The 55,449-nt window shown below is 70.9% G+C and carries 55 protein-coding genes and 2 riboswitches (2 of these 57 running past the window's edge); of the genes, 20 read left to right on the top strand and 35 right to left on the bottom strand.

Annotation, left to right across the window (positions count from 1 at the left end; translation table 11 throughout):
* The 4 genes from C1N81_RS32475 to C1N81_RS32460 form a co-directional block, all read left to right on the top strand.
* Positions 1–935, top strand: the 3' end of a protein-coding gene (locus tag C1N81_RS32475; protein WP_394434873.1) for a YhgE/Pip family protein. 1,150 nt of this gene lie to the left of the window's left edge; the window shows 935 of its 2,085 coding nt (coding positions 1,151–2,085); its start codon lies beyond the left edge, outside the window; it ends in the stop codon at positions 933–935.
* 35 nt (positions 936–970) lie between these two features.
* Positions 971–1,597: a TetR/AcrR family transcriptional regulator gene (locus C1N81_RS32470; protein ID WP_394434872.1), complete on the top strand. Its 627-nt coding sequence runs from the start codon at positions 971–973 to the stop codon at positions 1,595–1,597.
* A gap of 393 nt (positions 1,598–1,990) precedes the next feature.
* Positions 1,991–2,599, top strand: coding sequence for a DUF4126 domain-containing protein (locus C1N81_RS32465; RefSeq protein ID WP_394434871.1), 609 nt, complete (start codon positions 1,991–1,993; stop codon positions 2,597–2,599).
* A 43-nt stretch (positions 2,600–2,642) separates the two neighbouring features.
* Positions 2,643–4,139: a phytoene desaturase family protein gene (locus C1N81_RS32460; RefSeq protein WP_394434870.1), complete on the top strand. Its 1,497-nt coding sequence runs from the start codon at positions 2,643–2,645 to the stop codon at positions 4,137–4,139.
* A gap of 60 nt (positions 4,140–4,199) precedes the next feature.
* Here the strand turns inward: C1N81_RS32460 and C1N81_RS32455 are convergent, their stop codons facing one another.
* From C1N81_RS32455 to C1N81_RS32435, 5 genes are all read right to left on the bottom strand, one after another.
* A complete protein-coding gene (locus C1N81_RS32455) occupies positions 4,200–5,093 on the bottom strand; it encodes a hypothetical protein (RefSeq protein WP_394434869.1) in 894 nt (297 codons plus the stop codon).
* A gap of 45 nt (positions 5,094–5,138) precedes the next feature.
* Positions 5,139–6,059, bottom strand: a complete 921-nt coding sequence (gene metF, locus C1N81_RS32450; protein ID WP_394434868.1) for a methylenetetrahydrofolate reductase [NAD(P)H] — start codon at positions 6,057–6,059, stop codon at positions 5,139–5,141.
* 93 nt (positions 6,060–6,152) lie between these two features.
* The gene (thiE, locus tag C1N81_RS32445; protein ID WP_394434867.1) at positions 6,153–6,800 is read right to left on the bottom strand and encodes a thiamine phosphate synthase; all 648 of its coding nucleotides are present in this window, start codon (positions 6,798–6,800) and stop codon (positions 6,153–6,155) included.
* A gap of 72 nt (positions 6,801–6,872) precedes the next feature.
* The gene (locus C1N81_RS32440) at positions 6,873–7,238 is read right to left on the bottom strand and encodes an Rv2175c family DNA-binding protein (protein WP_394434866.1); all 366 of its coding nucleotides are present in this window, start codon (positions 7,236–7,238) and stop codon (positions 6,873–6,875) included.
* An 80-nt stretch (positions 7,239–7,318) separates the two neighbouring features.
* Positions 7,319–8,551 (bottom strand): NAD(P)/FAD-dependent oxidoreductase, encoded by a 1,233-nt coding sequence (locus C1N81_RS32435; protein ID WP_394434865.1) that lies wholly within the window; start codon positions 8,549–8,551, stop codon positions 7,319–7,321.
* A gap of 160 nt (positions 8,552–8,711) precedes the next feature.
* Positions 8,712–8,825, top strand: a riboswitch (TPP riboswitch).
* Between C1N81_RS32435 and thiO the strand changes: the two genes are divergently transcribed.
* The 6 genes from thiO to C1N81_RS32405 all read left to right on the top strand — a co-directional run bounded on the left by thiO (position 8,823) and on the right by C1N81_RS32405 (position 15,184).
* The gene (gene thiO, locus C1N81_RS32430) at positions 8,823–10,010 is read left to right on the top strand and encodes a glycine oxidase ThiO (protein WP_394434864.1); all 1,188 of its coding nucleotides are present in this window, start codon (positions 8,823–8,825) and stop codon (positions 10,008–10,010) included. It overlaps the preceding riboswitch by 3 nt.
* On the top strand, positions 10,007–10,207 hold the full coding sequence (thiS, locus tag C1N81_RS32425) for a sulfur carrier protein ThiS (protein WP_394434863.1): 201 nt from the start codon (positions 10,007–10,009) through the stop codon (positions 10,205–10,207). The genes thiO and thiS overlap by 4 nt, the downstream gene beginning before the upstream one ends.
* Before the next feature lies 1 nt (position 10,208).
* Complete coding sequence (locus C1N81_RS32420) at positions 10,209–11,003, top strand: thiazole synthase (RefSeq protein WP_394434862.1); 795 nt, start codon at positions 10,209–10,211, stop codon at positions 11,001–11,003.
* Positions 11,004–11,086: 83 nt separating this feature from the next.
* Positions 11,087–12,973 carry a Stk1 family PASTA domain-containing Ser/Thr kinase gene (gene pknB / locus C1N81_RS32415; protein ID WP_394434861.1) on the top strand — a complete coding sequence of 629 codons (1,887 nt, stop codon included), beginning with the start codon at positions 11,087–11,089 and terminating at the stop codon, positions 12,971–12,973.
* 777 nt (positions 12,974–13,750) lie between these two features.
* Positions 13,751–14,620, top strand: coding sequence for a deoxyribonuclease IV (locus C1N81_RS32410; protein WP_394434860.1), 870 nt, complete (start codon positions 13,751–13,753; stop codon positions 14,618–14,620).
* Positions 14,621–14,677: 57 nt separating this feature from the next.
* The gene (locus C1N81_RS32405; protein ID WP_394434859.1) at positions 14,678–15,184 is read left to right on the top strand and encodes a DUF4396 domain-containing protein; all 507 of its coding nucleotides are present in this window, start codon (positions 14,678–14,680) and stop codon (positions 15,182–15,184) included.
* Between the two features lie 17 nt (positions 15,185–15,201).
* On the opposite strand, the gene C1N81_RS32400 is transcribed toward C1N81_RS32405, so the two are convergent.
* Entirely contained in the window at positions 15,202–15,834 is a 633-nt protein-coding gene (locus C1N81_RS32400) for a sulfite oxidase-like oxidoreductase (RefSeq protein WP_394434858.1), read from the bottom strand.
* A 176-nt stretch (positions 15,835–16,010) separates the two neighbouring features.
* On the opposite strand from C1N81_RS32400, the gene bfr reads away from it, so the two are divergent.
* Positions 16,011–16,490: a bacterioferritin gene (gene bfr, locus C1N81_RS32395; protein ID WP_324768392.1), complete on the top strand. Its 480-nt coding sequence runs from the start codon at positions 16,011–16,013 to the stop codon at positions 16,488–16,490.
* Positions 16,491–16,492: 2 nt separating this feature from the next.
* Here bfr and C1N81_RS32390 read toward each other — a convergent pair whose 3' ends face one another.
* Both C1N81_RS32390 and C1N81_RS32385 read right to left on the bottom strand, forming a co-directional pair.
* Entirely contained in the window at positions 16,493–16,774 is a 282-nt protein-coding gene (locus tag C1N81_RS32390) for a (2Fe-2S)-binding protein (protein ID WP_394434857.1), read from the bottom strand.
* Positions 16,775–16,952: 178 nt separating this feature from the next.
* The gene (locus C1N81_RS32385; protein ID WP_394434856.1) at positions 16,953–18,305 is read right to left on the bottom strand and encodes a class II 3-deoxy-7-phosphoheptulonate synthase; all 1,353 of its coding nucleotides are present in this window, start codon (positions 18,303–18,305) and stop codon (positions 16,953–16,955) included.
* A gap of 79 nt (positions 18,306–18,384) precedes the next feature.
* On the opposite strand from C1N81_RS32385, the gene C1N81_RS32380 reads away from it, so the two are divergent.
* Both C1N81_RS32380 and C1N81_RS32375 read left to right on the top strand, forming a co-directional pair.
* Positions 18,385–18,474, top strand: coding sequence for a trp operon leader peptide (locus C1N81_RS32380; RefSeq protein WP_394434855.1), 90 nt, complete (start codon positions 18,385–18,387; stop codon positions 18,472–18,474).
* Positions 18,475–18,569: 95 nt separating this feature from the next.
* Positions 18,570–20,501 (top strand): anthranilate synthase family protein, encoded by a 1,932-nt coding sequence (locus C1N81_RS32375; protein ID WP_394434854.1) that lies wholly within the window; start codon positions 18,570–18,572, stop codon positions 20,499–20,501.
* Here C1N81_RS32375 and C1N81_RS32370 read toward each other — a convergent pair.
* The 5 genes from C1N81_RS32370 to C1N81_RS32350 all read right to left on the bottom strand — a co-directional run bounded on the left by C1N81_RS32370 (position 20,426) and on the right by C1N81_RS32350 (position 25,472).
* Complete coding sequence (locus tag C1N81_RS32370; protein WP_394434853.1) at positions 20,426–21,448, bottom strand: 2-hydroxyacid dehydrogenase; 1,023 nt, start codon at positions 21,446–21,448, stop codon at positions 20,426–20,428. The genes C1N81_RS32375 and C1N81_RS32370 overlap by 76 nt on opposite strands.
* A gap of 142 nt (positions 21,449–21,590) precedes the next feature.
* Positions 21,591–22,619 (bottom strand): 6-phosphofructokinase, encoded by a 1,029-nt coding sequence (locus C1N81_RS32365; RefSeq protein WP_394434852.1) that lies wholly within the window; start codon positions 22,617–22,619, stop codon positions 21,591–21,593.
* Positions 22,620–22,671: 52 nt separating this feature from the next.
* A complete protein-coding gene (locus C1N81_RS32360) occupies positions 22,672–23,379 on the bottom strand; it encodes a response regulator (RefSeq protein ID WP_394434851.1) in 708 nt (235 codons plus the stop codon).
* A 53-nt stretch (positions 23,380–23,432) separates the two neighbouring features.
* Entirely contained in the window at positions 23,433–24,689 is a 1,257-nt protein-coding gene (gene macS / locus C1N81_RS32355) for a MacS family sensor histidine kinase (protein WP_394434850.1), read from the bottom strand.
* 45 nt (positions 24,690–24,734) lie between these two features.
* Complete coding sequence (locus C1N81_RS32350) at positions 24,735–25,472, bottom strand: lysophospholipid acyltransferase family protein (RefSeq protein WP_394438367.1); 738 nt, start codon at positions 25,470–25,472, stop codon at positions 24,735–24,737.
* Positions 25,473–25,765: 293 nt separating this feature from the next.
* Here C1N81_RS32350 and C1N81_RS32345 point away from each other — a divergent pair, with 293 nt between their 5' ends.
* Both C1N81_RS32345 and C1N81_RS32340 read left to right on the top strand, forming a co-directional pair.
* Positions 25,766–26,584, top strand: a complete 819-nt coding sequence (locus tag C1N81_RS32345; protein ID WP_394434849.1) for an alpha/beta hydrolase — start codon at positions 25,766–25,768, stop codon at positions 26,582–26,584.
* Positions 26,577–27,323, top strand: coding sequence for a hypothetical protein (locus C1N81_RS32340; RefSeq protein WP_394434848.1), 747 nt, complete (start codon positions 26,577–26,579; stop codon positions 27,321–27,323). Before C1N81_RS32345 ends, C1N81_RS32340 begins: the two co-directional genes overlap by 8 nt.
* Before the next feature lie 19 nt (positions 27,324–27,342).
* On the opposite strand, the gene C1N81_RS32335 is transcribed toward C1N81_RS32340, so the two are convergent.
* The 6 genes from C1N81_RS32335 to C1N81_RS32310 form a co-directional block, all read right to left on the bottom strand.
* Complete coding sequence (locus tag C1N81_RS32335) at positions 27,343–28,098, bottom strand: endonuclease/exonuclease/phosphatase family protein (protein ID WP_394434847.1); 756 nt, start codon at positions 28,096–28,098, stop codon at positions 27,343–27,345.
* A 71-nt stretch (positions 28,099–28,169) separates the two neighbouring features.
* Positions 28,170–29,123, bottom strand: coding sequence for an ROK family glucokinase (locus tag C1N81_RS32330; RefSeq protein ID WP_394434846.1), 954 nt, complete (start codon positions 29,121–29,123; stop codon positions 28,170–28,172).
* A gap of 53 nt (positions 29,124–29,176) precedes the next feature.
* Positions 29,177–29,668, bottom strand: a complete 492-nt coding sequence (locus C1N81_RS32325; RefSeq protein ID WP_394434845.1) for a DUF5304 domain-containing protein — start codon at positions 29,666–29,668, stop codon at positions 29,177–29,179.
* Between the two features lie 79 nt (positions 29,669–29,747).
* Positions 29,748–30,872, bottom strand: coding sequence for an ArsA family ATPase (locus C1N81_RS32320; protein ID WP_394434844.1), 1,125 nt, complete (start codon positions 30,870–30,872; stop codon positions 29,748–29,750).
* Between the two features lie 82 nt (positions 30,873–30,954).
* Positions 30,955–31,398 (bottom strand): SRPBCC family protein, encoded by a 444-nt coding sequence (locus C1N81_RS32315; protein WP_394434843.1) that lies wholly within the window; start codon positions 31,396–31,398, stop codon positions 30,955–30,957.
* A 158-nt stretch (positions 31,399–31,556) separates the two neighbouring features.
* A complete protein-coding gene (locus C1N81_RS32310) occupies positions 31,557–32,318 on the bottom strand; it encodes a metallophosphoesterase family protein (protein WP_394434842.1) in 762 nt (253 codons plus the stop codon).
* A gap of 352 nt (positions 32,319–32,670) precedes the next feature.
* Between C1N81_RS32310 and C1N81_RS32305 the strand changes: the two genes are divergently transcribed.
* Positions 32,671–34,467: an AMP-dependent synthetase/ligase gene (locus tag C1N81_RS32305; RefSeq protein WP_394434841.1), complete on the top strand. Its 1,797-nt coding sequence runs from the start codon at positions 32,671–32,673 to the stop codon at positions 34,465–34,467.
* Positions 34,468–34,670: 203 nt separating this feature from the next.
* Here C1N81_RS32305 and C1N81_RS32300 read toward each other — a convergent pair whose 3' ends face one another.
* A complete protein-coding gene (locus C1N81_RS32300) occupies positions 34,671–35,819 on the bottom strand; it encodes a glycosyltransferase family 4 protein (RefSeq protein WP_394434840.1) in 1,149 nt (382 codons plus the stop codon).
* A 91-nt stretch (positions 35,820–35,910) separates the two neighbouring features.
* Between C1N81_RS32300 and C1N81_RS32295 the strand changes: the two genes are divergently transcribed.
* Positions 35,911–37,170 carry a glycosyltransferase 87 family protein gene (locus tag C1N81_RS32295; RefSeq protein ID WP_394434839.1) on the top strand — a complete coding sequence of 420 codons (1,260 nt, stop codon included), beginning with the start codon at positions 35,911–35,913 and terminating at the stop codon, positions 37,168–37,170.
* A gap of 55 nt (positions 37,171–37,225) precedes the next feature.
* Here C1N81_RS32295 and C1N81_RS32290 read toward each other — a convergent pair whose 3' ends face one another.
* The 5 genes from C1N81_RS32290 to C1N81_RS32270 all read right to left on the bottom strand — a co-directional run bounded on the left by C1N81_RS32290 (position 37,226) and on the right by C1N81_RS32270 (position 42,731).
* Positions 37,226–38,431: a hypothetical protein gene (locus tag C1N81_RS32290; RefSeq protein WP_394434838.1), complete on the bottom strand. Its 1,206-nt coding sequence runs from the start codon at positions 38,429–38,431 to the stop codon at positions 37,226–37,228.
* Positions 38,432–38,471: 40 nt separating this feature from the next.
* On the bottom strand, positions 38,472–39,509 hold the full coding sequence (locus C1N81_RS32285; protein ID WP_394434837.1) for a C40 family peptidase: 1,038 nt from the start codon (positions 39,507–39,509) through the stop codon (positions 38,472–38,474).
* Positions 39,510–39,771: 262 nt separating this feature from the next.
* Positions 39,772–40,797 carry a C40 family peptidase gene (locus C1N81_RS32280; protein ID WP_394434836.1) on the bottom strand — a complete coding sequence of 342 codons (1,026 nt, stop codon included), beginning with the start codon at positions 40,795–40,797 and terminating at the stop codon, positions 39,772–39,774.
* A gap of 304 nt (positions 40,798–41,101) precedes the next feature.
* The gene (locus tag C1N81_RS32275) at positions 41,102–42,460 is read right to left on the bottom strand and encodes an NYN domain-containing protein (RefSeq protein WP_394434835.1); all 1,359 of its coding nucleotides are present in this window, start codon (positions 42,458–42,460) and stop codon (positions 41,102–41,104) included.
* A gap of 31 nt (positions 42,461–42,491) precedes the next feature.
* Complete coding sequence (locus tag C1N81_RS32270) at positions 42,492–42,731, bottom strand: hypothetical protein (protein WP_361081491.1); 240 nt, start codon at positions 42,729–42,731, stop codon at positions 42,492–42,494.
* 101 nt (positions 42,732–42,832) lie between these two features.
* Between C1N81_RS32270 and C1N81_RS32265 the strand changes: the two genes are divergently transcribed.
* Positions 42,833–43,576 carry a rhomboid family intramembrane serine protease gene (locus tag C1N81_RS32265; RefSeq protein ID WP_394434834.1) on the top strand — a complete coding sequence of 248 codons (744 nt, stop codon included), beginning with the start codon at positions 42,833–42,835 and terminating at the stop codon, positions 43,574–43,576.
* A complete protein-coding gene (locus C1N81_RS32260; protein WP_394434833.1) occupies positions 43,573–43,854 on the top strand; it encodes an Lrp/AsnC family transcriptional regulator in 282 nt (93 codons plus the stop codon). Before C1N81_RS32265 ends, C1N81_RS32260 begins: the two co-directional genes overlap by 4 nt.
* Before the next feature lie 123 nt (positions 43,855–43,977).
* Here C1N81_RS32260 and C1N81_RS32255 read toward each other — a convergent pair whose 3' ends face one another.
* The 6 genes from C1N81_RS32255 to C1N81_RS32230 form a co-directional block, all read right to left on the bottom strand.
* Positions 43,978–45,372: an aminotransferase class V-fold PLP-dependent enzyme gene (locus C1N81_RS32255; RefSeq protein ID WP_394434832.1), complete on the bottom strand. Its 1,395-nt coding sequence runs from the start codon at positions 45,370–45,372 to the stop codon at positions 43,978–43,980.
* 232 nt (positions 45,373–45,604) lie between these two features.
* A riboswitch (SAM riboswitch) is annotated at positions 45,605–45,722 on the bottom strand.
* Positions 45,723–45,822: 100 nt separating this feature from the next.
* Positions 45,823–46,887 carry an anthranilate phosphoribosyltransferase gene (trpD, locus tag C1N81_RS32250; RefSeq protein WP_394434831.1) on the bottom strand — a complete coding sequence of 355 codons (1,065 nt, stop codon included), beginning with the start codon at positions 46,885–46,887 and terminating at the stop codon, positions 45,823–45,825.
* Positions 46,888–47,021: 134 nt separating this feature from the next.
* Positions 47,022–48,659 (bottom strand): cytochrome bc1 complex cytochrome b subunit, encoded by a 1,638-nt coding sequence (locus C1N81_RS32245; RefSeq protein ID WP_394434830.1) that lies wholly within the window; start codon positions 48,657–48,659, stop codon positions 47,022–47,024.
* Positions 48,656–49,708 carry a cytochrome bc1 complex Rieske iron-sulfur subunit gene (locus tag C1N81_RS32240; protein ID WP_394434829.1) on the bottom strand — a complete coding sequence of 351 codons (1,053 nt, stop codon included), beginning with the start codon at positions 49,706–49,708 and terminating at the stop codon, positions 48,656–48,658. Before C1N81_RS32240 ends, C1N81_RS32245 begins: the two co-directional genes overlap by 4 nt.
* Positions 49,705–50,514, bottom strand: a complete 810-nt coding sequence (locus C1N81_RS32235) for a cytochrome bc1 complex diheme cytochrome c subunit (RefSeq protein ID WP_394434828.1) — start codon at positions 50,512–50,514, stop codon at positions 49,705–49,707. Before C1N81_RS32235 ends, C1N81_RS32240 begins: the two co-directional genes overlap by 4 nt.
* 82 nt (positions 50,515–50,596) lie before the next feature.
* Entirely contained in the window at positions 50,597–51,217 is a 621-nt protein-coding gene (locus C1N81_RS32230; protein ID WP_394434827.1) for an aa3-type cytochrome oxidase subunit III, read from the bottom strand.
* 175 nt (positions 51,218–51,392) lie between these two features.
* Here C1N81_RS32230 and C1N81_RS32225 point away from each other — a divergent pair, with 175 nt between their 5' ends.
* Complete coding sequence (locus C1N81_RS32225; RefSeq protein WP_394434826.1) at positions 51,393–51,794, top strand: DNA-binding transcriptional response regulator; 402 nt, start codon at positions 51,393–51,395, stop codon at positions 51,792–51,794.
* A gap of 49 nt (positions 51,795–51,843) precedes the next feature.
* Here the strand turns inward: C1N81_RS32225 and C1N81_RS32220 are convergent, their stop codons facing one another.
* The 4 genes from C1N81_RS32220 to coxB all read right to left on the bottom strand — a co-directional run.
* Entirely contained in the window at positions 51,844–53,097 is a 1,254-nt protein-coding gene (locus C1N81_RS32220; RefSeq protein ID WP_394434825.1) for a L,D-transpeptidase, read from the bottom strand.
* Positions 53,098–53,237: 140 nt separating this feature from the next.
* A complete protein-coding gene (locus tag C1N81_RS32215) occupies positions 53,238–53,636 on the bottom strand; it encodes a cytochrome c oxidase subunit 4 (protein ID WP_394434824.1) in 399 nt (132 codons plus the stop codon).
* Positions 53,633–55,369 (bottom strand): aa3-type cytochrome oxidase subunit I, encoded by a 1,737-nt coding sequence (ctaD, locus tag C1N81_RS32210; RefSeq protein ID WP_394434823.1) that lies wholly within the window; start codon positions 55,367–55,369, stop codon positions 53,633–53,635. Before ctaD ends, C1N81_RS32215 begins: the two co-directional genes overlap by 4 nt.
* Positions 55,366–55,449: the 3' portion of an aa3-type cytochrome oxidase subunit II gene (coxB, locus tag C1N81_RS32205; RefSeq protein WP_394434822.1), read on the bottom strand. It continues 876 nt past the right edge of the window; 84 of the gene's 960 nt are visible here — the last part of the coding sequence; its start codon lies off the right edge, out of view; it ends in the stop codon at positions 55,366–55,368. Before coxB ends, ctaD begins: the two co-directional genes overlap by 4 nt.

The following is a 55,449-nucleotide window of genomic DNA, read 5'->3' as shown; positions in this document are numbered from 1 at the left end:
AGGACGTGGAGGACGCGGTCGCCCAGATCAACAAGCTCAACAAGGGCGCGGGCCAGGTCGCCACGGGCGCCCAGAAGCTGCACACAGGACTCGGCACGGCGAAGACCGGCGCCACGAAGCTCGACACCGGTGTGGGCACGCTGAAGACCGGGGCCAACGACCTGAACGGCGGCATGTTCAAGCTGGCCGACGGCTCGGGCAAGCTCGCGGGCGGCCTGCACGACGGCGTCCAGAAGATCCCCGACTACGACAAGAAGGACCGCGACCAGCGCACCGGCGTCATGGCCGACCCGGTCCAGCTCGCCTCGCACGCGCTGCACAAGGCGCCCAATTACGGGACCGGCTTCGCCCCGTACTTCATCCCGCTGTCCCTGTGGGTGGGCGCCATGGTCGCCTACATGCTGATCGCGCCCCTGAACCGGCGTGCGCTCGCCCTGGGCGCCTCGTCCTGGCGCGTGACGCTCTCGGGCTGGCTGCCGGTGGCCGCGCTCGGCCTGCTCCAGGTGGCGGCCCTGATGTCCGTACTGCACTGGGCGCTCGGCCTGGAGATGCTGCACGCGGCCGGGACGGTCGGCTTCCTGTGCCTGGTCACGGCGTGCTTCGCCGCGATCGTGCAGTGGCTGAACGCCCGGTTCGGCCCGGCGGGCCGCATCCTCGTCCTCGCCCTGCTGATGCTGCAGCTGACCTCGGCGGGCGGCACCTACCCGGTGCAGACGAGCCCCGGCTTCTTCAACGCGATCCACCCCTACCTGCCGATGAGCTACATCGTCGAGGCCCTGCGGCGGCTGATCTCCGGCGGCGGGCTCGGTCCCGTATGGCAGGCGTGCGCGGTCCTGGCGGCGTTCACCTTGGGCGCCTTGGCGCTCACCGCCCTGACGGCCAGGCGCCGGCAGGTGTGGACGCTCGACCGGCTGCACCCGGAGCTGAGCCTGTGAGCGCCCCCACACGGCGGCCTGTGAGAATCGGGTCCATGGAAAGCAGCACACGGCGCCAGGCCACCCGGCAGAAGCTCTACGAGGCCGCTGTCACGCTCATCGCGGAGCAGGGTTTCTCCGCCACGACGGTCGACGAGATCGCCGAGCGCGCCGGGGTCGCCAAGGGCACCGTCTACTACAACTTCGCCAGCAAGTCGGTCCTCTTCGAGGAGCTGCTGCGGCACGGCGTCGGTCTGCTCACCGCCTCCTTGCGCGACGCGGCGGGCAGGACGGACGAAGGGGGCGGCAGCAAGGTCGACGCCCTGGACGCGATGATCCGCGCGGGTCTCGTCTTCATCGACGAGTACCCCGCCTTCACCCAGCTCTACGTCGCCGAGCTGTGGCGCACCAACCGCGCCTGGCAGTCCACGCTCGCGGTGGTCCGCCAGGAGGCGGTGGCGGTGGTCGAGGGCGTGCTGCGCGACGCCGTGGCGAGCGGTGAGCTGAGCGACGAGATCGACGTCCCGCTGACGGCGGCGGCCCTGGTCGGCATGGTCCTGGTGGCGGCGCTCGACTGGCAGGCGTTCCAGCCCGAGCGCTCCCTGGACGACGTGCACGCCGCGCTGTCGCTGCTGCTGCAAGGACGGGTGGGCGGCGGCCAGCCGCTGCGGGGCCGCGCCTGACAGGCCAGGTGCAAGGGCGGAAAGACGGAGCGCCGGTCCGGCAGGGCCTGTGGTCGTTCAGGCCTCACCGGACCGGCGCATCCCCCGTTGTCCCCCGTGCTTCCCCCGTGTTTCCCGCGTTCCCCCGTCGGTCCCCCGTACGGTCTCCCCCGGGTCCCCCGTGCCTCGCTCTCACCCTTGCGGGCGAGAGGAGCGGCCAAGGGCGCCGCGTCCGTTCCGCCGCCCCGTGTCGGCGGTACGGGGCCGCGCCCCTCTCCGTGCCCACCACTCTTCCGTCCGCGCAGGTCATGGCCCATCCGTGCGGCTACTCATCTCCCTCCCTGAGTACGCATACTCAGCCGTGCGCGCTCAACCTCAGGGACAGACAGTCCACGGCTGGTTACGATCTTCCGCGTGTCCGTACTCCCCCTGGTGTTCACCAGCGGCTGGGCGAGCGGCATCAACGCGTACGCGGTGGTCCTGCTGCTCGGCATCTTCGGCGCGACCGGCCTGACCGACGAGGTCCCCGAGTCGCTGCAGCGTCCGGACGTCCTGATCGCGGCCGGCGTGCTCTTCCTGTGCGAGGCCGTCGCCGACAAGATCCCGTACGTGGACTCGGCCTGGGACACCGTGCACACGGTGATCAGGCCGGTGTCGGGCGCGGTCGTCGGGGCGCTGCTCGCCGGGCAGAGCGGGTCGCTGTCCGACCTGGCGGCGGGCGCGATCGGCGGCTCCACGGCGCTGGCCAGCCACGCGGTGAAGGCCGGGACGCGGATGGCGGTCAACACCTCGCCCGAACCGGCGTCGAACTTCGTGCTCAGCCTTGCCGAGGACCTCGGGGTCGGCGGCATCGTGACGTTCGCGATGTTCCACCCCGAGGCGGCCGCGATCATCGCCGCGGTGCTGCTCGTCCTCGGCCTCCTGACGCTGTTCCTGCTGGTTCGGCGCATCCGCCGGTTCCTGCGCAGGCGCGCCCAGCGGCAGGCGGACAAGCGCCTCGCGCGTGAGGCGCCGCCGCCGTGACCTGCGGGCCGCCATGTCAGTGGCGGCCGATAAAGTCCCTGGCATGGCACGAATCGCGGTGATCGGCGCAGGTCTGGGCGCCATGGCGGCCGCCGCTCGGCTGGCCGTCGCGGGCCACCGACCGGTGGTCCTGGAGCGCGCGGCGACGTACGGGGGCGCCGTCGGCCGCCTGGAGCGCGACGGCTTCGTCTTCGACACGGGCCCCGGGCTGCTCCCCCTGCCCGCCGTCTACCGCGACCTGTTCGTCAAGACGGGCAGAAAGCCGCTGGAGGAGCTGGTCGGCCTCACCCAGGTCGAGCCGGCGGTGCGGCACGTCTTCGCGGACGGCACGGCGGCGGACCTGCCGAACGCGCGGCGTGCGGGCGTCGCCGAGGCGCTGGACGCGGTGGTCGGCGCGGGCGCGGGCGCGCGCTGGTCGGCGTTCATGGACCGGGCGCGCGAGGCCTGGGACCGCTCCCGCCGCCCGCTCCTCGAAGAGCCGCTGTGGCCCAACTGGCAGGTGCTCGCCGACCGCGAACCGTACCCGGCGGTGACGGCGCGGCGACTGCTCCGCAAGGACCGCACGGCGACGACGCTCGGCGAGATCGGCACCTTCGAGCTCGGCGGGGACCCGCGCCTGGTGGCGCTCCTGGAGCAGTACGCGCTCGCGTACGGCCTCGACCCCCGTACGGCACCGGCGAGCGCGGCCGTGCTGCCGTACATGGAGCAGACCTTCGGGACGTGGGCGGTGACCGGAGGCATGCGGGCGCTCGCGGACGCGGTGTACGCGCGCTGCCTGGAGCGCCGGGTCGAGTTCGTCTTCGGCGCGGACGTCACCCGGATCGTCGTCAAGGACGGCCGCGCGGCCGGTGTCGAGCTTGCCGGGGGCGCCGTCGAGGACGCCGACTTCGTGGTGGCGGGCGTCGCACCGGGCGTGCTGGACGCGCTGGTGCCGGACCGGGCGCTGCGGGCCGGGGTCCCGGCGCGTCCCGAGGCGGGCGTGCCCAGCCGGCTCACGGTCCATCTGGCGCTGCGCGGGGCGCGGCCCGAGGGCACCCCGCACCGCACGGTCGTGCACGGCGCGGACCGGGGCGCCGAGCTGGCGTGGCTGTTCGAGGACGGCCCGCGGCCCGTGCGGCCGACGGTGACGGTGCTGCGCCCCGGCGAGCCGTCCCAGGTCCCGGACGCCGCACACGAGGCGGCCACCGTCACCGTGACCGTGCCGCCCCACGCGCGCGTGGACGAGACCGACGTGGACGCGGTCCTCGCGGCCGCCGGGCGGGCCGTGCCCGGACTGCGCGACCGGCTCCTGTGGCACGAGGTCCGTACGCCCCGCGACATCGCCGAGGAGACCGGGGCGGTGGGCGGGGCGGTCCCAGCGCCTGCCCTGGCCGCCGCACAGGGCAGGCTGTTGCATCCCTCGAACACGACGGAGCTGCCGGGCCTGTTCGCGGTGGGCGGCTGGTCGCACCCCGGCGGCGGGCTGCCGCACGCGGGCATGTCCGGGGCGCTCGTGGCCGGTCTGATCGTGGAGGGCCCGGAGTTCCGCGGCTCGCAGTGAGCCGCGGCGTGCCAGGACGCCGGGCCGAGCGGTCCTGCCGCTCCGCCCGGGGGGGGCGGGTCAGTACCGGTACTGCTGCTCGTCGTACCCGTTGTCGTACCCGGCGTTCGGGTCGTGCTGCGGGTACCCGGGGTAGGTCTGCTCGGGCGGCAGTTCGCCGCCGTAGTTCTGCTGCTGGCCCTCGGTGTTGCGCTGCTGCGGCACCCAGACGCCGCCCGGAGGGGTGTCCGTGCCGTAGCCCACCGCGTACGGGTCGCCGTACTGCTGCTGCCCCGTGCCGTACGCGTCGCCGTACTGGGTCTGCGCCGGGTAGGACTGGCCGCCGATGTACGGGTCCGAGTAGGGCGCGGCGTAACCCTGCTGCCCGGTGTCGTAGCCGTAGCCCTGCTGGTCGTAGCCGTAGGACGCGGTGTCGTACCCGTAGCTCTGCTGCTCGTGACCTTGCTGGCCCTGCTGGCCGTGCGCGGTCTGGGCGTAGGCGGTGTCGCTGTAGACGCCGTACTGGCCGGTGTCGTCGGGCATCGGCTCGGTGGTGGCGTAGACCGCGGTGGACTCGGCCGGGCTCTCGGGGGGCTGCGGGTAGTCCTGGGCGGACGCCTGCTCACCCTGCCCGTACTCCAGGTCCGAGACCTCCAGCTGGGGTTCCTGGCGGACCGGCTCCTTGCGGCGGCGTTTGCTCCCGCCTTCCTCGGCACCCGGCTTGTTCTTCAGCGCCCAGCCGGACGCGAAGCCGCTGCGGAACGACAGCGTCACGTACGTCTGGCCGACCGCGAAGGCGATGGCGCCGGCCGCGATGACGAGCACCGACGGCAGCAGGACACCGAGGACGACCCCGAGGAAGCCGCCGAAGGCCAGCAGGCGCCAGCGGAGCCGTGCCTTGTACTGCAGCAGCACCTCACCGAGGAGCCAGAGTGCCACCAGTCCGAACGCGATGTAGAGGACCGCCCAGCCCATGTACGCCCCTCTCGTACGGCCGTGACCCCGCGCGGGTACGGCCCATCAGGCCCGCTGTTCGTGCAGGCCCAGATTTTCGTAGATCTCCAGCGTCGCCGTGGAGTTGTTGAGCGTAATGAAGTGCAGACCCGGGACACCCTCGTCAAGCAGCTTCGCGCAGAACTCCGTCGCGAACTCGATGCCAATGGAGCGTACAGCGGCCGGATCGTCTTTGGCTGTGAGGATGCGCTCTTTCAGCGCCGGCGGGAAGTCGGCGTTGCTCAGCTTCGGCAGCCGCTCGAGCATGCGCACGCTCGTGACCGGCATGCATTCGGGGATGATCGGCGTCTCGCAGCCCGCCGCGGCGACCCGGTCGCGCAGCCGCAGGTACTCCTCCGGGTAGAAGAACATCTGCGTGATCGCGTAGTCGGCGCCCGCCCGGCACTTGTCGACGAAGTGCCGCACGTCGGTGTCCCACTCCGCGGAGCGCGGATGCATGGCCGGGAACGCGGCGACGCCGACGCAGAAGTCCCCCGACTCCTTGATCAGCTCGACGAGCTCGGCCGCGTACGTCAGCCCCTCGGGGTGGGAGATCCAGTCGCCCATCGGGTCACCGGGCGGGTCTCCGCGCACGGCGAGCATGTTCCGGATCCCGGCGTCGGCGTACTGCCCGATGATGTTGCGCAGTTCGGCGACCGAGTGCTCGACGGCGGTGATGTGGGCGACCGGCGTCAGCGTCGTGTCGGCGACGATCTGCTCGGTCTCCTTTACCGTGCCCGCGCGCGTGGAGCCGCCCGCGCCGTAGGTCACGGAGACGAAGTCGGGCGACACGGCCTCGACCCTGCGCAGGGCGTTCCACAGGTTGCGCTCGCCCTTCGCGGTTTTCGGGGCGGAGAATTCGAACGAGTACGTCGTCTTCCCGGCCGCGAGCATGTCGCGCACGGTGCGGGCTCGATCAGTCCTGGTGGAAGCGGTGCCAAAGGCCATACGGGCAGGTTACTGAGGGATGCTGGTTGCCCATAATCCCCGTCCAGCTTCCGGACAGACCCCGACGGCGCCGCCGCCGAGGGGGGTGGCGGTTCAGATCGAACGCAGGCGCTTGGCGAACTCGGCCGCGGCGGCCCCGGGGTCGTCGGCCTCGGTGAGGGCGCGGACGACGACGACGCGACGGGCCCCGGCCTCCAGGACCTGATCCAGGTTCCCCAGGTCGATGCCGCCGATGGCGAACCAGGGGCGGTCGGTCCCGAGGGCGGCGGTGTGCCGCACGAGGTCCAGGCCGGGCGCGTGGCGGCCCGGCTTCGTCGGTGTCGGCCAGCACGGACCGGTGCAGAAGTAGTCCACGCCTTCCTGGAAGGCGGCCGCGTCGGCCTCCGCGTCGGCGTGCGTGGAGCGGCCTATGAGGACGTCGTCGCCCAGGAGGGCGCGGGCCGCGGGGACGGGCAGGTCGCCCTGGCCGAGGTGGAGCACGTCCGAGCCGCTCGCGTGCGCGACGTCCGCCCGGTCGTTGACCGCGAAGAGCTTGCCGTGGCGGCGGGCCGCGTCGGCGAACACGGCGAGGTGCTCCAGCTCCTCACCGGCCTCCATGCCCTTGTCCCGCAGCTGCACGATGTCCACGCCGCCCGCGAGCACGGCGTCGAGGAACTCCGGCAGGTCGCCCTGGCGCTTGCGGGCGTCGGTGCACAGGTAGAGCCGGGCATCGGCGAGCAGGGCGCGCTGCGGGTCGGCCATGGGACATCCCCCGTTGATGGTCGTGGTGTGCGTGCCACGCGCGCGTGGCACGCACACCGGACGGTTGTCAGGTCAGACGGCGAGCGCCTGGGCGCGGCGCTTCACCTCCGTGCCGCGATTCTCGCTCAGGGCCTGCGCGGGCGTGCCCGGCAGGGTCGGGTCGGGGGTGAAGAGCCACTCCAGCATCTCTTCGTCGCTGAAGCCGTCGTCCCGCAGGAGCGTCAGGGTGCCGGTGAGGCCCTTGACGATCTTGTCGCCGTCGATGAAGGCGGCGGGCACGTGCAGCGCCCGGTTCTCACCGCGGCGTACAGCGATCACCTGGCCCTCCTTCACCAGCTGGCGCACGCGCGTCACCTCGACGCCGAGCCGCTCGGCGATGTCGGGAAGGGTGAGCCAGTCGGGGACGAGAGCATCGGTCTTTGCGTCAATCTCGGTCACAGGACAAGCGTGCCATCTAGGACTGACAGTCGGAAAGCCGGACCGGGCTGACCAGGTGTTTTTACGGCCGCGGCGGCGCCTCAGGCCGCGGCGGACTTCAGCGGCCGGGCGGGATCGGCCAGCAGCTCCGGGTCGAGCACGGTGCCCGCCTCGATGAGTTTGCGCCCCTGGGCGAGGTCGCGGGGCTTGCCGACGGCCAGGACGGCCACCAGGGCCCCCTCGCGCAGCCAGCACACGGACCAGGCCGCACCGGCCGGGTCCCCGCGCCACACGGTCGTGTCGGCGGCACGGTGGTGCCCCGCGTACTGCACGAACCGCCCGAACTGCTCGGACCAGAAGTAGGGCACGGGGTCGTACACGGCCGGTGTCTCGCCGATGATGTTCGCCGCGACGGTCCGGGGCCCCTGCAAGGCGTTGTCCCAGTGGTGGACGAGCAGGCGCTCGCCGTAGCGCGCCGAGGGGAAGGAGGAGCAGTCCCCGACGGCGTAGACATCGGGCACGGAGGTCCGCAGCCCGGCGTCGGCGACGACCTCCCGGTGCTCGCCCAGGTCGATCCCGGAACCGGCCAGCCAGCCGGTGGCGGGCCGGGCCCCGATGCCGATGACGACGGCTCCGGCGGGCAGCCGCGTCCCGTCGTCCAGGGCCACGAACCCGGGCTCGATGTGCTCCACGCGCGCGTGGGTGCGCAGGTGGGCCCCGGCGTCGGCGTACCAGGCCGACATGGGCGCGGCGATCTCGGCGGGCAGCGCCCCGGCCAGCGGCCGCCCGGCGGCCTCCACGACGGTGACGCGGCAGCCGGCCTCGCGGGCCGCGGTGGCGAACTCGGCGCCGATCCACCCGGCGCCCACGACCACCACGTCGCGCTGCTCGGCGAGGACGGGCCGCAGCCGCTCGGCGTCGTCGAGGGTGCGCAGCAGATGCACGCCGGGGACGGCGTCGGCGCCGGGCAGCCGGACGGGTTCGGCACCGGTGGCGACGACCAGGACGTCGTAGGAGACGGGCCCGCCGGCGGTGTCGAGCTCATGATCGGCGGGCCGCACACCGGTGACCTCGCGCCCCAGCTCGACGGTGACGCCCAGGGCGGCGAAGTCCACGTCGAAGGCGGACCCGTCGGCCTTGCCGAGCAGGACGGCCTTGGAGAGCGGCGGCCGGTCGTAGGGCGGATGGGGTTCGGCGCCGATCAGCGTGACGTCGCCCGCGAAGCCCTGTTCGCGCAGGGCCACGGCGGTCTGCACGCCGGCCATCCCCGCGCCGACGATGACGACGTGCCGTCGCCCCTGAGATGTCCCGTTGCCGCTCGGTTGCTCGCTCACCGGATCACCTTAGGCATCTGATCTTGCGTCGGTCAGCGGTGCGGGCCACTCCCGCGCCGTGACGTCCTGCACACGTGTCACTGGTTTAGAGATCAAGCCGCCGTCCGCACCTGCGCCCGTACTTACTGCGGCTCGCGCCCAAGAGTTAGAGTGACCGACGTAGAGCACTCGCGGGAGCCCGTACGCAGCGGGCTGAGAGGGAGGCTGGAGCGGCCTCCGACCGTACGAACCTGATCCGGGTCATGCCGGCGAAGGGAGGGGCTGGACGCCCATGTCGCGTATTCCCACCGAAGCCACCGACGTACTGGTCGTCGGGGGCGGCATCATCGGTCTCGTCACGGCGTGGCGGACCGCGCAGCGCGGCCTGTCGGTCGCGGTCGTGGACCCCGGACCGGGCGGCGGGGCCGCCCAGGTCGCGGCCGGAATGCTGGCCGCGGTCACCGAACTGCACTACGGCGAGCAGACGCTGCTCGCTCTGAACGTCGAGTCGGCGCGCCGCTATCCGCGGTTCGCGGCGGAGCTGTCCGAGGCGAGCGGCCAGGACCTCGGCTACCGCGCGTGCGGCACGCTCGCGGTCGCCCTGGACGCGGACGACCGGGCGCACCTGCGCGAACTGCACGCGTTCCAGCGGAAGTCGGGCCTGGAGTCCGTATGGCTGTCGGGCCGCGAGTGCCGCCGCCTGGAGCCGATGCTCGCACCGGGCGTGCGCGGGGGCCTGCGGGTCGACGGCGACCACCAGATCGACCCGAGAAGACTCGCGAGCGCCCTTGTGACGGCCTGCGAACGCGCGGGGGTGACCTTCCACCGCCAGAGGGCCGAACGCCTCTCAGTGATCCAGGACAGAGCGCAGGGCGTGACCCTGACCGACGGCACCGCCCTGACAGCCGGTCAGACGGTCCTGGCGACGGGCAGCCACAGCGCCTCGCTCCCCGGCGTCCCGGACGAGGTGCGCCCACCGGTCCGCCCGGTGAAGGGCCAGGTCCTGCGCCTGACGGTGCCGCCGCGGTACGCGCCGTTCCTCAGCCGCACGATCCGCGCGGTGGTCCGCGGCAGCCACCTGTACCTGGTGCCGAGGGTCAACGGCGAACTCGTCGTGGGCGCCACCAGCGAGGAGCTCGGCTGGGACACGACGGTCACGGCGGGCGGCGTCTACGAACTCCTGCGCGACGCCCACGAACTGGTCCCCGGCATCACGGAACTCCCGCTGACGGAGACCTGCGCGGGCCTGCGCCCGGGCTCCCCGGACAACGCCCCGCTCCTCGGCCCGACGGCCCTGCCCGGCCTCCTCCTGGCGACGGGCCACTACCGCAACGGAGTGCTGCTGACCCCGGTCACGGGCGACGCGATGGCCCACGCCCTGACGACGGGTGAACTCCCGCCGGAAGCGGCCCCCTTCGCCCCGGACCGTTTCCCGGCGGCGCCCGCCCCCGCCCTGGCCACCTCGGAGCAGCCCGCATGAACGTGACCCTGAACGGCGAGCCACGAGCGGTGACGGCCGGAACCACCCTCGCCACGCTCGTGACCACGCTCACGACCGCCCACTCCGGCGTGGCGGCCGCCCTGAACGAGACGGTCGTCCCGCGCACCCGCTGGCAGGCGACAGAACTGAACGAAGGCGACCGCGTGGAGGTCCTCACCGCGGTGCAAGGAGGCTGACATGGCGGACGACGCTTTCATCCTGGGAGACACGACCTACTCCTCCCGCCTGATCATGGGCACGGGCGGCGCCCCGAGCCTGGACGTCCTGGAACGCGCGCTGACCGCGTCGGGCACCGAACTCACCACCGTGGCGATGCGCCGCGTGAACGCGACCGTGCACGGCTCGGTCCTCTCGGTCCTGGAGAAGCTGAACATCCAGGTACTGCCGAACACGGCGGGCTGCTATACAGCGGGAGAAGCGACCCTGACGGCCCGCCTGGCCCGCGAAGCCCTGAACACGAACCTGATCAAACTGGAAGTGATCGCGGACGAACGAACCCTCCTCCCCGACCCGATAGAAACGCTGGAGGCGGCGGAAACCCTGGTGGACGACGGCTTCACCGTCCTCCCCTACACGAACGACGACCCGGTCCTGGCGCGCAAGCTGGAGGACGTGGGCTGCGCGGCGATCATGCCGCTCGGCTCCCCCATCGGTTCGGGCCTCGGCATCCGCAACCCGCACAACTTCGAGCTGATCGTCGAGCACGCGCGCGTGCCGGTGATCCTGGACGCGGGCGCGGGCACGGCGTCCGACGTCGCGCTCGCCATGGAGCTGGGCTGCGCGGGTGTGATGCTCGCCTCGGCGGTGACCCGCGCCCAGGAGCCGGTGCTCATGGCCGAGGGCATGCGGCACGCGGTGGAGGCGGGCCGTCTCGCGCACCGGGCGGGCCGCATCCCCCGGCGCCACTTCGCCGAGGCCTCCTCGCCCACCGAGGGCCGGGCCCGTCTCGACCCGGAGCGCCCGGCCTTCTGAGACGGTCACAGCTCTGCTGCAGTACGGGCCCGGTCCCGCAGCGGGAACGGGCTCTGTCAGTCACTCCTCGTACACTCGCCTGCGTGGACACGACCCTTCAGGACCCGTTGCTCGGGCATGTGCTCGACGGCCGGTACCGCATCGACGCACGGATCGCGGTCGGCGGGATGGCCACGGTCTACCGGGCCGTGGACACCCGACTGGACCGCGTGCTCGCGCTCAAGGTGATGCACCCGTCGCTCGCCACGGACGTGACGTTCGTGGAGCGCTTCATCCGCGAGGCCAAGTCGGTGGCCCGCCTGGACCACCCGAACGTCGTGGGCGTCTTCGACCAGGGCGCCGAGGGCGCGTACGTCTATCTGGCGATGGAGTACATCGCGGGCTGCACGCTGCGTGACGTACTGCGCGACCGGGGCGCCCTGCGCCCCCGTGCGGCGCTCGACATCCTGGAGCCGGTCCTCGCCGCGCTCGGGGCGGCGCACCGCGCGGGTTTCGTGCACCGGGACATGAAGCCGGAGAACATCCTCATAGGGGACGACGGCCGGGTGAAGGTGGCGGACTTCGGCCTCGTCCGGGCGGTGGACACGGTCACGAACACCACCGGCACCCTGCTCGGCACGGTCTCGTACCTGGCCCCGGAGCAGATCGAGGACAACGTCGCCACACCGGGCGTGGACGTCTACGCGTGCGGCGTGGTCCTCTACGAGATGCTGACGGGCGACAAGCCGCACAGCGGCGACACCGCGGCCCAGGTCCTGTACAAGCACCTGAACGAGGACGTGCCCGCACCGTCCACAGCCGTCCCCGGACTGCCGACGGCCCTGGACACCCTGGTGGCGACGGCGACCGCCCGCTCACCGCAGGTCCGCCCCCAGGACGCCGTGGAACTCCTCGCACGCACCCGCGAGGCCCACGCGACCCTGACCGAGACCGAACTGGACGCGGCGCCCCCGCAGGCCCACGAGACGCAGCACGCGGGTGCGGAGAACCGCACGAGCGTGCTCCCCCGCGCAGTGCAGCCGCCCCCGGAGAACCGAACAAGCCGCCTGCAGTCCCCACCTCCGCCACCACCCAGGCCACGCACCCAGAACCGCGCCAGGTTCGCGATCATCGCGACCCTCCTCCTGGTCCTCGGCATCGGCGCGGGCGTCTGGTACATAAACGCCGGCCAGTTCACCGAGGTCCCCCCGCTCCTCGCCAAGACCGAGGCCGAGGCGAAGAAGCGCCTGGACGAGGCGGGCCTCCACCCCGGCGGCAAGGTCACCTACGAATACAGCGACGCGTACAAGCGCGGCACGGTCATGGGCACGGACCCGAAGGCGAGGAGCCGCATCCGCGACGACGGCACGGTGAACCTCACCGTGTCCAAGGGCCCCAAGACGGTGAAGGTCCCCGACCTGGAGGGCACCCGCCTCTCCACCGCGAGGAGCGACCTGAAGAAACAGGGCCTGGCACCGGGCATGGTCACCAAGGAGTTCAGCGAGGACATCGCTAAGGGCTCCGTGATCAGCACGGACCCCGAGGCGGGCACCACCCGCGCCTCCGGCTCCGCGGTGGCCCTCGTCGTCTCCAAGGGCGCCCCGGTCGACGTCCCCGACGTCACGGGCGAGTCCGAGCAGGACGCCGTGGCGGAACTGGAAGAGGCGGGCCTCAAGGCGGAGATCGCCACGACCCGCGTCACATCCGACGAGGACAAGGGCGACGTGGCCCGCCAGTCCCCGAAGGACGGCCAACTCTCCGAGGGCGACACGGTGACCCTGACGATCTCAAAGGGCCCGCCCCTCATCGAGGTCCCGGACGTCGAGGGCATGAGCGTGGACGAGGCCCACGACGCCCTGGAGAGCGCGGGCTTCGAGGTGGACGAGGACCGCGGCCTCCTGGGCCTGTTCGGCGACACGGTGAAGAACCAGTCGGTAAACCCGGGCGACAAGGCCCCAAAGGGCTCCACCATCAAGATCACAATCCGCTAGCCCGGCCTCCCCCGGACACGATGGGCCTGCCGGCCGATCAGTCGGTCGGTGGGTCGGCCGGAGACGGACGGCGGGCCAGCGGGCCAGCGGGCCAGCGGGCCAGCGGGCCAGCGGGCCAGCGGGAGACTAACGGCTGGTCAGCCAGTGAGACAGCCCGAGGCTGAACGGCCGGTCAGCCAGCACGAACAGCTGGCCAGCCAGGCGCTGGACGGCGGGTCAGCCAGAAGCTGGGCGGCGGGTCGGCCGGAAACGAACGGCCGGCCGGTCAGCCGAACGCTGGACGGCGAGTCGGCCGGAGGCGAACGGCTGGTCAGCCGGATGAGACCGCCGGACGCCCGACGGCGGACAGCGAGTAGTCGGCCAGAGGCCGGACGGCAGGTCGGCCAGAGACGAGACAGCCGATCAGCCGGAGGAGACCGCCGGACGCTGCGACGGCGGACAGCGAGTCGGTCAAAGGCCGGACGGCTCGGCGGGGCAGCCGGAGACGAGACGGCCGGTCCGCCGGAGGAGACGGCCGGACGCTGGGCGGTGGGTCAGCCGGAGACGAGACGGGAGGGGGCGGCCGGGGTATGTCCGCGCGCAGCACAGTTCACGCGGTGGCGGCGACCAACGCAACCGGCGATGCCATCAAGATGGCGAGCACGGACATACCCCGGCCGCCCCCGCACCCACCCCAACACCTGCCGAATCGAACCAGAGGCCGCTGAACACGACTGAGGCGACCCCCCTCCCTTCACCGCGCGCACCGCACCCACCACTCATGAAATCCTGGACACGATGAACACCCGAACCCCCCGCAACCCCATCGGCGGCCACGTCCCGGTCGCCGGCGGCCTGGCCACCGTAGGCCTCCAGTACGCCCAGGACGTGAAGGCCGAGACCGTCCAGGTCTTCGTGGCCAACCCGCGCGGCTGGGCCACACCTCCCGGCAACCCCAAGCAGGACGAGGCGTTCCGCGCCCGCTGCGCCGCCGAGGACATCCCGGCCTACGTCCACGCCCCGTACCTGATCAACTTCGGCTCGCACACCGAGGCGACGGTGGAGAACAGCGTCACGTCGATGCGGCACTCCCTCCGCCGCGCCCGGGACATCGGCGCCCTGGGCGTAGTGGTCCACACGGGCTCGGCGACTGGCGGCCGCGACAGGCCGGTGGCACTGGCCCAGGTCCGCGCACACCTGCTCCCGCTCCTCGACGAGCTGACCCACGAGGACGACCCCTTCCTCCTCCTGGAGTCGACCGCGGGCCAGGGCGCATCGCTCTGCGCCCGCACGTGGGACTTCGGCCCGTACTTCGACGCCCTGGACCACCACCCGAAGCTGGGCGTCTGCCTGGACACCTGCCACATCTACGCGGCGGGCCACGACCTCGCGGGCCCGGGCGGCATGAAGCAGACCCTGGACCTGCTCGTGGACACGATCGGCGAGGGCCGCCTCAAGCTGATCCACGCCAACGACTCGAAGGACGTCGTGGGCGCCCACAAGGACCGCCACGAGAACATCGGCGCGGGCCACATCGGAGCGGACCCGTTCCGCGAACTGATGACGCACCCGGCGACGGAGGGCGTCCCGCTGATCGTGGAGACGCCGGGCGGCAAGGAGACGAACGCGGCGGACATAGCACGCTTGAAGGAACTCAGAGCCTCCTGAGGAATACCCCCAGGGGGTATGTGGTTACCACAGAAGCCGCAACACCTGGGGGTACAGATGCAAGACACACAAACACCGCACGGCGGCGACCACGACCACGACCACAACCACAACCACAACCACAACCACAAAACAACCTGGTCCACGGCCGCCCAGGCCACACTGCACTGCCTGACGGGCTGCGCCATAGGCGAGATCCTGGGCATGGTGATCGGCACGGCGCTCGGCTGGGGCAATGTGCCGACGACGATCCTGGCGATCGCGCTCGCCTTCGTCTTCGGCTACTCGTTGACGCTGCGCGGAGTCCTGTCCGCGGGCGTGGGCTTCAGGACGGCGTTCCGGGTGGCGCTGGCCGCGGACACGCTGTCGATCGCGGTGATGGAGCTGATCGACAACGGGGTCATCGCCCTGTGGCCGAGCGCGATGGACGCGGAGCTGAAGGACGCCCTGTTCTGGATCTCCCTGCTGGCGTCACTGGCGATCGCCTTCGTGGTCACGACCCCGGTGAACCGCTGGATGATCGGCAGGGGCAAGGGCCACGCGGTGGTGCACAGCTACCACTGAGCGGGGGGGAACCGCGCCTACAGCTCGGGCCCCTCCCCGGGAACCTCCTGGTAGGAGTACCGCTGTTCGCGCCAGGGATCCCCGACGTTGTGGTACCCGCGCTCTTCCCAGAACCCTCGCCGGTCGGCGGTCATGTACTCGACGCCCCGAACCCACTTGGGCCCTTTCCAGGCGTACAGGTGTGGCACGACGAGCCGCAGCGGAAACCCGTGCTCCGCGGTGAGCAACTCCCCGCCTTTGTGCGTGGCGAAGATCGTGCGTTCCTCGGCGAAGTCGGCGAGCCGCATGTTGGAGCTGAACCCGTACTCGGCCCAGACCATGACGTGCGTGACGGAGGGATCGGGCGGCGCGAGTTCGAGGACGGTGGAGGCACGCACGCCGCCCCACTCGGCGCCGAGCATGCTGAATTTGGTGACGCAGTGCAGATCACCGACGACGGTGGCGTACGGGAGGGCGGAGAACTCCTCGTGGTTCCAGCAGTGCTTGTCGCCGTCCGCGGTGGCGCCGAAGACCCGGAACTCCCACCGCTCGGGCCGGAACTTGGGCACCGGCCCGTAGTGCGTGACCGGCCAGCCGCGCTGCAGACGCTGCCCCGGAGGAAGCTCCGGCTGCACTGCTCCTCCAGACTCGCGACCCACCGGCTGACCCATGCCTCCATCCTGACAGAAGCCGGACGGTGGCCATGACCACGCGGCCGCCGACGGGCCGTAGTGGATCATTAATTCGGGGCAACTCGCACTAAGCATGCACTTACTGGACGCTTTCCGGGACCGGTGCGAGGATGCGCGCTACTTGCCCAGTCCACCACGTGGAAGGAGCCTCTGCGATGCAGGGCGACCCCGAGGTCATCGAATTCCTCAACGAGCAGCTCACGGGTGAGCTGACAGCCATCAACCAATACTGGCTCCACTACCGGATCCAGGACAACAACGGCTGGACCAAGCTCGCGAAGTACACCCGTGCCGAGTCCATCGACGAGATGAAGCACGCGGACAGGCTGACGGAACGAATCCTCTTCCTCGACGCCCTGCCGAACTACCAGCGGCTGTTCCACGTGAGGGTCGGCCAGACGGTCACGGAGATGTTCCAGGCGGACCGCCAGGTGGAGGTGGAGGCGATCGACCGCCTGCGTCGCGGAATCGACGTGATGCGCGCCAAGGGCGATGTGACGTCGGCCCGGATCTTCGAGGACATCCTGGAGGACGAGGAGCACCACATCGACTACCTGGACACGCAGCTGGAGCTGATCGAGAAGCTGGGCGAGGCGCTGTACCTGGCGCAGCAGATCGAGCAGCCGGACAGCTAGAGCTAGGCAGCCATGGCCCCGTCATGAGCTTCGACGGATCCAACGGGTTCAACGGATCCAACGGATCCAACGGACTCGACGGACTCGACGGACCCGACGGAGTCGAGAGCCCGCCGCGGCGCACACGCCCCACGCCCGAGCAACGCCTGGATCCGCCGCACGCACGACCCGCAGTCGGTCCCGGCCTTGCAGGCGGAGGCGATCTGCCGCGGGGTGCAGGCACCGCCCGCGGCGTGCTGCTTGACCTGGTCCTCGGTCACTCCGAAGCAGTTGCAGACGTACACGCGGGCTCACCTCCCGGTCGGGACTCATAGGCAGTGCCGCCCCGACTGATCAGTGAGGCAAACCTAACCTTACCCGCCGGACCGGAAGTGCAAAAGCGCCGTGGGGCGCGGATCGCTGTGATCCGCGCCCCACGGCGCTTGTAGGCAAGCTCACCTCAACAGGAGGCGGCAGAGGCGCTCACTGGTCGCGGTACATCTCGGCGACGAGGAAGGCGAGGTCGAGCGACTGGCTGCGGTTCAGCCGGGGGTCGCAGGCCGTCTCGTATCGCTGGTGCAAATCGTCGACGAAGATCTCGTCGCCGCCGCCGACGCACTCGGTGACGTCGTCACCGGTGAGTTCGACGTGGATGCCGCCCGGGTGCGTGCCGAGGGCCTTGTGGACCTCGAAGAAGCCCTTGACCTCGTCGAGCACGTCGTCGAAGCGCCGGGTCTTGTGCCCAGAGGCCGCCTCGTACGTGTTGCCGTGCATCGGGTCGGTGATCCAGGCGACGGTCGCGCCCGAGGCGGTGACCTTCTCGACCAGCTCGGGCAGCTTGTCGCGGACCTTGTCGGCGCCCATGCGGACGATGAAGGTCAGCCGGCCGGGCTCGCGGTCGGGGTCGAGGCGCTCGATGTACTGGAGCGCCTCCTCGGCCGTGGTCGTCGGACCGAGCTTGATCCCGATGGGGTTGCGGATCTTGGAGGCGAACTCGATGTGGGCGCCGTCGAGCTGCCGGGTGCGCTCGCCGATCCAGACCATGTGGCCCGAGACGTCGTACAGGTTGCCGGTGCGCGAGTCGACGCGGGTGAGGGCGGCCTCGTAGTCGAGGAGCAGCGCCTCGTGGGAGGCGTAGAACTCGACGGTCTGGAACTCGGCCGGGTCGGTGCCGCAGGCGCGCATGAAGTTCAGCGCGTTGTCGATCTCGCGGGCGAGCTGCTCGTAGCGCTGGCCCGACGGGGACGACTTCACGAAGTCCTGGTTCCAGGCGTGGACCTGGCGCAGGTCGGCGTAGCCGCCGGTGGTGAAGGCGCGCACGAGGTTCAGCGTGGAGGCGGACGCGTGGTACATCCGCTTCAGGCGCTCGGGGTCGGGGACGCGGGCGGCCTCGGTGAACTCGAAGCCGTTGACGGAGTCGCCGCGGTAGGTCGGCAGGGTGAGTCCGTCGCGGGTCTCGGTCGGCTTGGAGCGCGGCTTGGAGTACTGGCCGGCGATGCGGCCGACCTTCACGACCGGCACCGAGGCGGCGTACGTGAGCACGGCGCCCATCTGGAGAAGGGTCTTGAGCTTGTTACGGATGTGATCGGCCGAGACGGCGTCGAAGGCCTCGGCGCAGTCGCCGCCCTGGAGCAGGAACGCCTCTCCCTTGGCGACGGCCGCCAGTCGGGCGCGCAGCTGGTCGCACTCGCCCGCGAAGACGAGCGGCGGATACGACTCGAGGTCCGCGATCACATCGCGCAGAGCCTCGGCATCCGGGTACTCGGGCTGCTGCGCCGCGGGCAGGTTTCGCCAGGTGTTGCCAGCGCTCGCGCTGGTCTTAGCGTTCACGGTCACCTCGACAACATTACGGGGTCATGATGGGCGTCCAGGCCCCCGCTCATCTTTTGAGACAGGTGAGAGTCGGGCGCCCCACATGAGCCGGGGTTCGGGTACGGTTGCGCCCATGTTCGCGCAGTTTCTGACCCGCACCTGGTGGTGGACCGCACATCCGGCGGCCCACTGACTGCGCGTTTCCGAACCGCGAAGGCCGCCCGAGGGGCGGCCTTCAGTCGTTTGTGACACGGCGCGGCTGTTCCTCTCTCAGGAAGGAACAGCCCCATGTCCGTACTGCACGACCTCATCGACGACACGCGCCCGTTCGCCCTGCTCCGCAGGCGGGCGCCCGGCCATGACCACGACACGGTCGAGGTGCTGATCGGCCGGGTCCAGGAGTACGACCGGCTCGCGGACATCCCGGAGGGCCTGGCCCTGGTCCCGTTCCGGCAGATCAGGGAGCGCGGCTTCGACGTACGGGACGACGGCACCCCGCTCACGGTGCTGACGCCGGAGGAAACACGGGAGATTTCCCTGGAAGAAGCCCTTGCCGCACTCCCCCGCCACGACGTGACCGTCCGGGACGGCGCGTTCGACGTGGACGACGCCGCGTACGCGGAGATCGTCGGGCGTGTCCTGGACGAGGAGATCGGCCGCGGCGAGGGCGCGAACTTCGTGATCCGGCGGACGTACGAGGGGGAGATCGAGGGGTTCTCCAGGGCCGACGCCCTCGCGCTCTTCCGGCGCCTGCTCGACGGCGAGCGGGGCGCATACTGGACGTTCGTCGTCCACACGCAGGACAGGACGCTGATCGGCGCGAGCCCGGAGGTGCACGTCCGCATGTCGGGCGGCACGGTCGTGATGAACCCGATCAGCGGCACGTACCGCTATCCGGCGACCGGCCCCACCCCCGACGACCTGCTCGGCTTCCTCGCCGACGGCAAGGAGATCGAGGAGCTGTCGATGGTGGTCGACGAGGAGCTGAAGATGATGTGCACCGTCGGCGACATGGGCGGTGTCGTCGTCGGCCCGCGGCTGAAGGAGATGGCGCATCTGGCGCATACGGAGTACGAGCTGCGGGGCAGGTCGAGCCTGGACGTGCGGGAGGTGCTGAAGGAGACGATGTTCGCGGCGACGGTGACGGGGTCGCCGGTGCAGAACGCCTGCCGGGTGATCGAGCGGCACGAGGTGGGCGGACGCGGCTACTACGCGGGCGCGCTCGCCCTGATCGGCCGGGACGCGGGCGGCGCGCAGACCCTCGACTCCCCCATTTTGATCAGGACGGCGGACATCGGCGCGGACGGCCGCCTCCGGGTGCCGGTGGGCGCGACGCTCGTACGGGGTTCGGACCCGGCGGGCGAGGTCGCGGAGACGCACGCGAAGGCGGCCGGAGTCCTTGCCGCGCTCGGTGTACGGCCCGGGCGCCCGCGCGAGGAGGGCGCGCGGCCCGCGCTCGCCGACGATCCGCGCGTACGGGCGGCGCTCGACGGGCGCCGGGCGGCCCTCGCCCCGTTCTGGCTGCGGATGCAGGACCCCGACCGGCACGGCGGGGAGCTGAGCGGGCACGCGCTTGTGGTGGACGGCGAGGACACGTTCACGGCGATGCTGGCGCACGTGCTGCGCTCGTCGGGGCTCGACGTGACGGTGCGGCGCTACGACGAGGAGGGGCTGCGCGAAGCGGTCCTGGCGCACGAGGGCCCGCTCGTGCTCGGCCCGGGACCGGGCAACCCCTGCGACCTCACGGACCCGAAGATGCGGTTCCTGCGCGCGCTGACGGCGGACGTGATCGCCGGGCACCGGCACGGCGTGCTCGGCGTCTGCCTCGGGCACGAGCTGATCGCGGCCGAGCTGGGTCTGGAGATCGTCCGCAAGGACGTGCCGTACCAGGGCGCGCAGACGGACATCGACTTCTTCGGCCGGGCCGAGACGGTCGGCTTCTACAACAGCTTCGCGGCGCGCTGCGACGACGACGCGGCGCTCGAACTGGCCGCGCACGACGTGGAGGTCAGCCGGGACGGGGCGACGGGCGAGGTGCACGCCGTACGGGGTCCGGGCTTCGCCGGGGTGCAGTTCCACCCGGAGTCGGTGCTGTCGCTGCGCGGCGCCGGGATCGTCCGGGAGCTGATGGCTCAGCTGGTGGCTCAGCTGGTGGCGGACGGCGCGGACGGCGCCCCGGCCGGGACGAGCACGTTCTCGGAGCGGCGCCCGGCGAGGTAGTCCAGGACGTTGCTGACGGTGGTCTCGACGATCTGCCCGACGGCGTCCGCCGTGTAGTACGCCTGGTGCGAGGTGACCAGCACGTTCGGGAAGGTGACGAGGCGGGCCAGGGTGTCGTCGTCGACGATCTCCAGGGACTTGTCGAGGAAGAACAGGCCCGCCTCGGCTTCGTACACGTCGAGGCCGACACCGGCGAAGCGGCCCTCGCGCAGTTCGGCGACGAGGGCCTTGGTGTCGATGAGGCCGCCGCGGCTGGAGTTGATCAGGATCGCGTCGTCCTTCATGGCGCGCAGGGCGGCGGCGTCGACGATGTGCTCGGTGGCGGGGAGCAGCGGGACGTGCAGGCTGATCAGGTCGGCCTCGGCGAAGAGCTGGTCCCGGTCGACGTACTTCATGCCCAGCTCTACGCAGTCCGGGTTCTCGGCGACGTCCCAGCCGAGCAGGTTCATGCCGAAGCCGTGCGCGATCCGGGTGAAGGCGGCGCCGATCTTGCCGGTGCCGAGGACGCCGACGGTGCGGCCGCGCATGTCGCGGCCGAGCAGCCCGTCGAGGCGGAAGTCGAAGTCACGGGTGCGGTTGCTGGCGCGGACGATGCGCCGGTTGACGGCCATCGCGAGGGTCCAGGCGAACTCGGCCACCGAGTACGGCGAGTAGTACGAGACCCGCGCGACGGTGAGGCCGAGCCGCTCGGCGACCTCCAGGTCGATGTTGTTGAAGCCGGTGGAGCGCTGGGCGATCATCTGCGTGCCGCCGGCGGCGAGGGTCTGGAGCACGCGGTGGTTCAGGGTCGCGTTGACGCTGGTGCAGATGACCTCGTAGCCGGCGGCGATGGGCGCGGTGTCCTCGTTGAGGAAGACATCGAGGCAGCGGACGTCGTGGTGGCCCTGGAACGCCCGCTCGATGAGAGGCTTCTCGTCGGACTGCACGCCGAATGCGAGGATCTCCATGGCGCGAGTCTAAGCCGATCAAGCCCCTCCGGCGATCGCGCTCAAGCCCCCCGCTTGAGCCCCTCCGGCGATCTCGCTCAAGCCCCCCGCTTAAGCCCGTCCGGCGATTGAGCAGCGGGGTCCGGGGCAGAGCCCCGCGACCTCAGCCGAAGAAGACGCCCACCTCTTCGTACAGAGCGGGATCCACGGTCTTCAAACGCGCCGTAGCTTCGGCGATAGGCACCCGCACGATATCCGTCCCCTGCAACGCGACCATCTTCCCGAAGTCCCCGTCCCGCACAGCGTCGATCGCATGAAGCCCGAACCGCGTGGCCAGCCACCGGTCGAACGCGGACGGAGTCCCCCCGCGTTGCACGTGCCCGAGCACCGTGGTCCGCGCCTCCTTCCCCGTGCGTTTCTCGATCTGCTTCGCGAGCCACTCCCCCACGCCGGACAGGCGCACGTGCCCGAAGGAGTCGAGGGACTCGTCCTTCAGGACCGCGTCCCCGTCGCGCGGCATGGCGCCTTCCGCGACGACGACGATGGGCGCGTACGACGACGTGAACCGTGAGGTCACCCAGGCGCAGACCTGGTCGACGTCGAAGCGCTGCTCGGGGATGAGGATGACGTTGGCGCCGCCCGCGAGCCCGGAGTGCAGGGCGATCCAGCCCGCATGGCGGCCCATGACCTCGACGACAAGGACGCGCATGTGGGACTCGGCGGTGGTGTGGAGCCGGTCGATGGCCTCGGTCGCGATGCCGACGGCGGTGTTGAAGCCGAAGGTGTAGTCGGTGGCGGAGAGGTCGTTGTCGATCGTCTTCGGTACGCCGACGGCCTTGATGCCGTACTCCTCGGTGAGCCGCGCGGCGACGCCGAGGGTGTCCTCGCCGCCGATCACGATGAGCGCGTCGACGCCCTGCGCGGCGAGGTTCTCCTGGACGCGGCGGATGCCGTCCTCCGCCTGGAGGGGGTTGGTGCGCGAGGAGCCGAGGATGGTGCCGCCGCGCGGCAGGATGCCGCGGACCGCCGGGATGTCGAGCCGCACGGTCGCGTTCTCGAGGGGGCCGCGCCAGCCGTCCCGGAAGCCGACGAAGTCGTAGCCGTACTCCTGCACGCCCTTGCGGACGATGCCCCGGATGACGGCGTTGAGCCCGGGGCAGTCGCCGCCGCCGGTCAGTACTCCGACCCTCATCACGTAACTCCCTTGTCACGGTGAGCAGTTGGAGCAACTGTCCCGCGCCGGGTCACTCGTCGTCCAGACCCCGTTCGATGGCGTAGCGGACGAGTTCCACCCGGTTGTGCAGCTGGAGTTTGCCGAGGGTGTTCTGCACGTGGTTCTGCACGGTGCGGTGCGAGATGACCAGGCGCTCGGCGATCTGCTTGTAACTGAGGCCCTTGGCGACGAGGCGCAGCACCTCGGTCTCCCGGTCGGTCAGCTCGGGCGCCTTCGGCTCGTCGGCGTCGGGCGCCGGGGCGGGCTCGGAGGCGAGGCGCCGGTACTCGCCGAGGACGAGACCGGCGAGGCCCGGCGTGAAGACCGGGTCGCCGACGGCGGTGCGGCGCACGGCGTCGATCAGCTCGTCGGTGGAGGCGGACTTCAGCAGATAGCCGGTGGCGCCGGACTTGACCGCCTCCAGGACGTCGGCGTGCTCTCCGCTCGCGGAGAGGACCAGGACCCGCAGCGCGGGGTCGGCGCCGACCAGCTCCTTGCAGACCTGGACGCCGGGCTTGGCCGGCAGATTGAGGTCGAGGACGAGGACGTCGGGGCGGACGGCCCGCGCGCGGCGCACCGCCTGCTCGCCGTCGCCCGCCGTGGCGACGACACCGAACCCGGCGGCGGTGAGGTCGCGGGCGACGGCGTCGCGCCACATCGGATGGTCGTCGACGACCATCACCTTGATCGCGGCCCGCCCGCCGTCACCGTCACCGCTGCCGGTCTGCTGCTCGTTCATCGTTCCCGTCCCGCCTTCCCCCGTGTCGTTCACGTCTGTGCTGTTCGAGCTCGTCAATTCGTCTTCGGCTTCGTCTTCGTCTTCGTCCTCGTCTTCGGCACGGTCAGCTCGACCTCCGTGCCCTGGCCCGGTACCGAGATCAGCTCGGCGGTGCCGCCGATGTCGCGCAGCCTGCCGCGGATCGACAGGGCGACACCGAGCCGCCCCTCGCCCTCGGCCTGGGCGAGCCGGCCCTCCGGGATGCCGGGCCCGTCGTCCCGTACGGTCACGATCACCGCGTCCGGGTCGTCCTCGACGAGGATCCACGCGTGCGCGTCCGCGCCCGCGTGCCGGCGGACATTGTCCAGGGCGGCACTGACGGCGGCGGCCAGTTCGCGGGCGGCGGCGGGCCGCATCGGGACCGGGGCGCCCGGCTCGGAGAAGGTGACGCGGGCGCCCGCGTGCACGGCGAGCAGGGGCCGCAGGTCGCGCGGCGCCCCGGCGTCGTCGTCCTCGGCGTCCCCGGCCCGGTCCGGCTCGTACACCGTACGGACGACGGCTCCTTGCGCCGCGTCCTCGGAGGCGCGGGAGGCCGGGGTCAGGCCGCCGGCGACCAGGGTGCGCAGAGCGACCTCCTGCTCGCCCGCCATGCGCCCGATCTCGGCGGCCTCACCGCCCAGGGCGTTGCCGCGCCGCTGCACCATGGCGAGGACCTGGAGGACGCTGTCGTGGATGTCGCGGGCGAGGCGCTCCCGCTCCCGCGTCGCCGCCTCTATCTCCAGGGCGCGGGCGAGGGTGCGCTCGGAGGCGCGGGCCACCTCGACGACGTAGCCGATGGCGATGGACGCGATGCAGACGAGCAGCACGTTGTGCAGGGTGCTGCGGCTCAGGACGCCGCGCTGCACCACGTTGGCGACACCGATGAGCAGGGACGCCGAGGCCGCCCAGCGCCAGCCGCCCTTGAGCGCCCAGGCGAGGACCGCGCCCGCCGTCCATATCGACGGCAGGGTCGTGCCGCCCGTCACCGCCCGCTCGTGGCCCGCGACCGGGGAGAGCAGGATGCCGGCGGCGGCGATCGTCAGGTCCGCGGCGAGGAAGCGCTTGGTGCACCGCCCCGCGCCGGACACCTGCGGCAGCGTCGCCAGGGTCCACACGGCCATGACGGCGAGGTAGCCGATGGCCACCCAGGGCCGCTCGTACACCTCGTACGCGCTGGCGAAGAGGCCGATCGCGTACAGCATGGTGAGGACGCGGTACCCGAGCAGGGCGCGCCACAGCGGCTGTTCGACCGACATCCGTACGACCCGCTCGCGCCTGACCGTGCTCCCCATGTTTCCTACCCCCCGTGCACCGCTGACCGCTCGGAGCGGGCTGCGCTAGGCGCCGCCCCGCTCCTTCTGCGCATCCTTGTGCGCTTCCTTCTGGGCTTCCTTCTCGGCCTTCGCCGCGTCCGCGATCTGCCGCTTCGCGGCCGTCGCGTACATGTCGACGTACTCCTGGCCGGAAAGCTTCATGATTTCGTACATGACCTCGTCGGTCACCGCCCGCAGCACGAACCGGTCGCCCTCCATGCCCTGGTAGCGGGTGAAGTCGAGGGGCTTGCCGATGCGGATGCCGGGGCGCATGAACTTCGGCATCACCTTGCCGGGCGGCTGGATCTTCTCCGTGTCGATCATGGCGACGGGGATCACCGGCGCACCGGTGGCCAGCGCCACGCGCGCGAGGCCGCCCGGCTTGCCCCGGTAGAGGCGGCCGTCGGGCGAGCGCGTGCCCTCGGGGTAGATGCCGAACAGCTCGCCGCGCTCCAGGACCTCGATGCCGCTCTTGATGGCGGCCTCACCGGCGCCGCGCGACCCCGAGCGGTCCACGGGCAGCTGGCCGACGCCCTTGAAGAAGGCGGCCGTCAGCTTGCCCTTCACGCCGGGCGTGGTGAAGTACTCGGCCTTGGCGATGAAGGTGACCTTGCGGTCGAGCATCGCGGGCAGGAAGAACGAGTCGGAGAACGAGAGGTGGTTGCTGGCAAGAATGGCGGCCCCCTCGGCGGGGATGTTCTCCATGCCCTCCACCCACGGCCGGAAACCGAGCTTCAGCGGCCCCCCGATGGCCACCTTCATTGCGCCGTAGATCAACCCACTGCCTTCCCTCGTCCGAGATTCAGACCTTAACCCGCGGGGCCGCCCGGGGGCCCGACGACCCTGGTCGGTGTCAGTCCGGTCGCGTACGGTGAGGAGCACGCTCAGTCCTTCTCCCGCCCTCTTCCTCTTGTCCTGCTCCCGCCCTCTTCCTCTTGTCCTGCTCCCGCCCTCTTCCACGCGTCCTCCCACCTCTGCCGGCCGTCCACCCACCTGGGCCGGCTGTCAACCCCCTCTTCCAGCTGTCCGCGCTCTTCACGAACTGGAGACCGAAGGTGCCGGTCCTTCCCGGAGCCGAGCCGTACCGCCATGACGGCGGCGAGGTCGGCGTCCTCCTCTGTCACGGCTTCACCGGATCACCCCAGTCCCTGCGCCCCTGGGCCGCCTACCTGGCCGAGCGGGGTCTGACCGTCTCGCTCCCGCTGCTGCCGGGCCACGGCACGCGCTGGGAGGACATGGCGGTCACCGGCTGGCAGGACTGGTACGCGGAGGTGGACCGCGCCCTGCGCGATCTCACGGAGCGCTGTTCGCAGGTGTTCGTCGCGGGCCTGTCGATGGGCGGCGCGCTCGCCCTGCGCCTCGCCGCCCGCCACGGCGACCAGGTGGCGGGCCTGGTCCTGGTCAACCCGGGGAACAAGCTGCACGGGCTCGCCCCGTACGCCCTCCCGGTGGTCCGGCACCTCGTCCCGTCGATCAAGGGCATCGTCGACGACATCGCCAAGGAGGGCTCGCACGAGCTGGGCTACAGCCGGGTGCCGCTGCACTCCGCGCACCAGCTGCGCCGTTTCTTCCAGGTGGTGGACCGTGAACTGCCCCAGGTGACCCAGCCGTTGCTGCTGCTGCACAGCGCCGTGGACCATGTGGTGCGCCCCGCCGACTCCGCGCGCGTGCTGAGCCGCGTCTCCTCGAGGGACGTCACGGAGATCGTGCTGGAACAGAGCTACCACGTCGCGACGTTGGACCATGACGCGGACCGGATCTTCGAGGAGAGCCATGCCTTCATCGCCCGGCTCGCCCCCAGTGTCGGCAAGATCCCCAGCGAGGGCGTGAGCGAGCCCGGCGAGGGCGCGGAAGGGACGGCCAGCAGTGGCTGAACAGGAGCGGCGGGAGCCGGGGAGTCCGGACAGCCCCGACAGCCCGGACGGCGGCAAGCAGCAGGAGCCGGAGGCGGCCGGGGCCGGGCAGTCCGGGCGGGACGAGGAGGAGCAGGGCGCGCTCCCGCTCGACGAGGACGCGGTGTGGGCGCAGATCGTCGCGGGGTACGGGGAGGAGCCGCCGGACCCGCCGGGCGCGAAGCCGTTCAAGTCGGTGGAGGACCTGGCGCTCCTGGAGACGGACACCAACACGACACCGCCGGTGGGCCGGGACACGGCGGACGGGCCGGCCGGGCCGGACGAGCACCCGAAGAAGGACACCAAGGACGCGAAGGACGCGAAGGACGCCAAGGACGGCAAGGACGACAGGGACGGCAAGGGACCGCTCGGCTCCTCGGTGTCCTTCGCCCCGGGCGTCGGCGGCGCCATGCCGGGCCCCCGCGACCACACCCCGGCGGAGCCGTCCGACGACGACTTCGACGCGGGCGACGAGGGCCACTTCGTACCGCCGGAGCCGCCGCCGCTCCCCGAGGCGGACGTGACGGCCCGGTTCGCCTGGCTGGCCGTGGTCGGCGGCCCCGTGCTGCTGCTCGTCTCGGTGCTGCTCGGCTGGTCGATGACGTGGTGGCTGGCGACGCTTTGCATCGGCGGCTTCCTGGGCGGCTTCGCCACGCTGGTCGCGCGGATGCAGTCGGACGACGACGAGGACGACGACCCGGGCCGCGGAGCGGTGGTCTGACGCGAGCCGCGCCCTCGCGTCAGACAGCGGCGGGGATCTTGAGGGCGGCCAGGACCGGCAGATGGTCCGTGGCCGCCCTCAGCTCGTCCTCGGGCAGCTCCGCCGGAACCCCGCAGCCCAGGATCTCGATGCCCTTGGTGGCGAGGATCGCGTCGATGCGCTGATGGGGGTCGGCCGGGGTCGAGGTGTACTCGCGCCCCCAGGGCCGGGTGGCCCAGGCGTCGTTCAGGGCGGCGGCGAGACGCCGGAAGGTGCGCCCGTCGGGGCGTTCGTTGAGGTCACCGCCGGCCACGACGTGCTCGACGCCCGCCTCCCGCAGCGCCTCGACGCGGTCGAGCAGCAACCCGCCCTGCGCGTACCGCTCCTCCTTCGCCAGGCTCAGATGGCAGCTGATGACGCCGAGCCGGACACCCCCGAAGCGGACGACGGCGGTGGCGAAGCCGCGCCGGTGCAGCCCGGGGGTGAGCGGAAGCAGCACGTCCTCCGTGCGCTCCACGGTGGCCCGCAGCGAGCACAGCAGGGCCGGTCCCGCCGCGCTGCCACCGCCGGAGAGATACACCAGGTCGGAGGCGCGGGCGAGCCGGGCGAGCTGCTTGCGCCAGCGGAAGAAGCGCGGCGCCTCCTGGATGAGGACCAGGTCGGGGGCGCAGCGCTTCATGACGCGGGCGAGCGCGACGGGGCTGTCGCGCATCGAGCGGATGTTGTAGCTGAGGACGCGGATGACGGCCGAACCGTCGGCCTCGGTCCGGGAGTTGGGGAGCGTGCCGGAGTCCATGAAGATCAAGATACGCCCGTGCCCGCCGCCCCCGGGGGGAACGACGGGCACGAAAACGGCCGTGCGGGGTGTCACATGACGGGGTCGGGCTCCCGCGCCAGGTCGGCCGCGCCGACCATGCCCGCCTTGTTGCCGAGCTGGGCGGCGATGACATCGGCCACCGGGCGCCAGTTGCCGCCGACGAGCCAGCGCTTGTAGGACTTGCGGATCGGGTCGAGGACCAGCTCGCCCTCGTCCGACAGTCCGCCGCCGACGATGAACGCGGAGGGGTCGAAGAGCGAGGCGAGGTCGGCGAGGCCCGCGCCGGCCCAGCGGGCCAGCTCGCGGTAGGAGTCCACGGCGACCAGATCGCCCTGGCGGGCGGCCATGGAGATGTGCTTGCCCTCGATGCCCTCGGGGCTGCCGTCGCCGAGCGAGAGCAGATACTCCGCGTTCTCCGGCGTCGCGTTCGCCCGCTGCTTCGCGTAGCGGACCAGGGCGCGGCCCGAGGCGTACTGCTCCCAGCAGCCCTGCGAGCCGCAGCCGCACAGCAGGCCGTCCGGCACCATGCGGATGTGGCCGAACTCGGCGGCGACGCCGAAGTGGCCGCGGCGCAGCTTGTTGCCGATGATGATGCCGCCGCCGAGGCCGGTGCCGAGGGTGATGCAGATGACATTGCGGTGGCCCTTGCCGGCCCCGAACTTGTATTCGCCCCACGCCGCCGCGTTCGCGTCGTTCTCCACGACGACGGGCAGGCCGACGCGCTCCTCGACCTTCTGCTTCAGCGGTTCCTGGCGCCAGTCGATGTTCGGCGCGAAGTACACGGTGGAGCGCTGGCGGTTGACGTAGCCGGCGGCGCCGATGCCCACGCCCACGATCTCGTGCCCGGCCCTGGCACCTTCCACGGCCGAGGCGATCGCGTCCACGATCCCGTCAGGCGTGGAAGGCGTCGGCACCTTGAACGTGGAGAGGATGCTGCCCTCCTCGTCGACCACGCCGGCCGCGATCTTCGTGCCGCCGATATCGACGCCGATGGTGAGTCCCATGAATCCCTCAGTTCGGTCGAGCCCCGCTAGGGCCCACCGTACCTGAGCGGACTTCAGTCGAGGTCGATGTGTTCTCCGCCGGGGCCTTCGTCCGTGGGCCCACCAGGGCTCTGCGCACCAGGTGAACCCGGCGGCTTCGGTGCCCCCTGCGGGCCCTGCGCCCCCTGCGTCCAGCGGCGCTCCTGTGTCTCCACGGCGGAGCGGTACGCGGCGAGCAGTTCGGAGCCCGCGGCGGCGAGATGGTCGAAGACGTCGGAGTTGCGCTCGATGACGGGCTCGACGACGGAACGGGCCTGGCGGACGAACTGCCGGGCGACCTGCTCCGCGGTGCCCTGCGCGACGGCGCCCAGGAACGGGGCCTGTATCCCGGACAGCTTGTCGGTGACCGCGTCGACGAGCTTGCGCAGCTCTTCGGCGGCCGAGCCGGGAGGCGCCCCGTACTCGGCCTTGCGGCGGGCCTTCTCCGCCGCGAGATCCTCGGCGCAGGCCTGCTCCCAGGCGTCGGCGTCGACCCGGGGTGCGGACTGCTCGGTGGCGTCGCTCATGACGGCTGACTCCTGCGGCAAGCGAAGACGAGAGGGAAACGCTGACCCCATCGACGGTACCCGAACGGGTGCGCGCCGTTCACCGGTCGCGCGGCCACAGATCCGGGTCGGGCGCGAACCGCACGCGCAGCTCACCGTCGACGAGCCCGGCCCCGGCGACGGTGCAGCGGCGCAGCGCCGAGGGCAGCGGAACGATACGGCGGAACGCCCCCGCCCCGACGACGATCTCGTCCCCGCGCCGGATCAGCGTCAGCTCCTCACGCACGGCGCCGGGCAGCGGGATCCGCCACACGAGCACCCCGTCACCGGCGATGCGGTCCTCCACGGGCCAGGGGCTACGGGGTCCGGGGGCGCCCGGCGCCGGTACGCCGAGGGCGTCGAGGTCGTCCCGGTGCGGGTCGCGGCCGAGGTGAGGTATCTCGTACGCGCCCGCCCACTGCTCGTACGCGCCCGCCCACTGGCCGACGATCTTGCGCTGCCGGGCGGCGGCGTCGGCCAGCCACGGGTCGCCGGACCCGTCGGGCAGCACCCGGTTGGCGATCAGCGCCTCGGTGCGCAGCCCGAGCAGGGCGAGCCCGGTGCCGGCGGCGCGCAGGATCTCGGCGGCGGCCGGGGTGGGTTCGGCGACCAGGCGTACGAGGGTGGAGTCGGCGTCGATCACGGCTTGCGCGGCGGCGAGTTCCGCGTCCCAGCGGGCGGCGGCCTCGTAGAGCCCCTCGGTCGGCATCGGCACCCCGGCGAGCCGCCCGAGGACGGGGCGCAGGGCGCGGGCCGCCTGGCGCTCGGCGGGCAGGAGGCGGCGCAGGTAGCGGCGCAGTTGTTCGGGCAGGGCGAGCGCGGCGACGGCCTGGGCGGCGGGCGGCAGATCGACGACGACCAGGTCGTGGCCGCCCTCGGCGCTGTCGCGCAGGGCGCGCAGCAGGGCGAGTTCGGTGCTTCCCGGCAGCGGGGTCAGCTCATCGGCGTCGAGCTTGGCGGCCCCGAGCAGGTCGAGCGCGGATCCGGCCCGCTCCTGGAGCGCGAGGAGATCGTCCCGGAACCGTTCGCCGGGGACGAGCCGGGCGACGTCGACCCCGGGCAGTTCCACGGCGTCGGCGCTGATGAGATGCGTGCGCAGCCCGTCCCGGGCGGCCTTGAGAGCGGTGGCGGCGGCGACGGTACTGCACCCGGAACCGCCGGGCCCGATGACAAGGAGGGTACGCATGGGACATGAGGCTACCCGCAGGCCAGGACCCCTCAGGGGCGCGAGGAACCGCGCACCCGGGCGCCGGCGGGGCCCTGCGGAACTACGCGGGCCCGCCCGACTCCACCCGCTTCTTCAGCCCGGCGAGCGCCCGGTCGATGATGACCTTCTCCGCCTTGCGCTTGATCATCCCGAGCATGGGGATCTTCACGTCGACGGTGAGGGAGTACGTGACCTCGGTCCCGGTACCGACGGGCTTCAGGACGTACGAGCCGTCGAGCGAACGCAGCATCTGGGACTTCACGAGCGTCCAGGACACCTCGTTCGCACCGGCCCAGGTGTACTTCAGGGTCTGGTCGTCCTTGATCGCGCCCGCGTCCATGACGAGACGGACCTGCTCGGCGCGGCCGGCCTCGTCCGTCGCGAGGACCTCGGACTCCTTCACCTCGCCGGTCCAGTCCGGATAGCGGGCGAAGTCGGCGATGACCCCCATGACATCGGCCGGCGCCGCCTCGATCGTGATGCTCGAGCTGGTGTGTTCAGCCATCGCGGTGGCTCCTCCAGATGCGGTCCGGCGTGCGGGCTGGGTCGTGCGGGGTGCGTCGTGCGGGGTGCCGTGCGGACGGTGTCGCCCGGGCACGGGTCCCGCGTAGGTGAGTCTCGCGTACGTGCAGTGCAGGTTATCGCGCGGGGAAGGCCCCGCCGTCACCACTCCAGGGCCCACGGCCGCCCGGTCCGCGCGAAGTGGCCGACATTGACGCACTCCGTCGCGCCGATCCTCATGCGCCGGGCGAGCGGCTGGTGGACGTGGCCGAACAGGGAGTAGCGGGGCCGGGTGCGGCGGATGGCCTCCAGGACCGCCCGGCTGCCGCGCTCGAAGCGCCGCGCGACGGTGTCGTAGACCAGTTCCGGGACCTCCGGCGGGATGTGGGTGCAGAGCACGTCGACCTCGCCGACGGCCTCGATCTTGGCGGCGTACTCCTCGTCGGAGATCTCGTACGGGGTGCGCATGGGGGTGCGCAGGCCGCCGCCGACGAAGCCGAAGACCCAGCCGCCGATCTCCACCCGCTCCCCGTCGAGCACGGTCGTGCCGGGGCCGGCGTACTCACTCCACAGCTGCGGCATGTCGACATTGCCGTAGGTGGCGTACGTCGGGGTGGGGAACGCGGCGAACATCTCCGTGTACTGCTTGCGGACCGCTTTTTCGATGGCGGGGCGCCGGTCGATGCCCGCCCACAGCTCGGCCCCGAGGGCGCGGGCCTCCTCGAAGCGACGGGCGGTGCGCAGCTCCACGATCCGGTCCGCGTTCTCCTCACCGAACAAGTCAGGAAAAATGCCGCGCGAGTGATCGGCGTAGTCGAGGAAGAGGACCAGGTCACCGAGGCAGACGACGGCGTCGGCGCCGTCTCCCGCCCGTGCGAGGTCGGTGGAGTTTCCGTGCACATCGCTGACCACATGTACGCGCATGTGATCACCCTAGGACGATCAGGTGGCCACTCGAAAGTGGGTAGCCGCGCTGACCACAGGGCCCGGACCTGCGGTTACTTCCGAGTCGTCGGACACGTGGACTACTCTGCGCTGAGCACCGCCGTGACGTGTGACGCAGCGAACATCTGGCTCGGACCCCCTACCGAAAAAGCAGTACCGGTGGGTAACGTCCGGGCAGTCCAGTCGTGCTCAGTTCAATCAACGAGTCGTCAGACCGACCGATCAGTCTGTCGGCGTCCTCGGGTGAAGCCCTGAGCACCTGCCCGATCTTGGACCGCACCGACGCATCGCACAGAGTCGTGGCGCCGGCGCCTTATGAGGAGCAGCAGTCTTGCGCGAGTTCAGCCTTCCGGCTTTGTACGAGGTCCCTGCGGACGGCAATCTGACCGATATCGTCCGCAGAAACGCCGCGCAGCATCCGGACGTCGCCGTCATCGGCCGCAAGGTCGGCGGCGCCTGGCAGGACGTCACCGCCGTCGAGTTCCTCGCCGATGTGCGGGCCGCCGCGAAGGGCCTGATCGCCGCGGGCGTCCAGGCCGGCGACCGGGTCGCCCTCATGTCCCGTACGCGCTACGAGTGGACGCTGCTCGACTTCGCGATCTGGAGCGCGGGCGCGATCACCGTCCCCGTGTACGAGACCAGCTCCGCCGAGCAGATCCAGTGGATCCTCGGCGACTCGGGCGCCGTCGCGATCATCGTCGAGTCCCCGGCGCACGCCGCGTCCGTCGACTCCGTGCGCGGGCGCCTGCCGGAGCTGCTGCACGTCTGGCAGATCGAGGGCGGCGGCGTCGACGAGCTGCGCCGCGACGGGGCCGACGTGCCCGACGCGACGGTCGACGAGCGCAGCAGGACCGCCAAGGCGGACGACCCGGCGACGATCGTCTACACCTCGGGCACCACCGGCCGCCCCAAGGGCTGCGTGCTCACCCACCGCAGCTTCTTCGCCGAGTGCGGCAATGTCGTGGAGCGCCTGAAGCCGCTGTTCCGTACCGGCGAGTGCTCGGTGCTCCTCTTCCTCCCGGTCGCACACGTCTTCGGGCGGCTCGTCGAGGTGGCGTCGCTCATGGCGCCGATCAAGCTGGGGCACGCGCCGGACATCAAGAACCTCACGGACGAGCTGGCCGCGTTCAGGCCGACCCTGATCCTCGGTGTGCCGCGGGTGTTCGAGAAGGTCTACAACTCGGCGCGGGCCAAGGCGCAGGCCGACGGCAAGGGCAAGATCTTCGACAAGGCCGCGGACACGGCCATCGAGTACAGCCGGGCGCTCGACACCCCGAAGGGCCCGTCGTTCGCGCTGAAGCTCAAGTACAAGACGTTCGACAAGCTGGTCTACAGCAAGCTGCGCGCCGTCCTCGGCGGGCGCGGCGAGTACGCCATCTCGGGCGGCGCGCCGCTGGGCGAGCGGCTCGGCCACTTCTTCCGCGGCATCGGCTTCACCGTCCTGGAGGGGTACGGGCTCACCGAGTCCTGCGCCGCGACCGCCTTCAACCCGTGGGACCGGCAGAAGATCGGCACGGTCGGGCAGCCGCTGCCGGGGTCCGTCATCCGCATCGCCGACGACGGCGAGGTCCTCCTCCACGGCGAGCACCTCTTCACCGGCTACTGGAACAACGAGGGCGCGACGGACGAGGCCCTCGCCGACGGCTGGTTCCACACCGGGGACATCGGCACGCTCGACGAGGACGGGTACCTCCGGATCACCGGGCGCAAGAAGGAGCTGATCGTCACGGCGGGCGGCAAGAACGTCGCCCCGGCCGTGATCGAGGACCGGATCCGGGCGCACGCGCTGGTCGCGGAGTGCATGGTCGTCGGGGACGGGCGGCCGTTCGTCGGCGCGCTCGTCACCATCGACGAGGAGTTCCTCGGCAAGTGGGCCACGGACCACGGCAAACCGGCGGCCTCCTCCGTCGCCTCGCTCCAGCACGACGCGGATCTGCTGGCCGCGGTCCAGACGGCCGTCGACGACGGCAACGCGGCGGTCTCCAAGGCGGAGTCCGTCCGTAAGTTCCGCATCCTGGGGACGCAGTTCACGGAGGAGTCCGGGCATCTGACGCCGTCCCTGAAGCTGAAGCGAAACGTTGTGGCAAAGGACTACGCGGACGAGATCGAGGCGATCTACCGGGGGTGACCGGGTCGCCGCCCACGCGCCGTAGGCGAATCCGCCCGTCGAGCGGCCACCGCTCTCGTCGTGGTCGCTCGCGCAGTTCCCCGCGCCCCTGAGAGGCGCACCGCGTGCGCCGTCTCAGCGCCCCTGGGGCCGCGGCGAAGCCGCACGCTCCAGGGGCGCGGGGAACGGCGCGACCAGCCACGACGAACGCAGCGCCCAGAGGGCTACAGCAGCCCCCGCAACCTCTCCGCCAGCAGATCCCACCGCCACCGCTCCTCGACCCACTCCCGCCCCCGCGCCCCCATGCGCCCGCGCAACTCCGGGTCGGCCAGCAACGCCACCACCCGATCCGCGGCCTCCTCGGGAACGCCCCCGCGAACGACCCACCCCGTCTCCCCGTCGAGCACCGCGTCAGGCGCCCCGCCGGAATCACCGGCGACCACGGGAAGCCCCGTCGCGGACGCCTCCAGGTACACGATGCCGAGCCCCTCGACGTCGAGCCCCCCGCGCCGCGTCCGGCACGGCATGGCGAACACGTCACCGGCCCCGTAGTGCGCGGGCAGTTCGCTCCAGGGCACCGCCCCGGTGAAGCGCACGGAGTCCGCGACCCCGGTCGACTCCGCAAGGCGCCGCAGCTCCTTCTCGTACGGCCCCCCGCCCACGACGAGCAGCACCGCGTCCGGCACGGCGGCCAGGATGCGCGGCATCGCGAGGATCAGCGTGTCCTGCCCCTTGCGCGGGACGAGCCGCGACACGCAGACGACGACGGGCCGCTCGGTGAGCCCGAGCCGCGCCCGCACCGCGTCCCCGCCGGACCCCGGGTGGAACGTCTTCTCGTCGACGCCGGGCGGCAGTTGCACCATCCGGGCGGCCGCCGCGGGCGTCAGCGCCGCCGCGATCCGGGAGCGCGTGTACTCCCCGAGATAGGTGATCGTGTCCGTGGACTCACCGATCCGCCGCAACAATCCGCGGGAAGCGGGCAGTTGAGCCCAGCCCGCCTCGTGCCCGTGCGTCGTGGCGACGATCCGCCGCGCCCCCGCCTTGCGCAGGGCGGGCGCCATGAGGCCGAGCGGCGCGGCCGCCCCGAACCACACCGACGTACAGCCGTGCTCCTTCAGGAGGCCGACCGCGCGCCGGGTCACGCGCGGCGTGGGCAGCAGCATCGTCGTACGGTCGCGTACGACGGTGAAGGGCTGCTCCGCGTCGAACGCGGCGGTCGCCTCGGCCCCCTCCCGGCCCCGCTTCCACGTGGACGCGTAGACGACGAGCCGGTCGGGGTCGAGGCGCAGCGCCATGTTGTGCAGGAACGCCTGGATGCCGCCGGGCCGGGGCGGGAAGTCATTGGTGACGACGAGCGTCTTGTTCGGGTGCATCGCCGCCGACAGTACCCAACCGCCCGCGCGCGCACGCCACGCCGCCTCGGTCCATGGCCACCGCACGGTTCCTCCCGGCATGATGGTTCGAATGAAGACGCGAAATCCCGCAGCGGCCCTCGTCACCTGGGCTCTGACCAGGACGCTGTTGCTGCTGTGCGTCTTCAAGGTCGTCGTCGTGCCGGGTCCGGACGTGACGAGCGACGTGTCCGTCATCTACCAGGGCTGGTACGACGTCCTGCGCACGGGAACGTTTCCGCTGGACGACGTCACCTGGCAGTACCCGCCGGCCGCCGCGGTCGCGATCCTCTCCCCCGCGCTGCTGCCGTTCCTCTCCTACCCCTCGGCGTTCTTCCTCCTGGCGTTCCTCGCGGACGCGGTCGTCTTCCTGATGCTGCTCCACGTCGCCGAGCGGCGCGGCATGGCGCGGCGGGGCGTGTGGGTGTGGGTGGCGGGCCTGCCGCTGCTCGGGCAGACGGTGTACGCGCGCTATGACGTGATGGTCGCCGCCGTCGCGGTCGCGGCGCTGCTCGCGGCGGCCCGGCACCCGAAGGCGGCGGGGGTGGTGGCGGCGGTCGGGGCGATGCTCAAGGTGTGGCCCGCGCTGCTGCTCCTCGGGGTCCGGCGCGGCCGGGCGACCCGGGAGGCGTGGGGCGCGGCGGCGCTGACGGCGGGCGGGCTGGCGCTGGCGTTCGCCGTCGCCATGCCGGGCGCGTTCGCGTTCCTGACGTTCCAGCGGGACCGGGGCACGGAGGTCGAGTCGCTCGGCTCGCTCGTCTTCCATGTGGCGCGGCAGTTCGGCTGGTCGGGGACGGTGCAGCTGAACTACGGCTCGGTCGAGTTCCTCGGCCCGTACGTGGAGGTGGTGAGCGCCCTCGCGCAGGGGCTGACCGGGGCCGCGTTCGGCTGGCTGGTCCTGTGGCGGCTGCGGGCGCGGCTCTGGCAGCCGGCCACGCTCGCCGACGCGGCGCTGACGGCGGTGCTCCTCTTCACGACGACGAGCCGGGTGATCAGCCCGCAGTACATGCTGTGGCTGGTCGCGCTCGCGGCGGTGTGCCTGCTGTTCCGTGACAGCCGGATGGTGCTGCCGGTGTGGCTCGTGCTCGCCGCGACGCTGGTGACGTTCCTGGAGTTCCCGGTCTGGTTCTCGCACGTGGTGGCCAGCGATGCCCTGGGCGTCGCCCTCCTCCTGGTCCGCAACGGCCTCCTCGTCGCGGCGACTTTGACCGCCTGCCACCACCTGTGGCGCGCGACGGTGACCGAACCGCGCCGGGCCGCGCACCCGGCCCTTCCGCCTCAGCCGTCCCACGCGAGCCTCGGCGACGCGGCGTCCTCCTCCCCGTCCGCCTGACGGGAACGGACCGGGGCCTCCGCACGAGCCCTCCGCATTACTGAGATCAACGCCGCTAAGCCGACAGCTGGTCCCGCACATACGTCCGCCAGCGCGCCACGAACTCCCGCTCGTCGACCCCGAGGACGTGCAGCAGGGCGCCGTCGACCGCGCCCGCCCGCTGCCCGTGCGCGCCGACCGCCCGGTAGAAGGCGTTGAGCTTCGCCTCGCCCCAGCTCTCCGCGATCATCCGGCAGGCCAGCCACCCGGACTCGTAGGCCTGCGCGAGCTTGCTGGAGTCGCCGCTGAACCCGAAGTCCGCGTCCTCGGGCAGCGTGGCGGGCGGTGTGCCCTCCTGCACGGCCCGCTGCAGCTCGGGCGCGGCCTGCCCGGCGGTGCGGCCGGTGGAGCGGTAGCCGGTCCAGTCCGCGTACCCCTCCGACAGCCACAGCGGGGTGGCCGCCGAGGTCACGGCGCGGGTCGCCACGTGCGCGGTCTCGTGGGTGAGGACGACCTGCTTGCCGAAGGCGCCGAGCACGCCGTACGCCTCCGGGTTGATGATCACCCGGTCCGCGGGCGCGCTGCCCGAGCCGCCCGCCTCGCCCGTGGTGACCGCGGCGATCCCCTGGTAGGCGGAGGCGGGCGAGCCGAGGAGTCCGCCCATGCCCTCAAGGGTCTTGGGGACCAGGACGACGACCCTGCGCGCCCATCCCGTCCCCCACGCGTCCGTCACCGCGGGCACGGCGTCGTCGGCGAGTTCGGCGTAGGACTTCAGGACGGACGGCTGCTGCCCGACGCCGAGCACCAGGCTGTGCGCGCCCTTCGCCGCGGTGACCTTGCCCTGCTCCCAGAGCTGCTGCCCGGTCTTCTCGGCGGGCTCGTCCTCGACGACGCGCCAGCGCCCCCCGTCCCGCTTGAGGGTCAGCGTCCGCTCGGCGACGACCGGCGCCTTGTCGTACCCGTCGACGCGGTAGCGCAGCTCGGCCGAGGCACTGACCCGCTCCCCCGAACCGGTCAGCCGGGTCAGCTTGTAGGTCCAGGAGTCCAGCGGGACCGCGGCGAGGTCGAGCAGCAGGTACGGATCGGCGCCGCCGGTCGCCCGGTAGGCGGCGGCGTCCTTGGCGAGGACGGCGGCGGCCCGGCGGTCCAGGACCCGCTGCACGGCGGTCGTACGGGTGTCCGTGGGCGCGGGGCCCGCACCGCATCCGGTCAGCCCGACGAGCAGGGCGCCGAGGGCCACGCTCCACCCCGCCCTGCTCACCGCACGCCGTCGACCAGCCATCTTCCCGATCGTACGGCGTGCGGGGCGGGTGCGGCGCGGCTCAGACCCGGGTCACGGAGGAGACGGGCATCATGCCGACGGGGTCGTAGCGCACGGGGGCGCCCGGGTACGGCGCGTGGATGACCTGGCCGTTGCCCGCGTAGATGCCGATGTGGTGGGCGTCGGAGCCGTAGGCGACGAGGTCGCCGGGGCGCGCCTCGGAGAGCGACACCTGCTGCCCGGCGTACCGCTGGGCCTGCGAGGTGCGCGGCAGACCGACCCCGGCCTGCCCGTACGACCACTGCATCAGGCCCGAACAGTCGAAGCCGGAGGGGCCGTTGGCGCCCCAGATGTAGGGCTTGCCGAGCGCGGACTGGGCGGCGGCGAGCGCGGCGGCCGCCCGGGACGAGGAGGCGGGGCCCGCACCCGTCAGGTCGGGCCGTCCGCCGCCGCGCGAGGCCCGCTCGTACGCGGCGCGGTCGTCGTCCTTCATCGAGTTGAGCAGCCGCCGCGCCGTGGCCAGCTTCGACTCGACGGTGCGCTTGTGCTTCGCCACGGTCTTGCGGCTCTCGACCAGCTGGGCCAGCTGGCGCCGGGCCTCGGCGCGCTTCTGGGCCAGTTCGCGCTGCGCGCCTTGCAGTTCGGCCAGCTCGCCGGCCTGGCGGGCGCTGATCCGGTCGATGGCGCTGGCCCGGTCGAGGTAGGCCTCCGGGTCGGAGGAGAACATCAGGGCGAGCGAGGGGTCCATGCCGCCGGAGCGGTACTGGGCTCCGGCGACCATGCCGAGCGCCTGGCGCATCGTGTTGATCCGCTCCTGGCCGCGGGCCACCTGGTCCTGTGTGCGGGCCAGTTCGGCGTGGAGCTTGTCGGCCCGTTCGTCGGCCTTGTTGAACGCCTCGGTGGCGTTCTCCGCCTGCTCGTACAGGCGGTCCACCTCGGCCTTGGTGTCGGCCGGCCGGTCCTGCGGCGCGGCGCCCGCGGGGGCCGCGCCGAGGGCGGCGGCGGCCGATGCGGCGGCGGCCACGGTCAGGACAGTGGCGCGGGTGTTCCGCTCGAGACCCGTAGGACCGGGGTGCGCGGTGCGGCGATGGGACCCCACAGGCAGCCGTTTCCCTTCCCTGGCGAAGCACTGATGGAGCGCTGACGCCGCTGGCGACGCGCTGCCGCATCCCCGTGATCGGGGAATGCGCGCCGACAGTAGCCGCGCGATCACCGGTCGGCCAACGACCGTTCGGGGGCGCACAACGCGACGCCCCGCCTATGACGCAGGTCATGGGCGGGGCGTGGGGTCAGCGGCGGGAACCTGAATTCGCCCGAACGGGCGCGTTTTCAAGTGTCGTAGGCGCGGGCCGACAAGAAGGTCAGATGCGGACGCCGAACTGGAACGAACCGATCGTGCTCATCGACTCGTAGCGGACGCTGGCGCCGGGGTGCGGGGCGTGCAGCACCTGCCCGTTGCCCGCGTACAGGCCCACGTGCGCAAGGCTGTTGAAGAAGACGAGGTCGCCGGGGCGGAGCTGGCTCATGCCGATCTTCGGGCCGTCGTTCTGCTGGGTGTAGGTGGTGCGGGTGATGCCGACACCGGCCTGGTTGTACGCCCACTGGGTGAGGCCCGAGCAGTCGTACGAGTTGGGGCCCGTGCCACCGGAGACGTACGGCTTGCCGATCTGGGTGGCGGCGGCGCTGAGGGCGGCCGCGCCGCGCTGGGAGGCGGGCACCTCGTTGCCGAGGTCGACACGGCTGGAGGAGCTGCGGCTGGCGCGGGCGTCCTCCTCGGCCATCTTCTGCCGCTCCTGCGCGGTCAGGGTGTTGAGCAGCTTCTGCGCGGCGCCGAGCTTGCTCTGGACTTCCTTCTTCTTCTTGCCGAGCTCCGTGCGGGTGTCGGCGAGGTCCTTGAGCTTCTCGGACGCCTCGGCGCGCTCCTGGGCGAGGGTGCGCTGCTTGTCCTGGACCTTCTTGAGCGACTGCAGCTGCTGGGCGCTGAGCGAGTCGATCGTGGACGCCTTGTCGAGGTAGTCGTCCGGGTCGGCGGAGAGGAACAGCTGGAGGGAGGGGTCGATGCCGCCGGAGCGGTACTGCTCGCTGGCCATCGTGCCGATGCCCGTGCGCAGCTCGTTGAGGTCCTCCTGGCCGCGGGCGACCTTGTCCTGGAGCTCGCCGATCTCCTTCTCGAGCTTCTGCTGCTTCTCCTTGGCCCCGTTGTAGAGGTCGGTCGCCTTCTCCGCCTCTTCGTAGAGCTTGTCGACCTTGGCCTTGACCTCGGCCTTGTCGGCCTTGGGAGCGGCGTTGGCCGCCTGGGAAGTGAGAGCCACGGCAGCGGCGGCGGTCGCGGTGAGCACGGTCACGCGGGTGCGGCTCGGCTGCTTCGGTCGACGGTGGGACGCCACGGAGGCGAGCTCCTTCTTCCTCCAGCCGCCCACGAATCACCCCGGTGGGCGGTGCCCCTCCGCCGTCACACACCTCATGTGAGTGATCACCCGAGCGGAGGTTCGAGGCCTGACCCTAGTGATGTTCTTGTGATCAGTTCAAATCCTGACGGGCAAAATCTCGGTCGCCGACTGAGTTCTTTTACACACAACTCACGTGCAGTGATGTCAATTTGACGCACGGTTGCGCAAAGGTTTCGCCAATCCGGGCATACGGAACGGACGTTGCGGGAGTGGCGTAAGGGACGCGGAGGGCGTTAGGCCGTCAACCGCGCGAGAGCCGCTTCAGGAGCATGACCGACGCAACCGGACGCGCCCCCGCCTTCGCGACCCCGTCGGCGACCTCGCGGTCCGTCGAGACGACGATCACCGGCCGGCCGGGCGGCTCGGCGCGCACCAGCTGGCGAATCAATTCATCAGCGGTGACGCCCGCCTTGGAGAACAGCACCCGCACCCCGCGCGGCGGCGCGAGCAGCACGGGCGCCGCCAGCTCGGCCCCGTCGAAGACACAGGTCACCTCGGCGCCGGTCTGCGCCGCGAGCTGCGAGAGGGAGCCGAGGAGGCGCAGCCGCTGCTTCTCCAGCGGCATGGTCGGGTACCCCGTCTTGGTCACGTTGTACCCGTCGACCACGAGGTGGGCCTGCGGCAGCGCGAGCAGTTGGTCGAGGATGGCCGGATCATGCTCGTGCAGGGCGCGCGCCGCGATGTCCTTCGGCGTCATCCGGCCCGGCTCCACGGCGTCCACGGAATCGGCGGGCCGCGCGGAGACCGGCGGCAGCGCCAGCTCCCTGCGCAGCCCCTGAGCGGCCTCCAGGACGGTGTCGAGCAGCAGCCGTACGCGCATGTCCTCGACGCTGCGCCCTTCGCGGGCCGCCCGGCGCGACGCCTCCAGGTTCGCCTCGACCTCGCCGAGCCGCGCCTTGAGCCGCCGTGTCTCGCTCTCGGCGGCGGAGATCTGCGCCTGCCCCTCGGCCCGTACGGCGTCGGCCTCGGCCTGTGCCTTGCGCACGGCGGCCTCGCCGCGCTTCACGTCGCTGAGGGCGGCGCGCAGCTTGCGGTGGACGGCGTCGGTCTCGCGCTTGGCGGCGTCCAGTTCGGCGCGCAGCCGCTCCGTCTCGGCCCTGGTGGTCGCCTGCGCCTCGGCGAGCCGGTCGCGCAGGGACTCGAGTTCGGCCCGGGTCTCCTCGTCGATGCGCTCGGCGTCGACCCGCTGGGCCTCCTCACCGGCGGCGGCGACCAGCTTGACCCAGCCCACGGGGCGCAGCACGTACGCGGCCGCGGCCACGTCGAGGGGGTCCGCGGCGGGCGGCGGCGATCCGGAGTCGAGCGCCTGGCACAGTTCGGGCTGGGCCTCGCGGAACCGCTCGGCGATCCGCTGCCGGAACAGAGTCTCGCTCTCGACGGCCGCCGCCATCGCGTTCCCGGCGAACTTCACCCGCCGGGTCGGGGTGAAGCGGGCGTACTGGCGCAGCTGCGGTGGCAGTTCGCCGACCGTGAGGCCGCCGAAGCCGTCGGAGACGATCTGCACGACCCGGCGCCGCACGCCCTCGGGCAACGGCCGGTCGAGCACCTCGGCGGCAGGCTGCTCGGCATGCCCGGCCTCCCCGCCCGTGCTCTCCACCATCCGTCACCCCAAAGTCAGTGGGCCGCCCCGTTCAGGAGTCGGCGCCCGGCCTGTCCACAAGTTCCACCTGGTCGACCGCGTTGCACCAGCGGCAGCGGACCGACTCGATCGTCTCACTGACCACGTCGCGCTCCTCGACCTTCGGCTCACCGGCCAGGTCCAGGTGCACGTACTCCACGACCTGCGAGGAGCGGGTCACGTCGAACCGCGTCAGGTTGCCGCAGAGCGTGCAGCGCCAGCGGGTGGTGGCGGTCGGCAGGGGAACCGTCATCGGACTGTCGCCTCCGTGGTGCGTGATGCTTGCTTTATTGCCCGTAACCCTACGGCCTGCCGTGCACCGCCCGCTCCCCGCCTTGCGTCATGCTCTCCTTCATGATCGGCAACGGACGCGGCGTGATCGGCAGAGCGACCGCTTTCCTCAGAGGACATCCGGCTCCGGTCACGTACGCGCTCATCGCCGTCTGCTGCGTGACCTTCGTGCTCTCCCCGTCGTCCGGGCTCAACCCGTCCTACGGCACCGGCGACCAACTGCTCACCGCCCAGGCCGGCTACTTCGAACGCTGGGGCGTCCTGCCCGCCGAACTCTTCATCGGATCACCCCGCGCCGCCCTCACCCCGGCCACAGCCCTGTTCGTGCACGGCAGCTGGGTGCACCTCCTCGGCAACATGCTCTTCCTCTACGTGTTCGGGGCGATGGTCGAGGAGCGCATGGGCCATCTGCCGTACGCGCTGTTCTATCTGGTCAGCGGCTACCTGGCACTCCTCGGGTACGCCATCGCGCACGCGGGCTCCGAACAGACGCTGGTCGGCGCCTCGGGAGCGATCTCGGCGGTGCTCGGCGCCTTCCTCTACCTCTTCCCCGACGCGCGGGTGACGAGCGTCTTCCCCTTCCTCCTCTTCCTGCCGCTGCGCTTCCCGGCGTGGGTGGTCCTCCCGTTCTGGGTCGCGCTGCAATGGGCCGCCGCCTACCAGGACAGCCAGGGGCCCGGGGTCGCCTACCTGGCCCATCTGATCGGCTTCTCGCTCGGCTTCCTGTGGGCGTGGGTGCGATACCGGGGCCGGGCTAAGGTGAAGGTTGCCCCAGCCACGGCCACCGAGGGAGACAGCCAGCCGTGATCACCGCGATCGTGCTCATCAAGACCAGCGTGGACCGGATCCCCGAGATCGCCGAGTCGATCGCGGCGCTCGACAGTGTCAGCGAGGTCTTCTCCGTCACCGGCACGTATGACTTGATCGCCATGGTTCGGGTGGCCCGGCACGATGATCTTGCCGAAGTGATTCCCGGCAAGATCAGCAAGATCCCCGGGGTCGAGGGCACCGACACGCATGTTGCTTTCCGCACGTACTCCCAGCACGATCTTGAGGCCGCGTTCTCCATCGGGCTGGACAGCTAGCCCCGCCAGGGGCGCGGGGAACCGCGCGGTCAGCCACGACGAAAGCCGCGGACGCGTCTGCTCATGAACCGAGCAGACGCGTCCGCGGCTGTTTCGTGGCTGGTCGCGCAGTTCCCCGCGCCCCTAGGCGGCTGGGACGCAGCGGCCTTCTTCGGTGCGGTAGGTCCAGGCGGCGCCATCGCGGACCAGTTCCTTCACCGCCCCGATGAAACGCTCGACGTGCTCGTCAGGGGTGCCCGCGCCGAAACTGACCCGGATCGCGTTCAGCGACTTCTCCCCCGGCGCCGCCTCAGGCGCCCCGCACTCGCCCTGGGTCTGCGGGTCGGACCCGAGCAGCGTCCGCACCAGCGGGTGGGCGCAGAACAGACCGTCCCGCACCCCGATCCCGTACTCCGCGGAGAGCGCCGCGGCGAAGTGCGAGGAGTTCCAGCCCTCGACCACGAAGGAGAGGACGCCGACGCGCGGGGCGTCGTCCCCGAACAGGGAGAGCACCTTCACCTCGGGCACCTCGGCGAGCCCGTCGCGCACCTTCCGGATCAGGTACCGCTCCCGGGCGACGAGGTCGTCGAACCCGGCCTCGGTCAGCGCCTTGCAGGCGGACGCGATGGAGTAGACGCCGATGACGTTCGGCGACCCGGCCTCGTGGCGGGCCGCGCTGTCGTGCCACTCGACGTCCACACCGCCGTCGACGCGCCGGGCCACCTTGCGCGAGGCACCGCCACCGGCCAGGTACGGCTCGGCCGCGCGCAGCCAGTCGGCGCGCCCGGCGAGCACGCCCGAGCCGAAGGGCGCGTACAGCTTGTGCCCGGAGAAGGCGATCCAGTCGACGTCCAGGTCCTGCACGGAGACCGGGTGGTGGGGCGCGAGCTGGGCGGCGTCGAGCACGATGCGGGCACCGTGCGCGTGAGCGGCCGCCGCCAGCTCGCGCACCGGCCAGAGTTCACCGGTGACGTTGGAGGCACCGGTGACGCAGACGAGGGCGGGCCCGTAGGGGTCGCGCTCGGCGAGGGCGCGCTCCAGGGTCTCGACGGCCTGGCCCGGGGTGCGCGGCGCGTTGAGGTAGGTCACGCGGGCGTCGCGCCAGGGCAGCAGCGACGCGTGGTGCTCGGTCTCGAAGACGAACACCTGGCAGTCGGCGGGCAGCGCGGCGGCGAGCAGGTTGAGCGAGTCGGTGGTGGAGCGGGTGAAGACGACCTGGTCGTCGGCGCGGCAGCCGAGGAACTCGGCGACCGTGGCGCGGGAGTTCTCGAACAGGTCGGTGGACAGCTGGGAGAGGTAGCCGGCGCCGCGGTGCACGCTGCCGTAGTAGGGGGCGTAGGCGGCGACGTCGTCCCACACGCGCTGCAGGGCGGGCGCGCTGGCGGCGTAGTCGAGGGCGGCGTACGTCACCTCGCCGCCGGTGACGAGCGGCACGGTCACGTCGCGGCCGAGCACCGGCAGCGGCGCGCCACAAGCGGGGTCGGCGGCGGACTCGGCGGAAACGGTGGCGGTGGCGGTGGCGGTGGTGTGAGCGGACATGGCTGTCTCCCGGCAGGACAAGTCAGGGCAGGGCGAAGTGGCGTACAGGCCCGCACGGCAGCCGTCAGCAACAGCACTGCTACGTACGGGAGTTGACCTCGACGCGGGGCGCGGACGCGCTCACGCGGAGGGTGATGGAGTAACCAGAGAAGGGGCCGGAGGCCCTAGCACATTCGCTTGCTCACGAGACTGCTCCCTCAAACGACCCAGGACCCCTGGAAAGTTCGCGAGGGGTCCGCGCTTGCCGCGAGCCTTGCTGCACGCGGCCTGGTCTTCACCCGGGGCACCCCGCCACGGACGGAGGGTTGCCGGACAGCCGGCCGGGGCCGATCACGCTGTCACTCATGACCTTGAAAAGCATCCTGCCACACGTTCCGGATACGGCAAGAGCGCAGTCCGTTCTCTGAGACAACTCGGACTGCGCTCTGCGTCACACTCGTACCCCGCGCGTCAGCGGTTGGTGGCCGTCACCCATCGCTCCAGGGTCGCCTTGGCCGCACCCGAGTCGATGGACTCGGCGGCGCGGTCCATGCCGGCCCGCAGCTGCTCGGCGAGGGTGCCGCTGCCGGGGCGTACGGCGACGAGGGCGGCGGCCGAGTTGAGGAGCACGGCGTCGCGCACCGGGCCGCGCTCCCCGTCGAGCAGCCGTCGCGCGACCTCCGCGTTGTAGGAGGCGTCCGCGCCGCGCAGGGCCGCCACGGGGACCAGGTCGAGGCCCACGTCGCGCGGGTCGAAGGACTCCTCGCGCACGGCGCCGTCCCGGACGACCCAGACGCGGGAGGTCGCGGTGGTGGTCAGCTCGTCGAGGCCGTCGTCGCCGCGGAAGACCAGGGACGAGTTGCCCCGCTCGGCGAAGACACCGGCCACGACGGGCGCCATCCGGGCGTCGGCGACCCCGACGGCCTGGGCGCGCACCCGGGCCGGGTTGGTGAGCGGGCCGAGGAGGTTGAAGACGGTGCGGATGCCGAGCTGGCCGCGCGCGGCGCCCGCGTACCGCAGCGCGGGGTGGAACTTCACGGCGAAGCAGAAGGTGATCCCGGCTTCCTCCGCGATCTGCGGGACCCGCGCGGGCGTCAGCTCCAGGTTGACGCCGAGCTTCTCCAGGACGTCGGAGGCGCCCGAGGCCGAGGAGGCGGCGCGGTTGCCGTGCTTGACGACCTTGACGCCCGTACCGGCGATGACGATGGCGGACATCGTGGAGATGTTGACGGTCTTGGCGCCGTCGCCGCCGGTGCCGACGATGTCGACGGTCTCCCCCGGCACCTCGATCACGTTGGCGTGCTCGTACATCGCCCGGACCAGACCGGAGATCTCCTCGACGGTCTCGCCCTTGGCGCGCAGCGCGACCACGAAGGCGGCGATCTGCGCCTCGGTCGCCTCCCCCCGCATGATGCGGTCCATCGCCCAGGCGGTGTCGTCGGCGCTCTGGTCGCGGCCCTCCAGGAGGCCGTTGAGTACGGCGGGCCAGGAACGGCCCGCCGCGGTGTCGCCTCCAGCGGGGTGCAAAGCGCTCATGGCCGCTCCAGTTGTGTCAGTGGGATTACGCGGCTCCAGCTTATCCAGCGCCAGGTATGGCAAAGAGCCCCCGTCCAGTGCCTGGACGAGGGCTCCTGCCGTGGCGGACAGCTGTCGGCTCAGCCGATCAGGGATCAGTGGTGGCCGTGGCCGCTGGTGATCTCCTTGTACTCCTCCGCGGTGGGCTTGGGGATCTGGTTGTTCTCCCCGTAGAAGCCCTTCGACAGCTTGGCGCGGGTCTTCTGCAGACGCGACTGCTTGCGCTCCACGCCGTTCTCGTCGACCGTCGGGCCGAGCTCGAGCGGCTGGTACTGCTCGTGCGCGGTGAGCGCGTGCAGCGACTCGGCGTCGAGCGGCTCGTGGACCTCGATGAACTCACCGTGCGGCAGGCGCTTGATGATGCCGGACTCGCGTCCGTGCAGCACCTTGTCCTTGTCGCGGCGCTGGAGGCCGAGGCAGATCCGCTTGGTGGCGATGAAGACCAGGACCGGCACGACGAAGAAGCCGATGCGGACGAACCAGGTGATCGCGTTGATCGACAGGTGGAAGTGCGTGGCCCAGAGGTCGTTGCCACCACCGACGAGCAGGACGAAGTACCAGGAGATCCACGCGGCGCCGAACGCCGTACGCGTCGGGACGTTGCGCGGGCGGTCCAGGATGTGGTGCTCGCGCTTGTCGCCGGTGACCCAGGACTCGATGAACGGGTAGACCGCGATCGCGACCAGGACCAGCGGGAAGATGACCAGCGGGATGAACACACCCAGGACGAGCGTGTGACCCCAGAGGTTGATCTCCCAGCCCGGCATCGTACGGATCAGGCCCTCGGAGAAGCCCATGTACCAGTCCGGCTGGGCGCCGGTGGAGACCTGGTCGATCCGGTACGGGCCGATGGCCCAGATCGGGTTGATCGAGGCGATCGCCGCGACGACCGCGATGACACCGAAGACGAGGAAGAAGAAGCCGCCCGCCTTGGCCATGTAGACCGGGAGCAGCGGCATGCCGACGACGTTCTTCTCGGTCTTTCCGGCACCCGCGAACTGCGTGTGCTTGTGGTAGAAGACCAGGATCAGGTGGGCCACCAGCAGGCCGAGCATGATGCCCGGCAGCAGCAGGATGTGGACCGAGTAGAACCGCGCGACGAAGTCGCCGCCCGGGAACTCGCCGCCGAAGAGGAAGAACGACAGGTACGTGCCGACGATCGGCACGGACAGGACCGCGCCCTCCATGAAGCGGACACCGGTGCCGGAGAGCAGGTCGTCCGGGAGCGAGTAGCCGGTGAAACCGGTGAACATGCCCAGGACGAACAGCAGGAAGCCGAACAGCCAGTTGACCTCACGCGGCTTGCGGAACGCGCCCGTGAAGAACACGCGCATCATGTGCACGAACATGCCGGCGAGGAAGATCAGCGCCGCCCAGTGGTGGATCTGCCGGATCAGCAGACCACCGCGCACATCGAAGGAGATGTGCATGGTCGAGTTGAACGCCTCGGACATCAGCTGTCCCTGCAGCGGGACGTAGCTGCCGTGGTACTCCACCTCGTTCATCGACGGGTGGAAGAACAGCGTCAGGTACACACCCGTGAGGATGATGATGATGAAGCTGTAGAGGCAGATCTCACCGAGCATGAAGGACCAGTGGTCCGGGAAGATCTTGCGCATGTTGGACTTGGCCAGGGAGTAGATCCCGAGGCGGCCGTCCGCCCAGTCGGCGACGCGCTCGCCGGCCGGTGCCTTCTCGCGAGAAGGTGCGTCGTTGGTGGTTGCAGTACTCATCCGCGCTCCCAGAAGGCCGGACCGACGGGCTCAGCGAAGTCGCCCTGCGCCACGAGGAAGCCCTCGTCATCGACGTCGATGTGCAGCTGCGGCAGTGCGTGACCGGCGGGGCCGAAGATGACCCGCGCACCGTCGGAGAGGTCGAAGGTGGACTGGTGGCACGGGCACAGCACGTGGTGCGTCTGCTGCTCGTACAGGGAGATCGGGCAGCCCACGTGGGTGCAGATCTTCGAGTACGCGACAACGCCCTCGTGGGACCACTCGAGCTCGCGCTTGTCCTTGATGTTCTCCGGCTGGATCCGGACCAGCATGAGCGCGGCCTTGCCCATCACCTGCTGGAAGTCCTCGTCGTGCTCCTCCACGCCCTCGGGCTTGGCGAAGGTGAGCGAACCGACCACGATGTCCGAGGCGCGCAGCGGCTCGTTCGTGTTCATGTTGACGAGCTTCTTGCCCTTCTTCCACGCCGTGTGGCGCAGCTTCGTCTCCGGCAGCGGGCCGAGATCACGAAGAAGGACGACACCGGAGAGCGGCACCAGGGCGAGCGCGCCGAAGAGGGTGTTGCGGATCAGCTTGCGGCGGCCGAACTGCGACTCGCGCGCGCCGTCGGCGAAGTCCTGCAGGACCTGCGCCTTGACCTCGGCCGGAGCCTCGATCGGGTGACGCTCGGAGGCGACCTCGACGTCCGACATCAGGGTGCGGGCCCAGTGGACCGCGCCCGCGCCGATGCAGAACAGCGCCACACCGAGGGTCATGCCCAGCGCGAAGTTGAGCGCGCTGATGTGACCGAGCGGGAAGATGTAGACGCTCGTGTCGACGTCGATGGTGACGTACGAGGCGATGAAGCCGACGGTGGCCAGCATCGAGATCGTGAACAGCATCGCCACGACGCGCTCGGACCGCCTGGCGGCCCGTTCCTCGATGTCCTGGATCCGGTGCTCGTGCTCCGGAAGGCCCGGGTCGGCGAAGGGGTTGTCCTTCACCGCTACCGAGCCGTGCCCGGTCTCCTGCTCGGTGGGCAGGTTCTCTTCTGGAATGTCTTGGCTACTCATGACTTCTTGGCCTTTGCGGTCCGAGCGGCGACCCAGATGGCGACGGCGACGAGGGCACCGAGACCGAAGATCCAGGCGAACAGACCCTCGCTGACCGGGCCGAGCCCGCCCAGCTTGAGGCCGCCGGGGCTCTCCGACTTGTCGCCGTTGACCGCGTCGAGGTACGCGATGATGTCCTTCTTGTTCTGCTTGGTCATCGTCGTGTCCGGGAAGGACGGCATGTTCTGCGGGCCGGTCTGCATGGCCTCGTAGATGTGCTTGGGCGCGACGTCCCCGAGGTTCGGCGCGAACTTGCCGTGGGTCAGCGCACCGCCCTCACCGGTGAAGTTGTGGCACTGCGCGCAGTTGGTGCGGAACAGTTCACCGCCCTTGGCGATGTCCGCGCCTTCCGGGCTGTAGTCCTTGGAGGTCGGCGTGGTCGGACCGGCACCCAGCGAGGCGATGTAGGCCGCGAGCTGGTCGATCTCGGACTGCGAGTAGATGACCTTCTTCTTCGGGACCTGAGCGCCAGGCTGCTGGGCCGGCATACGGCCGGTGCCGACCTGGAAGTCGACGGCGGCGGAGCCGACGCCCACCAGGCTCGGGCCGTCGGTGGTGCCCTGACCGCCGGTTCCGTGGCAGCTGGCGCAGCCGACGGAGTAGAGCTTCTTGCCCTCGTCGATGGCGAGGGACTGGGCGGTTTCATCGGCCTGCGCCTTGCTCGCGGGCGCGAACGCGGCGTACAGCCCCCCGGTGGCCGCCAGCGCGAGGAGTAGGACGACGACCGCCGCCAGCGGATGGCGTCGTCGTGCGGAGAGCTTTTTCACGGATTACCCCGGTGTCAGGATCTTCTGCGTCGGTGCTGCGGGAATGTGTCGGGTTTCTGCGCCCGATGCTGTGATCTTCGAACTACTTGATCAGGTAGATCGTGGCGAAGAGGCCGATCCAGACGACGTCCACGAAGTGCCAGTAGTAGGACACGACAATGGCGGCGGTCGCCTGCTCGTGGGTGAACCTCCGGGCCGCGTACGTCCTGCCGAGGACGAACAGGAAGGCGATGAGCCCGCCTGTCACGTGCATGCCGTGGAAGCCGGTGGTCAGGTAGAAGACCGAGCCGTACGGGTCGGAGGAGAGCGAGAGCCCGTCCTTCTTGACCAGCTCGGTGTACTCGTACACCTGACCGCCGATGAAGATCGCACCCATGATGAAGGTGACGATGAACCACATTCTGAGCTTCTTCACGTCACCGCGCTCGGCGGCGAACACGCCGAGCTGACAGGTCAGAGAGGAGAGCACCAGGATCGTGGTGTTCGTCGCCGAGAACGGAAGGTTCAGGCTCTCGGCCATTTCCTTCCAGTGCTCCGGTCCCGTCACCGATCGCAGGGTGAAGTACATCGCGAAGAGGGCCGCGAAGAACATCAGCTCGGAACTCAGCCAGATGATGGTTCCGACGCTGGTGAGGTTCGGTCGATTGACCGACGGGTGCGCGTGCCCGGTTTCTACTGTCGTTGCTGTCGCCACGACCGACATTATGTCGGTCGCTTATCTCGCCCTCACTCCGGGGGGTGCCGTTCGGAGTGTCTGAGGGGTGTGTCCAGCCCATATGGCCCATCGGAGGCGTGTACGAACCGGTGTTGACGGGCTGTCGGGAGGGGTAGGCTCCGCGCCAGGTACGCCCCTAGGACGCCGATGTCTCGGAGGAACGATGCAGTCGACCGCGACGGTTCTGGTTTACAGCGACGACGCCAACACGCGGGAGCAGGTCCGTCTCGCGACCGGGCGGCGCCCAGCGGCCGACGCGCCCGAGGTGCGCTTCGTCGAGTGCGCGACGCTCCCCGCGGTCCTCAAGGAGCTGGACAGGGGCGGTATCGACGTCTGCGTCCTGGACGGCGAGGCGGTGCCCGCGGGCGGCATGGGCGTGTGCCGGCAGATCAAGGACGAGGTCTTCGACTGCCCGCCCGTGCTGCTCCTGATCGGCCGCCCGCAGGACGCCTGGCTGGCCACGTGGAGCCGGGCCGAGGCCGCGGTGACGCTGCCGGTGGACCCGGTGGAGTTCGCGGGCGCGCTGGCCGGGCTGCTGCGCTCGCGCCGGGCCGTCACCGCCTGAGCGGCGCCGGAGGTCTCGCCCCCCGGATCGCCGGAGGAGGTCTCAGCCCTCAGATCCCGGGGCTGAGCCGCGCCTGGACGGCCGGGTCGGCCTTGCCCTCGGGGGTGAGGGCGCTGCCCGCGCGCCACTTCTTCCAGCTGACGTTCCAGTCGCCGAAGCCGTTGCCGAACGGGTCCATCTCCTGGCCGTAGCTGTTCACGACCTTGACGATGTCGCCCTCGCGGACGGTCTTGAAGAACCAGGCGGCGTTGGAGGTGCTCATGCCGGTGCAGCCGTGGCTGACGTTGGCGGCGCCCTGCGAGCCCACCGACCAGGGCGCGGCGTGCACGTACTCGCCGCTCCAGGTCACCCGGGTGGCGTAGTACACCGGCAGGTCGTACGAGTCCGAGCTGCCCTCGGAGATGCCGATGCTGGTGCCGCGCATCCGCACGAAGTACTCCTTGCCGAGCACGACCTTGACGCCGTTGCGGGTCTCGAAGCCGGGCTTGCCGGTGGTGACCGGGATCTCGTTGATGGCCTCGCCGTTGCGGTAGACCGTCATGGAGTGCGAGCCCGCGTCGGTGACCGCCTCGATGCGGTCGCCCGTGGAGATGGTCAGCGGCTTGCCGGCGCCGCCCCACAGCGTGTCGGTGACCTTGAGGCCCTTGAGGTTGCTGCGCGCCGTGATGGTGGCGTGGGCGGGCCAGTACTCCTTGGGGCGGTAGTGCAGCGTCTTGCTGTCCACCCAGTACCAGGAGCCGCCGTCGGCCTTGGGCTTGGAGTCCACCGTGAGGGCGCGTTCGACGATGGCGCGGGCCTTCTCGTCCTTGACGGCCTTGTTGAGCGTGGCCGTGATCGGCTGGCCGACGCCGTAGGTGCCGTGGTCGGGCCCGAAGGTGACCTTGAGCGCCTTCTCGCTGCTCGGGTTGCCCGTGTCGAACGTCAGGACCTTGCGGCCCGGCGCGCCGTCCTCGTCCTCGGTGCTGACGCGGACCGTGTACTGGGCCTCTGCGGCCAGCGGGGAGGTGGTGTGCCACCTGCGGCCGTCGGCGGAGAGTTCGCCCGCGACGTAGCGCCCCATGGCGTCCGTGGCCGTCACGTCGGTGATGCGCCCCTCGTCGCCCTGTGAGGTGACTTCCAGGGGCTTGTCCGGGTTCGCCTTCTGGCCGCTCTTGGGGCCGCTGAAGGAGATCTGGCCCGCCGCGTCGTAGGGCTTGGCGGAGAGCGGGTGGCCGGAGCTGCCGCAGGCCGTGACGCCCGCACCGAGTGCGGCCACAAGCAGGGTGCAGCCAAGAACCGTACGGATGCGCGGTGAGTGGTCCATATGGCCACGTTAAGAAGGTTCGGCGGGTACGGCGCGCCGAAGTGCGCCGCACGGGGCACGGCGCGACACGCCGAAGGGCCCGGACCCTCCGTCAGGAGTGTCCGGGCCCTTCGGTCACGGGAGTTCAGGAGCGCGTGAGGTCACTGCGTCCGGTTCTCGCCGCGGTAGTACTCGAAGACCCAGCCCCACAGGCCGAACAGGATGACCGGAGCCGAGAAGTACAGCAGCCACCAGCCGAAGACGACGCCCATGAAGGCGAGCGCGCCACCGACGGCCAGGGAGAGCGGCTGCCAGGAGTGCGGGCTGAAGAAGCCCACCTCGCCGGCGTCGTCCGCGACGTCGGCCTCCTTGTTGTCCTGCGCACCGGTGTCGACCCGCCGGGCCGTGAAGGCCAGGTAGTAGCCGATCATGATGCACAGGCCGAAGGCGAGGAAGAGCGCCGTCGTACCGGCCGGCTCCTTCGACCACACGCCGTAGACACCGGCCATGATCAGGACGAAGAGGCTCAGCCAGATGAACATCTTGCCTTGGACCTTCACTTGCCGGCCTCCTTGCTGCCAGCCAGCGCCTTGTCACCGTGGCTGGAGTTCTCCAGCTGGTCCAGGGCCGCGATCTCAGGGTGATGCAGGTCGAACGCCGGCGATTCGGAGCGAATGCGCGGCAGGGTGAGGAAGTTGTGCCGCGGCGGCGGGCAGGACGTCGCCCACTCGAGCGAGCGGCCGAAGCCCCACGGGTCGTCGACCTCGATCTTCTTGCCGTACTTGGCGGTCTTCCAGACGTTGTAGAGGAACGGCAGGATCGACAGGCCGAGGACGAACGAGGAGATCGTCGAGACCGTGTTCAGCGCGGTGAAGCCGTCGGCCGCGAGGTAGTCCGCGTAACGACGCGGCATGCCCTCGACGCCCAGCCAGTGCTGCACCAGGAACGTGCCGTGGAAGCCGATGAACAGCGTCCAGAAGGTGATCTTGCCGAGCCGCTCGTCGAGCATCTTGCCGGTGAACTTCGGCCACCAGAAGTGGAAGCCGGAGAACATCGCGAAGACGACGGTGCCGAACACCACGTAGTGGAAGTGCGCCACCACGAAGTACGAGTCCGAGATGTGGAAGTCCAGCGGCGGGGCCGCCAGGATCACGCCGGTCAGACCACCGAAGGTGAAGGTGATCAGGAAGCCGATCGCCCAGAGCATCGGTGTCTCGAAGGACAGCGAGCCCTTCCACATCGTTCCGATCCAGTTGAAGAACTTCACGCCGGTCGGTACGGCGATCAGGAACGTCATGAAGGAGAAGAACGGTAGGAGCACGCCGCCGGTGACGTACATGTGGTGCGCCCACACGGTCACGGAGAGACCGGCGATGGCGATCGTCGCGCCGATGAGGCCCGAGTAGCCGAACATCGGCTTGCGGGAGAACACCGGGATGACCTCGGAAATGATTCCGAAGAACGGCAGGGCGATGATGTACACCTCTGGATGGCCGAAGAACCAGAAGAGGTGTTGCCAGAGCAACGCGCCGCCATTCGCGGCATCGAACACATGCGCACCGAACTTGCGGTCCGCCTCCAGGGCGAACAGCGCGGCGGCGAGGACCGGGAAGGCCAGCAGGACGAGCACACCGGTCAGCAGCACGTTCCACACGAAGATCGGCATGCGGAACATCGTCATGCCGGGCGCGCGCATGCAGATGATCGTGGTGATGAAGTTGACCGAGCCGAGGATCGTGCCGAAGCCGGAGAAGGCCAGACCCATGATCCACATGTCGGCGCCGATGCCCGGCGAGCGGACGGCGTCCGACAGCGGGGAGTAGGCGAACCAGCCGAAGTCGGCCGCACCCTGCGGGGTGAGGAAGCCGGCGACCGCGATCAGCGAGCCGAACAGGTACAGCCAGTAGGCGAACATGTTCAGCCGCGGGAAGGCGACGTCGGGGGCGCCGATCTGCAGCGGCATGATCCAGTTCGCGAAGCCCGCGAACAGCGGCGTCGCGAACATCAGCAGCATGATCGTGCCGTGCATCGTGAACGCCTGGTTGAACTGCTCGTTCGACATGATCTGCGTGCCGGGACGGGCCAGTTCGGCGCGCATGAAGAGCGCGAGCAGACCGCCGATGCAGAAGAACGCGAACGACGTGACCAGGTACAGCGTGCCGATCGTCTTGTGGTCAGTGGTGGTCAGCCACTTGATCACGGTGGCGCCGGGGCTCTTGGGCCGAGCCGGCAGCTCCTTCTCGTACGAGTCGTCAGCTGCCGCGGCACCCTTGGGATCGTTGAGGATGCTCACAGGTTGTTCGTCTCCCGGTTCTTCTCGTGTTCCGTCTGGGCGATGCCAGACGGGACGTAACCGGTCTGCCCCTTCTTGGC

Source organism: Streptomyces sp. SGAir0957 (assembly GCF_043523415.1).
The sequence above is the reverse complement of the archived record's forward strand: the minus strand, read 5'-3'. Positions and strand labels throughout refer to the sequence as shown.

Bases quoted from the DNA above. Each gene is read 5' to 3' on its own strand.
- C1N81_RS32470 (WP_394434872.1), top strand. From the start codon at position 971: ATGGAAAGCAGCACACGGCGCCAGGCCACCCGGCAGAAGCTCTACGAG.
- C1N81_RS32460 (WP_394434870.1), top strand. From the start codon at position 2,643: ATGGCACGAATCGCGGTGATCGGCGCAGGTCTGGGCGCCATGGCGGCC.
- C1N81_RS32455 (WP_394434869.1), bottom strand. From the start codon at position 5,093: ATGGGCTGGGCGGTCCTCTACATCGCGTTCGGACTGGTGGCACTCTGG.
- metF (WP_394434868.1), bottom strand. From the start codon at position 6,059: ATGGCCTTTGGCACCGCTTCCACCAGGACTGATCGAGCCCGCACCGTG.
- thiE (WP_394434867.1), bottom strand. From the start codon at position 6,800: ATGGCCGACCCGCAGCGCGCCCTGCTCGCCGATGCCCGGCTCTACCTG.
- thiO (WP_394434864.1), top strand. From the start codon at position 8,823: ATGTCGCGTATTCCCACCGAAGCCACCGACGTACTGGTCGTCGGGGGC.
- thiS (WP_394434863.1), top strand. From the start codon at position 10,007: ATGAACGTGACCCTGAACGGCGAGCCACGAGCGGTGACGGCCGGAACC.
- C1N81_RS32420 (WP_394434862.1), top strand. From the start codon at position 10,209: ATGGCGGACGACGCTTTCATCCTGGGAGACACGACCTACTCCTCCCGC.
- C1N81_RS32410 (WP_394434860.1), top strand. From the start codon at position 13,751: ATGAACACCCGAACCCCCCGCAACCCCATCGGCGGCCACGTCCCGGTC.
- C1N81_RS32405 (WP_394434859.1), top strand. From the start codon at position 14,678: ATGCAAGACACACAAACACCGCACGGCGGCGACCACGACCACGACCAC.
- C1N81_RS32400 (WP_394434858.1), bottom strand. From the start codon at position 15,834: ATGGGTCAGCCGGTGGGTCGCGAGTCTGGAGGAGCAGTGCAGCCGGAG.
- bfr (WP_324768392.1), top strand. From the start codon at position 16,011: ATGCAGGGCGACCCCGAGGTCATCGAATTCCTCAACGAGCAGCTCACG.
- C1N81_RS32380 (WP_394434855.1), top strand. From the start codon at position 18,385: ATGAGCCGGGGTTCGGGTACGGTTGCGCCCATGTTCGCGCAGTTTCTG.
- C1N81_RS32375 (WP_394434854.1), top strand. From the start codon at position 18,570: ATGTCCGTACTGCACGACCTCATCGACGACACGCGCCCGTTCGCCCTG.
- C1N81_RS32370 (WP_394434853.1), bottom strand. From the start codon at position 21,448: ATGGAGATCCTCGCATTCGGCGTGCAGTCCGACGAGAAGCCTCTCATC.
- C1N81_RS32365 (WP_394434852.1), bottom strand. From the start codon at position 22,619: ATGAGGGTCGGAGTACTGACCGGCGGCGGCGACTGCCCCGGGCTCAAC.
- C1N81_RS32360 (WP_394434851.1), bottom strand. From the start codon at position 23,379: ATGAACGAGCAGCAGACCGGCAGCGGTGACGGTGACGGCGGGCGGGCC.
- macS (WP_394434850.1), bottom strand. From the start codon at position 24,689: ATGGGGAGCACGGTCAGGCGCGAGCGGGTCGTACGGATGTCGGTCGAA.
- C1N81_RS32350 (WP_394438367.1), bottom strand. From the start codon at position 25,472: ATGAAGGTGGCCATCGGGGGGCCGCTGAAGCTCGGTTTCCGGCCGTGG.
- C1N81_RS32335 (WP_394434847.1), bottom strand. From the start codon at position 28,098: ATGGACTCCGGCACGCTCCCCAACTCCCGGACCGAGGCCGACGGTTCG.
- C1N81_RS32330 (WP_394434846.1), bottom strand. From the start codon at position 29,123: ATGGGACTCACCATCGGCGTCGATATCGGCGGCACGAAGATCGCGGCC.
- C1N81_RS32325 (WP_394434845.1), bottom strand. From the start codon at position 29,668: ATGAGCGACGCCACCGAGCAGTCCGCACCCCGGGTCGACGCCGACGCC.
- C1N81_RS32320 (WP_394434844.1), bottom strand. From the start codon at position 30,872: ATGCGTACCCTCCTTGTCATCGGGCCCGGCGGTTCCGGGTGCAGTACC.
- C1N81_RS32315 (WP_394434843.1), bottom strand. From the start codon at position 31,398: ATGGCTGAACACACCAGCTCGAGCATCACGATCGAGGCGGCGCCGGCC.
- C1N81_RS32310 (WP_394434842.1), bottom strand. From the start codon at position 32,318: ATGCGCGTACATGTGGTCAGCGATGTGCACGGAAACTCCACCGACCTC.
- C1N81_RS32300 (WP_394434840.1), bottom strand. From the start codon at position 35,819: ATGCACCCGAACAAGACGCTCGTCGTCACCAATGACTTCCCGCCCCGG.
- C1N81_RS32295 (WP_394434839.1), top strand. From the start codon at position 35,911: ATGAAGACGCGAAATCCCGCAGCGGCCCTCGTCACCTGGGCTCTGACC.
- C1N81_RS32290 (WP_394434838.1), bottom strand. From the start codon at position 38,431: ATGGCTGGTCGACGGCGTGCGGTGAGCAGGGCGGGGTGGAGCGTGGCC.
- C1N81_RS32275 (WP_394434835.1), bottom strand. From the start codon at position 42,460: ATGGTGGAGAGCACGGGCGGGGAGGCCGGGCATGCCGAGCAGCCTGCC.
- C1N81_RS32270 (WP_361081491.1), bottom strand. From the start codon at position 42,731: ATGACGGTTCCCCTGCCGACCGCCACCACCCGCTGGCGCTGCACGCTC.
- C1N81_RS32265 (WP_394434834.1), top strand. From the start codon at position 42,833: ATGATCGGCAACGGACGCGGCGTGATCGGCAGAGCGACCGCTTTCCTC.
- C1N81_RS32255 (WP_394434832.1), bottom strand. From the start codon at position 45,372: ATGTCCGCTCACACCACCGCCACCGCCACCGCCACCGTTTCCGCCGAG.
- trpD (WP_394434831.1), bottom strand. From the start codon at position 46,887: ATGAGCGCTTTGCACCCCGCTGGAGGCGACACCGCGGCGGGCCGTTCC.
- C1N81_RS32245 (WP_394434830.1), bottom strand. From the start codon at position 48,659: ATGAGTACTGCAACCACCAACGACGCACCTTCTCGCGAGAAGGCACCG.
- C1N81_RS32240 (WP_394434829.1), bottom strand. From the start codon at position 49,708: ATGAGTAGCCAAGACATTCCAGAAGAGAACCTGCCCACCGAGCAGGAG.
- C1N81_RS32230 (WP_394434827.1), bottom strand. From the start codon at position 51,217: ATGTCGGTCGTGGCGACAGCAACGACAGTAGAAACCGGGCACGCGCAC.
- C1N81_RS32225 (WP_394434826.1), top strand. From the start codon at position 51,393: ATGCAGTCGACCGCGACGGTTCTGGTTTACAGCGACGACGCCAACACG.
- C1N81_RS32220 (WP_394434825.1), bottom strand. From the start codon at position 53,097: ATGGACCACTCACCGCGCATCCGTACGGTTCTTGGCTGCACCCTGCTT.